Source organism: Qipengyuania zhejiangensis (assembly GCF_035607565.1).
In the GTDB taxonomy this organism is placed as follows: Bacteria; Pseudomonadota; Alphaproteobacteria; order Sphingomonadales; family Sphingomonadaceae; genus Qipengyuania; species Qipengyuania zhejiangensis.
Genome location: NZ_JAYKGO010000003.1, coordinates 1,355,264 through 1,412,934 on the forward strand (window position 1 = coordinate 1,355,264; position 57,671 = coordinate 1,412,934).

The 57,671-nt window shown below is 62.5% G+C and carries 43 protein-coding genes (2 of these 43 running past the window's edge); 28 read left to right on the plus strand and 15 right to left on the minus strand.

Annotated features, from left to right (window positions below; all coding sequences use genetic code 11):
• Both VR863_RS14400 and VR863_RS14405 read right to left on the minus strand, forming a co-directional pair.
• On the minus strand, nucleotides 1-166 hold the beginning of the coding sequence (locus VR863_RS14400; protein WP_434785011.1) for a serine hydrolase. Its footprint begins 848 nt before the window's first position; 166 of the gene's 1,014 nt are visible here — the first part of the coding sequence; the start codon lies at nucleotides 164-166; its stop codon lies off the left edge, out of view.
• A gap of 138 nt (nucleotides 167-304) precedes the next feature.
• The gene (locus VR863_RS14405; protein ID WP_324829159.1) at nucleotides 305-712 is read right to left on the minus strand and encodes a host attachment protein; all 408 of its coding nucleotides are present in this window, start codon (nucleotides 710-712) and stop codon (nucleotides 305-307) included.
• 105 nt (nucleotides 713-817) lie between these two features.
• On the opposite strand from VR863_RS14405, the gene VR863_RS14410 reads away from it, so the two are divergent.
• The 3 genes from VR863_RS14410 (at nucleotide 818) to VR863_RS14420 (ending at nucleotide 5,761) form a co-directional block, all read left to right on the plus strand.
• Entirely contained in the window at nucleotides 818-2,176 is a 1,359-nt protein-coding gene (locus VR863_RS14410; protein ID WP_324829160.1) for a phosphotransferase family protein, read from the plus strand.
• Nucleotides 2,176-3,462 carry an acyl-CoA dehydrogenase family protein gene (locus VR863_RS14415; protein WP_324829161.1) on the plus strand — a complete coding sequence of 429 codons (1,287 nt, stop codon included), beginning with the start codon at nucleotides 2,176-2,178 and terminating at the stop codon, nucleotides 3,460-3,462. Before VR863_RS14410 ends, VR863_RS14415 begins: the two co-directional genes overlap by 1 nt.
• A 112-nt stretch (nucleotides 3,463-3,574) precedes the next feature.
• Nucleotides 3,575-5,761 (plus strand): DUF305 domain-containing protein, encoded by a 2,187-nt coding sequence (locus VR863_RS14420; RefSeq protein WP_324829162.1) that lies wholly within the window; start codon nucleotides 3,575-3,577, stop codon nucleotides 5,759-5,761.
• Nucleotides 5,762-5,844: 83 nt separating this feature from the next.
• On the opposite strand, the gene groL is transcribed toward VR863_RS14420, so the two are convergent.
• From groL to VR863_RS14435, 3 genes are all read right to left on the minus strand, one after another.
• On the minus strand, nucleotides 5,845-7,494 hold the full coding sequence (gene groL, locus VR863_RS14425; protein ID WP_324829163.1) for a chaperonin GroEL: 1,650 nt from the start codon (nucleotides 7,492-7,494) through the stop codon (nucleotides 5,845-5,847).
• Nucleotides 7,495-7,550: 56 nt separating this feature from the next.
• Nucleotides 7,551-7,838 carry a co-chaperone GroES gene (locus VR863_RS14430; protein ID WP_324829164.1) on the minus strand — a complete coding sequence of 96 codons (288 nt, stop codon included), beginning with the start codon at nucleotides 7,836-7,838 and terminating at the stop codon, nucleotides 7,551-7,553.
• A gap of 150 nt (nucleotides 7,839-7,988) precedes the next feature.
• Nucleotides 7,989-9,404: an MATE family efflux transporter gene (locus VR863_RS14435; protein ID WP_324829165.1), complete on the minus strand. Its 1,416-nt coding sequence runs from the start codon at nucleotides 9,402-9,404 to the stop codon at nucleotides 7,989-7,991.
• 236 nt (nucleotides 9,405-9,640) lie between these two features.
• Here VR863_RS14435 and VR863_RS14440 point away from each other — a divergent pair, with 236 nt between their 5' ends.
• Together VR863_RS14440 and VR863_RS14445 are read left to right on the plus strand one after the other, a co-directional pair.
• Entirely contained in the window at nucleotides 9,641-10,336 is a 696-nt protein-coding gene (locus VR863_RS14440) for a helix-turn-helix domain-containing protein (RefSeq protein ID WP_324829166.1), read from the plus strand.
• 107 nt (nucleotides 10,337-10,443) lie between these two features.
• Nucleotides 10,444-11,091 (plus strand): M23 family metallopeptidase, encoded by a 648-nt coding sequence (locus tag VR863_RS14445; RefSeq protein ID WP_324829167.1) that lies wholly within the window; start codon nucleotides 10,444-10,446, stop codon nucleotides 11,089-11,091.
• 10 nt (nucleotides 11,092-11,101) lie between these two features.
• Here the strand turns inward: VR863_RS14445 and VR863_RS14450 are convergent, their stop codons facing one another.
• Both VR863_RS14450 and VR863_RS14455 read right to left on the minus strand, forming a co-directional pair.
• Nucleotides 11,102-11,731, minus strand: a complete 630-nt coding sequence (locus tag VR863_RS14450; RefSeq protein ID WP_324829168.1) for a hypothetical protein — start codon at nucleotides 11,729-11,731, stop codon at nucleotides 11,102-11,104.
• Nucleotides 11,732-11,813: 82 nt separating this feature from the next.
• On the minus strand, nucleotides 11,814-12,623 hold the full coding sequence (locus tag VR863_RS14455; RefSeq protein ID WP_324829169.1) for a DUF2569 family protein: 810 nt from the start codon (nucleotides 12,621-12,623) through the stop codon (nucleotides 11,814-11,816).
• A gap of 446 nt (nucleotides 12,624-13,069) precedes the next feature.
• Between VR863_RS14455 and VR863_RS14460 the strand changes: the two genes are divergently transcribed.
• The 19 genes from VR863_RS14460 (at nucleotide 13,070) to VR863_RS14550 (ending at nucleotide 40,891) form a co-directional block, all read left to right on the plus strand.
• Nucleotides 13,070-13,267: a Flp family type IVb pilin gene (locus VR863_RS14460; RefSeq protein ID WP_324829170.1), complete on the plus strand. Its 198-nt coding sequence runs from the start codon at nucleotides 13,070-13,072 to the stop codon at nucleotides 13,265-13,267.
• An 84-nt stretch (nucleotides 13,268-13,351) separates the two neighbouring features.
• The gene (cpaB, locus tag VR863_RS14465; RefSeq protein ID WP_324829171.1) at nucleotides 13,352-14,251 is read left to right on the plus strand and encodes a Flp pilus assembly protein CpaB; all 900 of its coding nucleotides are present in this window, start codon (nucleotides 13,352-13,354) and stop codon (nucleotides 14,249-14,251) included.
• Entirely contained in the window at nucleotides 14,238-15,653 is a 1,416-nt protein-coding gene (locus VR863_RS14470; RefSeq protein ID WP_324829172.1) for a type II and III secretion system protein family protein, read from the plus strand. The genes cpaB and VR863_RS14470 overlap by 14 nt, the downstream gene beginning before the upstream one ends.
• Nucleotides 15,643-15,927: a hypothetical protein gene (locus VR863_RS14475; protein ID WP_324829173.1), complete on the plus strand. Its 285-nt coding sequence runs from the start codon at nucleotides 15,643-15,645 to the stop codon at nucleotides 15,925-15,927. The genes VR863_RS14470 and VR863_RS14475 overlap by 11 nt, the downstream gene beginning before the upstream one ends.
• A 20-nt stretch (nucleotides 15,928-15,947) precedes the next feature.
• Entirely contained in the window at nucleotides 15,948-17,594 is a 1,647-nt protein-coding gene (locus VR863_RS14480) for a pilus assembly protein TadG-related protein (RefSeq protein WP_324829174.1), read from the plus strand.
• Complete coding sequence (locus tag VR863_RS14485; RefSeq protein ID WP_324829175.1) at nucleotides 17,591-18,088, plus strand: TadE/TadG family type IV pilus assembly protein; 498 nt, start codon at nucleotides 17,591-17,593, stop codon at nucleotides 18,086-18,088. Before VR863_RS14480 ends, VR863_RS14485 begins: the two co-directional genes overlap by 4 nt.
• 26 nt (nucleotides 18,089-18,114) lie before the next feature.
• Nucleotides 18,115-18,705, plus strand: a complete 591-nt coding sequence (locus VR863_RS14490) for a TadE family protein (RefSeq protein WP_324829176.1) — start codon at nucleotides 18,115-18,117, stop codon at nucleotides 18,703-18,705.
• 199 nt (nucleotides 18,706-18,904) lie between these two features.
• The gene (locus VR863_RS14495; protein ID WP_324829177.1) at nucleotides 18,905-20,053 is read left to right on the plus strand and encodes a CpaE/TadZ family protein; all 1,149 of its coding nucleotides are present in this window, start codon (nucleotides 18,905-18,907) and stop codon (nucleotides 20,051-20,053) included.
• The gene (locus VR863_RS14500) at nucleotides 20,050-21,426 is read left to right on the plus strand and encodes a TadA family conjugal transfer-associated ATPase (RefSeq protein ID WP_434785000.1); all 1,377 of its coding nucleotides are present in this window, start codon (nucleotides 20,050-20,052) and stop codon (nucleotides 21,424-21,426) included. The genes VR863_RS14495 and VR863_RS14500 overlap by 4 nt, the downstream gene beginning before the upstream one ends.
• Nucleotides 21,426-22,430 carry a type II secretion system F family protein gene (locus VR863_RS14505; protein WP_324829178.1) on the plus strand — a complete coding sequence of 335 codons (1,005 nt, stop codon included), beginning with the start codon at nucleotides 21,426-21,428 and terminating at the stop codon, nucleotides 22,428-22,430. Before VR863_RS14500 ends, VR863_RS14505 begins: the two co-directional genes overlap by 1 nt.
• A gap of 1 nt (nucleotide 22,431) precedes the next feature.
• Nucleotides 22,432-23,397 (plus strand): type II secretion system F family protein, encoded by a 966-nt coding sequence (locus tag VR863_RS14510; protein ID WP_324829179.1) that lies wholly within the window; start codon nucleotides 22,432-22,434, stop codon nucleotides 23,395-23,397.
• Between the two features lie 2 nt (nucleotides 23,398-23,399).
• Nucleotides 23,400-24,080 carry a hypothetical protein gene (locus VR863_RS14515; protein ID WP_324829180.1) on the plus strand — a complete coding sequence of 227 codons (681 nt, stop codon included), beginning with the start codon at nucleotides 23,400-23,402 and terminating at the stop codon, nucleotides 24,078-24,080.
• Nucleotides 24,065-24,535: an A24 family peptidase gene (locus VR863_RS14520; RefSeq protein ID WP_324829181.1), complete on the plus strand. Its 471-nt coding sequence runs from the start codon at nucleotides 24,065-24,067 to the stop codon at nucleotides 24,533-24,535. Before VR863_RS14515 ends, VR863_RS14520 begins: the two co-directional genes overlap by 16 nt.
• A 413-nt stretch (nucleotides 24,536-24,948) precedes the next feature.
• Nucleotides 24,949-34,287, plus strand: a complete 9,339-nt coding sequence (locus VR863_RS14525; RefSeq protein WP_324829182.1) for a T1SS-143 repeat domain-containing protein — start codon at nucleotides 24,949-24,951, stop codon at nucleotides 34,285-34,287.
• A 31-nt stretch (nucleotides 34,288-34,318) separates the two neighbouring features.
• A complete protein-coding gene (locus VR863_RS14530) occupies nucleotides 34,319-35,020 on the plus strand; it encodes an OmpA family protein (protein WP_324829183.1) in 702 nt (233 codons plus the stop codon).
• 17 nt (nucleotides 35,021-35,037) lie between these two features.
• Entirely contained in the window at nucleotides 35,038-36,441 is a 1,404-nt protein-coding gene (locus VR863_RS14535; RefSeq protein ID WP_324829184.1) for a TolC family protein, read from the plus strand.
• A gap of 15 nt (nucleotides 36,442-36,456) precedes the next feature.
• Nucleotides 36,457-38,601 (plus strand): type I secretion system permease/ATPase, encoded by a 2,145-nt coding sequence (locus tag VR863_RS14540; RefSeq protein WP_324829185.1) that lies wholly within the window; start codon nucleotides 36,457-36,459, stop codon nucleotides 38,599-38,601.
• Nucleotides 38,602-38,603: 2 nt separating this feature from the next.
• Nucleotides 38,604-39,626 (plus strand): cell wall hydrolase, encoded by a 1,023-nt coding sequence (locus VR863_RS14545; protein ID WP_324829186.1) that lies wholly within the window; start codon nucleotides 38,604-38,606, stop codon nucleotides 39,624-39,626.
• Complete coding sequence (locus VR863_RS14550; protein WP_324829187.1) at nucleotides 39,623-40,891, plus strand: HlyD family type I secretion periplasmic adaptor subunit; 1,269 nt, start codon at nucleotides 39,623-39,625, stop codon at nucleotides 40,889-40,891. The genes VR863_RS14545 and VR863_RS14550 overlap by 4 nt, the downstream gene beginning before the upstream one ends.
• 12 nt (nucleotides 40,892-40,903) lie before the next feature.
• Here VR863_RS14550 and VR863_RS14555 read toward each other — a convergent pair whose 3' ends face one another.
• From VR863_RS14555 to VR863_RS14585, 7 genes are all read right to left on the minus strand, one after another.
• Nucleotides 40,904-41,884 carry a transglutaminase-like cysteine peptidase gene (locus VR863_RS14555; protein WP_324829188.1) on the minus strand — a complete coding sequence of 327 codons (981 nt, stop codon included), beginning with the start codon at nucleotides 41,882-41,884 and terminating at the stop codon, nucleotides 40,904-40,906.
• Between the two features lie 146 nt (nucleotides 41,885-42,030).
• The gene (gene rplL, locus VR863_RS14560) at nucleotides 42,031-42,405 is read right to left on the minus strand and encodes a 50S ribosomal protein L7/L12 (protein WP_324829189.1); all 375 of its coding nucleotides are present in this window, start codon (nucleotides 42,403-42,405) and stop codon (nucleotides 42,031-42,033) included.
• An 87-nt stretch (nucleotides 42,406-42,492) separates the two neighbouring features.
• Nucleotides 42,493-43,008, minus strand: coding sequence for a 50S ribosomal protein L10 (gene rplJ, locus VR863_RS14565; protein ID WP_324829190.1), 516 nt, complete (start codon nucleotides 43,006-43,008; stop codon nucleotides 42,493-42,495).
• A gap of 397 nt (nucleotides 43,009-43,405) precedes the next feature.
• Entirely contained in the window at nucleotides 43,406-43,633 is a 228-nt protein-coding gene (locus tag VR863_RS14570; RefSeq protein WP_324829191.1) for a hypothetical protein, read from the minus strand.
• 93 nt (nucleotides 43,634-43,726) lie between these two features.
• Nucleotides 43,727-44,512, minus strand: a complete 786-nt coding sequence (locus VR863_RS14575) for a hypothetical protein (protein WP_324829192.1) — start codon at nucleotides 44,510-44,512, stop codon at nucleotides 43,727-43,729.
• A complete protein-coding gene (locus VR863_RS14580) occupies nucleotides 44,509-44,739 on the minus strand; it encodes a helix-turn-helix domain-containing protein (protein WP_324829193.1) in 231 nt (76 codons plus the stop codon). Before VR863_RS14580 ends, VR863_RS14575 begins: the two co-directional genes overlap by 4 nt.
• A complete protein-coding gene (locus tag VR863_RS14585; protein WP_324829194.1) occupies nucleotides 44,739-45,245 on the minus strand; it encodes a DUF2975 domain-containing protein in 507 nt (168 codons plus the stop codon). Before VR863_RS14585 ends, VR863_RS14580 begins: the two co-directional genes overlap by 1 nt.
• A 174-nt stretch (nucleotides 45,246-45,419) precedes the next feature.
• Between VR863_RS14585 and VR863_RS14590 the strand changes: the two genes are divergently transcribed.
• Nucleotides 45,420-46,106, plus strand: coding sequence for a DUF4956 domain-containing protein (locus tag VR863_RS14590; protein WP_324829294.1), 687 nt, complete (start codon nucleotides 45,420-45,422; stop codon nucleotides 46,104-46,106).
• Between the two features lie 18 nt (nucleotides 46,107-46,124).
• On the opposite strand, the gene VR863_RS14595 is transcribed toward VR863_RS14590, so the two are convergent.
• Nucleotides 46,125-47,162 (minus strand): hypothetical protein, encoded by a 1,038-nt coding sequence (locus VR863_RS14595; protein WP_324829195.1) that lies wholly within the window; start codon nucleotides 47,160-47,162, stop codon nucleotides 46,125-46,127.
• Nucleotides 47,163-47,518: 356 nt separating this feature from the next.
• Here VR863_RS14595 and rpoB point away from each other — a divergent pair, with 356 nt between their 5' ends.
• The 3 genes from rpoB to VR863_RS14610 form a co-directional block, all read left to right on the plus strand.
• The gene (gene rpoB, locus VR863_RS14600) at nucleotides 47,519-51,706 is read left to right on the plus strand and encodes a DNA-directed RNA polymerase subunit beta (RefSeq protein WP_324829196.1); all 4,188 of its coding nucleotides are present in this window, start codon (nucleotides 47,519-47,521) and stop codon (nucleotides 51,704-51,706) included.
• Between the two features lie 59 nt (nucleotides 51,707-51,765).
• Nucleotides 51,766-56,097, plus strand: coding sequence for a DNA-directed RNA polymerase subunit beta' (gene rpoC / locus VR863_RS14605; RefSeq protein ID WP_324829197.1), 4,332 nt, complete (start codon nucleotides 51,766-51,768; stop codon nucleotides 56,095-56,097).
• A gap of 160 nt (nucleotides 56,098-56,257) precedes the next feature.
• A protein-coding gene (locus VR863_RS14610) for a putative bifunctional diguanylate cyclase/phosphodiesterase (protein WP_324829198.1) crosses the window boundary here: on the plus strand, nucleotides 56,258-57,671 show its 5' portion. It continues 923 nt past the right edge of the window; the window shows 1,414 of its 2,337 coding nt (coding positions 1-1,414); it begins with the start codon at nucleotides 56,258-56,260; its stop codon lies off the right edge, out of view.

The following is a 57,671-nucleotide window of genomic DNA, read 5'->3' on the forward strand; positions in this document are numbered from 1 at the left end:
GCGCGGTATCGTAAACGGCGTCAAAACTTTTCGGACTTCGAACTTCGGTGCCCAGTGTGGAATCGAAGCTGGATTCAAATTCCTGCGCCCCGTCGTTCGCCCAAGCTGGTGTTGCCAGCGCCATCGCGCCCGCCGCCAGAACCGATCCGAGAAAACCTGTTCGCATCCAAACCATCTAACACCCCCATGGTTGCTGTTTGCTTAATCCACAGGGGAATCGCTGCACAAGCGGCCTAGCGACGAAAAGTGTCGCGGAAGCGACAGAGGCTTCCGCGACACGGTAATTTCCGCAATGCAGGCAGGCTCAGGCGTTCGAAATCGCCTGTTCGATACGATTGGTCGTTTCGCCCGTCATGGTCTTGTCGAGTTCGCCGACGATGCGTTTTTCCAGCTCGCCGTGATAATGGCGGCGCATTTCCCCGAGCGTCTTGGGATCGGCGATGATGAACACGTCGCTGATCTCGCCGGAGACCGCCCGTTCGTTGAGCCATCCTGCGGCGGCGGCGCCGTGCGCCAGTTCCGTGAGATCCGTGTTGCCGGTCTTCTGGCCGCCATCGTCCTGATGGCGAACGCCCGCGCTGAAATTGGTCGCAGAAAGGTCAGGCTTGTCCGCGTTGCCGAGGCGGGGTTCGAGCGGCTGGCCGGTGTTGCGCATAACCGTGAAATTCTGGCCATCGACGATTGCGACATGGGCGTTGTTGGGAAGTCTCATGGACTATCATCCTTGTTCAATTGGGGGTTCCTGCAATCAACGTGCGAGCGCCGCAATCGGTCCGGGGCTTGAGCAGCGCTGGTTTTATCGGCAAGCATGTGCCCCATGGGAGAGACACAAAGCGGTGCCGCGTTGCACAACGGACTGGAGCGGGCGCTGAAACGGGCAGGTTTGCCCGCACCGGTCGGCCTGACCAGACTCACGGGCGGGGCCACGATGGAAAGCTGGCGCTTCGGCTCCGGCGATGACGATTTTGTCCTCCGCCGCGCGCCGTCAGCGGCCATGATGGAAGGCCGCGCATTCGGACATGATGTCGAAGCGGCGGTCATTCGCGCTGTCCAGTCGCGCGGTGTGATCGCCCCGCAGATCGTGGTCGAACTGGCGCCGGAAGACGGGCTGGGCTCGGGTTTCGTGATGCGCGCCCTTCCGGGGACGCCGGACCCGCGCGCAATTCTGGCGGCGAATGAGGACGATGGCGAAGCGCGCGGCCTGTGCGCCGAAATCGTCGGAGAGCTGGCGCGGATCCACGACACGCCGGTCGACGCCCTGCCGGCATTGCCCCGCCTGGACCCCGCCGAAGGTGTTGCGGGCCTGCGCAGCCAGTTCGAAGAGGCGGGCGGCAACCGTCCGGTGATCGCGCTGGCGCTGCGCTGGCTGGACGACAATTTGCCGGCACCGATCGATCCGGTCCTCGTTCACGGCGACTACCGTCTCGGCAATTTGCTGATCCAGGGGCATTCGCTCACCGGCGTGCTCGACTGGGAATTGGCCCATCTGGGCGATTTCCACGAAGACCTCGCCTACGGGTGCATGACCGTCTGGCGGTTTTCCCGGCCAGACCGGCCAGCCTTCGGGCTGGGGTCGCTGGAAGACCTTGCGGGACAATACGCGGGTGCCGGAGGGCGCACCGTGGATCCGTCCCGGTTTCGCTGGTGGCTGGTCTATCGCACCTGCTGGTGGGCACTGGGGTGCTGGCGCATGGGGGCAACGTGGCGCGAAGGCGCGGACCGCACGCTGGAACGCGCGATCATTTCGCGGCGCACCAGCGAACAGGAACTGGACCTGCTGCTGCTGCTGGAAGAAGAAGCGCCCGCCGCAGAGCGCAGCCGAAAGCTGCCGCCATCCAGCGGAGGGCAGCCGGCCACCGGAGAGGCGACGGCAGGCGAACTCGCCATGGCGATTTCCGAATGGCTGGCCACGATCAAGGACCGGATGGAAGGGCACGACCGCTTCCAGCACGCGGTGGCCCGCAACGCGCTGAGCATTATCGCCCGCGATCACGCGGCGAAGGTCGATCCGGTAAACCACGAACTGGCAAGCGCCCTGCTCGACGGTACACGCACTCTTTCCGACCCGGGCCTGCTTGCCGAACTTCGGCGCACCGCCCTCGACAAGCTCGCAATCGACATGCCCAAATACCCAGCGCTCGGTCACGCCCGGCGCCAATGGACAGGAGAAGACTGATGGACTTCGCGATCCCGCAAGCGCTGGAAGATTATTACGCCGAACTCGAACGTTTCATCGAGCGGGAGATCGATCCGTTGGTGGCGGCTGACGACAACATCCGTTTCTTTGATCATCGCCGCGAGGACGCGCGCACCGACTGGGAGCGCGGCGGCCTGCCCAATGGCGAATGGGAAAAGCTGCTTGTCGAAGCCTCGCGCCGCGCCGACGAGGCCGGGCACTGGCGGTTCTCCGCGCCGAAGAAATACGGCGGCAAGGATGGCTCCAACCTGTGGATGGCCGTGATCCGCGACCGGTTCGCGCAAAAGGGCCTGGGACTGCACAACGATCTGCAGAACGAACACTCGATCGTCGGCAACTTCCCTTTCGTGGCGATGTTCGAAACCTTCGGTACGGACGCGCAGAAGGCCGAATTCATATCGGGCGGGTTTGCCCGTGAACGGCGGGTGGCGTTCGGACTGACCGAACCCGACCATGGATCGGACGCAACGTGGATGGAAACGCGCGCGGTGCGCGAAACGCGCGATGGCGTGGACGGCTGGCGCATCGACGGCGAGAAGATGTGGATCACCGGTATGCACCATGCCACCCATTGTGCGCTTTTTGCCCGGACCGACGGGGCCGATGGCGATGCGCGCGGGATCACCTGCCTGCTGGTGCCCAACCCCACGCCCGGCCTCAAGATCGAGGAATGGCTGTGGACCTTCAACATGCCCACCGACCATCCTCGCCTGTCGCTCAACAATGTCTGGGTGCCCGCCGATGCCATGCTCGGCCAGGAAGGGCGCGGCCTCGCGCTGGCGCAGAGCTTCGTTCACCAGAACCGTATCCGTCAGGCGGCTTCCAGCCTGGGTGCCGCGCAGTTCTGCATCGAGGAAAGCGTGCGTTACGCGCGGGAGCGCAAACCGTTTGGCGAAGAACTTGCGCGTAACCAGGCGATCCAGTTTCCGCTGGTCGAGCTGGCCACCCAGTGCGAAATGTTGCGTCTGCTGATCTACAAGACCGCGTGGGAAATGGACAACATGCCGCACGAGGAGATCGAGCGGACCATTTCCGACAAGGTGTCTATGTGCAACTACTGGGCCAACCGGCTGGTGTGCGAAGCGGCCGATCGGGCGATGCAGACGCACGGCGGTATCGGGTATTCGCGGCACAAGCCGTTCGAACATATCTATCGCCATCACCGCCGCTATCGGATCACCGAAGGGGCCGAGGAAATCCAGATGCGCAAGGTCGGCGCCTATCTGTTCGGCTACCTCGGTCCGCGCAGGGGAATGTACGACTGACGCGAATTCGCCGGTCTGCTGATGGGCGGATAAATGTCGTTCGCAGAACAGGCGCTTGACCGCGCGGGCAATCCGATTTCTGTGTCGGTATCCAACACTGGGGACTGATATCATGAACAATTCCGCCCGTGCGTTTGCCGCCGGACTGCTGCTTTCGTGTTCCACTGCCGCGCTGGCACGCGAAGCGCCCATCGTGCTTCCCGGCGCACCCGGCGAAGCGCCGCGCGTGATCGGTAGCGAAGAAGCGATCAAGCTTTCCAAGACCGCCTATTCCCCGGCGGACGTGTCGTTCATGCAGGGGATGATCGTGCACCACCAGCAGGCCGTGGACATGGCCGCGCTGGTCAGGGCGCGGACCAATAACGATGCGATCCTGAAGACCGCCGACCGGATCGAGGCGGGCCAGAAGGACGAAATGAAGTTCATGCGCGAATGGCTCGAAAGCCGGAACGAAGCCCTTGCGATGCAGGGCATGGGGCACGCGCATCACACGATGCAGGGAATGGCCACCCCCAGGCAGATGGCCGATCTGGCTGCCGCCAGCGGGACCGAGTTCGACCGGCTGTTCCTCCAGCTGATGGTCGCCCACCACCGCGGTGCGGTCACGATGGTCGACGATCTGCACGGCCAGTCCGGCAGCGCCTACGATCCTGTCATGTTCGAATTCACCAACGAGGTGGTGACCGACCAGAAATCGGAAATCGATCGGATGAATTCGGTTCTGGCCGGTCTTTCGAACGATCCGCGCGCCACGCTGGCAGCGGGTTTCCGCGATGCGGGCGAAGCGATTTCAAACCTGCGCCTCGTTACCGCCATGCCCAAGCCTGCCGGTTTCTTCGATCCTGCCAATCCGGCGCAGCTGCAGCCGGAAAAGCAAAAGGACGAATCGAGCAAGGACGCGTCGAAGATCCGCGGCGACAAGGACGAGGAATCCAAGCCGCAGTTCGGCGAGCGCGGTTCGTTGCTGGACTTCGCCAACACCGACATCGCGTTTTCGGGCGATATGATGGTTGCGGGCAATTACCACGGTTTCAACGCCTATCGCCTGGCCGAAGACGGTGTGCCGCAGCTGGTCAGCAGCGTCGTGTGCCCGGGCGGCCAGGGCGATGTTTCGATCGCAGGCGATATCCTCGTGATGAGCGTGCAGGACAGCCGGGCGCGCGTCGATTGCGGGCTGGGCGGCGTTTCCGACCGGGTCAGTCCCGAACGGTTCCGCGGCATCCGTATCTTCGATATTTCGGACATCACCCGGCCCCGCCAGATCGGTCAGGTCCAGACCTGTCGCGGAAGCCACACCCATTCCATCGTCAGTGCGGACGACACGCGGCTGATCGTTTACAACTCGGGCACCAGCTACGTGCGCGACGGTGACGAGCTGGAAGGCTGCTTCGATGTCGGGGGCGACAACACGGCGCTGTTCAGCATCGACGTGATCGAAATTCCGCTGGCGGATCCGGCCAAGGCACGGATCGTCGACCGGCCGCGCGTGTTTGCCAAGGATGGTGAGATCGCCGGCCTGTGGCGTGGCGGCGATCACGGCGACGGCACGCAGGACACAACGCGCACCGACATGTGCCACGACATCACCGTGTTCCCATCGAAGAAGCTGGCGGCCGGGGCGTGTTCGGGCAACGGCATCATTCTCGATATCTCGGACCCGATGAAGCCGACCCGTATCGATGACGTGACCGACAAGGGCTTTGCCTACTGGCACTCTGCCACGTTCAACAACGATGGTAGCAAGGTGCTGTTCACCGATGAATGGGGCGGCGGCGGAAGGCCGCGCTGCCAGGCGGGCGACCCCATGAACTGGGGCGCGGATGCGTTCTACGCGATCGTCGACGGCAAACTGGAATACCGCGGCATGTACAAGCTGCCGGTGCCGCAGGGCGACAAGGAAAATTGCGTCGCGCACAACGGTTCGATCATCCCGGTACCGGGGCGCGATATCTTCGTGCAGGCGTGGTATCAGGGCGGCATTTCGGTAATCGATTTTACCGATGCGACCAACCCGGTCGAAATCGCGTATTTCGACCGCGGCCCGATCGACAAGGACCAGCTGGTCACCGGCGGGTACTGGTCGGCCTACTGGTACAAGGGACGCATCTACGCGACCGAGATTACCCGCGGCCTCGACGTGTTCGCTCTGGAACCCAGCGAATACCTGACCGAGGAGGAAATCGCCGCGGCCCAGGCGGCCATATATCCGGGCGATGTCTTCAACCCGCAGACCCAGACCGAGGTGACCTGGCCTGCAGATCTGGTTGCCGCTGCCGAGGCGAGCCGCAAGGGCGGCTGACGCAAGGCGCGCTGCCCAAAAGGAAAGGCCCGGCGGATCGCTCCGCCGGGCCTTCTTTTTGGTCCGGTTGGACAGGGGGAGGCTTAGAAGCCCATTCCGCCCATTCCGCCCATTCCGCCCATGTCGGGCATACCGCCGCCAGCCGGCTTGTCGTCCGGCTTGTCGACGATGGCCGCTTCGGTCGTGATCAGCAGGCCAGCCACCGAAGCGGCATCCTGCAGCGCGGTGCGGACGACCTTGGTGGGATCGATCACGCCGGCGTTGACCAGGTTTTCATACGTGTCGGTTGCGGCGTTGAAGCCCAGCGTCACGTCGTTTGCGTCCATCAGCTTGCCCGCGACGACTGCGCCGTCGTGGCCTGCGTTGGAGGCAATCTGGCGAACCGGTGCCTGAAGAGCGCGACGGATGATGTCGACGCCGCGCGTCTGGTCATCGTTTGCGCCTTCGAGGCCTTCAAGAGCGCGCATAGCATACAGCAGTGCGGTACCACCGCCCGGGACGATGCCTTCTTCGACAGCGGCGCGAGTAGCGTGAAGCGCGTCATCGACGCGATCCTTGCGTTCCTTCACTTCGATTTCGGTGGCGCCGCCGACCTTGATAACGGCTACGCCGCCAGCAAGCTTGGCAAGACGTTCCTGCAGCTTTTCACGATCGTAATCGCTCGACGTGTTGTCGATCTGCGTACGGATTTCCGAAACACGGGCCTTGATGTCGTCTTCCGAACCGGCACCGTCGACGATGGTCGTGTTGTCCTTGTCGATGGTGACCTTCTTGGCTTCGCCAAGCATGCCGAGCGTGACGTTTTCCAGCTTGATGCCGAGGTCTTCGCTGATCATTTCACCCTTGGTGAGGATCGCGATGTCCTGGAGCATCGCCTTGCGACGATCGCCGAAGCCCGGTGCCTTGACCGCTGCAACCTTCAGACCGCCGCGCAGCTTGTTGACCACCAGGGTCGCCAGCGCTTCGCCTTCGATGTCTTCCGCGATGATCAGCAACGGACGGCCCGACTGGACAGCCGCTTCGAGAACGGGAAGCATCGCCTGCAGGTTCGACAGCTTCTTTTCGTGGATCAGGATGTACGGGTTTTCGAGTTCGACCGTCATCTTGTCCGGGTTGGTGATGAAGTAGGGGCTGAGGTAGCCGCGGTCGAACTGCATGCCTTCGACGGTCTCGAGCTCGAATTCGAGGCCCTTCGATTCGTCGACGGTGATCACGCCTTCCTTGCCGACCTTTTCCATGGCTTCGGCGATCTTTTCGCCGACTTCACGGTCGCCGTTGGCGGAAATGATGCCAACCTGAGCGATTTCGTTCGATCCGGACACGTCCTTCGAACGGCTCTTCAGGTCTTCAACGACCTTCGTGACGGCGATGTCGATGCCGCGCTTCAGGTCCATCGGGTTCATGCCCGCTGCAACCGACTTCATGCCTTCGGTCACGATGGCCTGGGCCAGCACGGTGGCGGTGGTCGTGCCGTCACCGGCAGTGTCGTTCGCCTTGGAGGCGACTTCCTTGATCATCTGCGCGCCCATGTTCTCGAACTTGTCCTTGAGTTCGATTTCCTTGGCGACGGTGACGCCGTCCTTGGTGATGCGGGGTGCGCCGAAGCTCTTGTCGATGACCACGTTGCGACCCTTGGGGCCGAGCGTGACCTTGACTGCGTTGGCGAGAATGTCGACGCCGCGCAGGATGCCTTCGCGCGCGTCGCGGCCGAACTTTACGTCCTTGGCTGCCATTGGTGTTTCTCCTGGATATCTGGGTTTGTTGAGGAAAGGTCAGAAGGATCCGGCAATCAGCCGATGATCCCCATGATGTCGCCTTCCTTCATGATCAGCAGGTCTTCGCCGTCGATCTTGACTTCGGTGCCGGACCACTTGCCGAACAGGACGCGGTCGCCTGCCTTTACGTCGAGCGGGGTGACCGTGCCGTCTTCAGCCTTGGAACCCGAACCGATGGCGACGATTTCGCCTTCGCTGGGCTTTTCCTGGGCGCTGTCGGGGATGATGATCCCGCCGGCAGTTTTCTGATCGGCTTCGATGCGACGGACCAGTACGCGGTCGTGCAGCGGACGAAATGCCATGATAATGACCTCTCTTTCAGAGTGTGAATGTGTCGATTGGCACTCCCGGTGTGAGAGTGCCAGTGCGGCGCATTTGGGTGCGCGGCGGGGTGGAGTCAACGGGGACGGGCGTAAAAAAATTCGCGCCGTTCTGGTCAGGCGGTTGCCGCTTCAGTCCGCGCGCGCCGGATCCGTGGTCAGCCCCAGTGCCTCGCGCCGCGCCCAACGCCACGTAAGCAGGACGGCGGAGAAGACAAGGCCGATGGCCAGGCCGATCCATACCCCGGTCCCTTCGTAGGGCGTGTAGAAACCCAGCCATATCGCGACGCCGTATCCCGGCACCCAATAGCTGAAGATCGCGATCACCATTGGGACACGGGTATCCTGAAGGCCGCGCAGGGCGCCCGCGGCCACCGCCTGCACACCGTCGAACAACTGGAACGCCGCCGCCACCACCATGTACTGCACTGCAAAGCCGACCAGCGCCGCGTTCTGCGGCGCGTCGGGGTCGAGGTATATCTGGAGCAACAATTCCGGGGCCAGGATCATGGCGGCGGCGGTAAGGCACATGAAGCCGCCGCCCATCGCGATGCCCACCCAACCGGCGCGGCCCATGGCGCCCCGGTTGCCCGCGCCGAAGTGATATCCGACCCGGATCGTGGCGGCTTGCCCCACGCCGAAGGGTATCTGGAAGGCGAGCGCGGCGACCTGCAGCGCCACCGTGTGCCCGGCCAGTTCCGACGCGCCGATACGTCCCATCAGCAGCGCCGCACCGCTGAACAGTCCCGCTTCGGCAAGAATGATGACCATGACTGGCGAACCGAGGCGCAGCAGCTCTTTCAGCCGTTCCCATTCGGGGCGCCACCAATTGCCGAAAATGCGGTAGCGGCGCAGCCTGCGATCGGTGCGTATCGCGACCAGATAGCTGGCAAAGATGAAAAGCGAGGTCAGAACGCTGGCCAGTGCCGATCCTTCCAGACCCATCGCCGGGGCGCCCAGATTGCCGAACACGAACGCATAATTGCCCAGCACGCTGGCGAACAGGGCAAGGCCCGTAATCGCCGTGGCAAATATCGGGCGGCCAAGCGCGCTGACGAAATTGCGCAGCACGTTGGCCGCGATCATCGGCACCATCGCCCACATGACGATACGCAGGAAAGCGCCCGCGCGGTCGGACAGAACGGCATCCTGGCCCGCGGCAAGCATGATTGCTTCCCCGAACCAGCAGATCACCATTCCCACGAGGCCCGCGGCCACCGCGAGCCACAAGCCCATGCGGACCGAGCGGCGCACTTCGCGAACCGCATGGCGACGGCGGCCCAGTTCTTCCGCGATCAGCGCCGCGACGATGCCCGTCAGGCCGGAAAACGCCCACATCAGCAGGCCGAACAGCGCGATCCCCAGCGCAGAGGCCGCCAGTTCGCGTTCACCCAGGCGCGCCACGAAGATCACGTCGACCGCGTGGACCAGCATCTGCAACAGATTGGCCAGCGCCAGCGGCCACGCGAGCTTGTAGGTCGCACGGATTTCGTCGCGCCAGCCGTCGCTGCCGATGGGCAGGGGCTTCAAGGCATGGTCGTGCGTCATGCAGCCGGCCCGATTATGCCAAGGTTGGCCGCAGACCAAGCTGTTGCCTTGCGTCTCCTGCGATTGGTCGCCGGGCGCGGCAAACCCGCAACACGCCGCAAGCCGGGTTGGTGGCGGTTCAGGCGTTTGATACCGCTGGCACCGAAAATTAACGCTGTCGTGCAAACGTGCGGGACAAGGAGCCGCCATGACCATCATGGCGCAAGGCGACAACCGCGCAGGAGGCGGACGAAAATATGCAGGGTCTGTTGGAAGACAAGGGCGAAGCGCCGCTTGGCCGCACCGAGGTGCGCCGCAAGCTGTTCCTTGCCGCCACGGCATCGCAAACCGATGCGACCTGCGCCGTCACCGTCCATAACATCTCCACCACGGGGCTTTTGTTGAGCACGGGCGAACGGCTCGATCTCGACGATTATCTGACCGTGGTCCTGCCGGACGTGGGCGAACGCGCGGCCCAGATCGTCTGGCGGGCCGATGGCCTTTACGGGTGCCGTTTCAAGCGGCCCCTGACCCGCTCGGAAGTGAGCGCCAGCCTCCTTCGTTCGCCAAGGCCGCCCGAGAGCGAGGAGGCCGAGGCTGCGGCACCTGAAACCTTTGGCCAGCGCCTGCGCCGCCTGCGGTCCGCATCACGGCATTCCATGGCCGAACTTGCCGCCAGGGTCGGGGTCAGCAAGCCGACCTTGTGGAAGTGGGAAACCGACAAGGTCCGCCCGCGCGAAGGGGCGTTGCGCGCGCTCGCCATGGAATTCGGGATGGAGGAGATGGAACTGCTCTATGGCAGGCGCCCCGACACCCTGCCCTTGCCGGTTCCGGCTGCCCCGGCAGAGGAGCAAGGCACACTTGCCGACCGCATTGCCAGAAGCCGGGAAAAGATCGCCGAACACGCAGGTGTGCCGGTGGATCGGGTCACCGTGGATATCGACTGGAACTAAGGGTTCCGGCTGTCTCGAAATGGGGCTGACGCGGTTGCGATTCGCGAAACCGTGGTTGCCGTGGTAATGCTGCCCCCGAGAATCGAGCCGCACCGAGGGAGGGGGCGATGCGTTACACGACATCTTGTTCACTCGCCGTTGCAGTCATTTACGGGCTGAGCGCCTCTGCCGCTGTGGCCGATGCCGATGGGGTTGATGCCCTTCCGGCCGCCACGGCCACCGCCACCGCCACTGCGGTCGCCAGCGAAGTCTTCACCGACGTTCCGATGGACGATTACGACCAGCCATCGGTCGTCTTCGGCCGCGCAGTCGATCTTGCCGGGGCCGATATCGAACCGGCCATGTCGGCACTTGGCGCCTACTCGGGCAGCCTGCCGAACGGGCGCCCGCTGGCCGGGGGCCGCCTCACCAGCGGGTTTGGGATGCGCTATCATCCCACGCTGGGCGGCACGCGTTTTCATTCGGGCATCGATCTTGCCGCGCCCACGGGCACACCCGTCATGGCGACATCCGCCGGGCGCATTGTCGGCGCAGGCTGGGGCGGGGGTTACGGAATACTGGTCACCGTTTCCCACGGCGGCGCGGTAGAATCGCGTTACGCGCACCTGTCGGCCGTTGCCGTCAGGCCGGGCGAAACCGTGCGGCAGGGCCAGATCATCGGGTATGTTGGGTCCACCGGCCGGTCCACCGGCCCGCACCTGCATTACGAAACGCGCGTGGGCGGCCGTCCGGCCGATCCGGGTTCGCGCTGGTAATCGCCGGCGATCAGCCGATCGTCATCACCACACTGTCGCTGTTGGGATCGTAACGCAGGTCGACGCCTGCGCTGCGCAGTTCGGAAAACGTCTGCAAGCCGTCCTTTCCGGCACCGGCCTTCAGCGTATCGTCCTGTCCCGCCCGCGCCAGCATCCTGCGCAGGTCCGCCGTGTCCACCAGAAGACGGGAACGCCCATCGACATGGATCGGCAGCGAACCGACCTCGCGGGTGCCGATGCGCACGGTCTTGCGAACCACGATTGCGTCCCCCCGCACCGCTTCGCCGGCGCTTCCCGGTGTGCCGATGTCGAAATTGACGGGAATGATCCCATCGGGCCCGATCACCCGTTCGCTGCGCGCAGCAGCCAACGCTTGCGTGCCGGATGCGTCAGCCGATCCGGGCACGTCCGTATCGGCATTGCCAGCCGCCAGTTCCTCGGCGGCGATCTGGATATCGGGCAGCGCAGCGGCCCCTGCATCCGTGGACGGCAGATCGATGCGCGTGAAATTGGGCAGCGGCACGCCCGAGATTTCCGGCCTGTGCCACGCGGCGTTATCGACCAGCACCGCCGCCACCGCAACGCACGCGGCAAATCCCGCAGCGGCAAGCGCCAACTGTCTGGACCCGCGAAACGCCATGGCTGAATGCCCCTTCTTCAAACCCCGAGAAACGCAGGAATATCACAAGAAATTGCGGTGGGCGAGGGGGACCGCGCCCGCCTCAGGTGGACACCCGGCTGCGGTAGGTGACGTTCACCCTTTCGGATACCAGCAGGTACGGCAACCAGATGAATACGCTCACCAGAACCTTGGTCACATTGCCTTGCAGCAGGGCGAGCATAGCCTGCGCCACGTCCGGCGGCAGGGCGGGCTGGGTATGCACCACGTGCGCGCTGGTCAGCTGGAGGCCGATATCCATCAGCCAGGTCAGGACCAGCATGCGCGGGAACATCGGCACCGCGCGCAGCGCCATGACGAAACACACGATGTACAGGAAATTCATCGCCATGTTCTCGAACGCCATGACCAGGAACAGCGTGCGTGCCCAATCGGGGGCCATCGCGCTCATCGCGGGCATGGCCAGCAGGAATTCCCCGCTGCGCAGCACCACGTTCAGCAGAAGGCCGACCAGCAGCGACGCCATGATGCCCGTGGGGCCGAACAAGGGGTGCCGGCGTGCGTCCGCGCGGTCCAGCGGGCGCCAGCGCCCCGCCAGCGCGATTCGGCGGCGGGGGGCCCACCTGTCTTCCCCCGCGGGGAACGCCCGTTCCGCCAGGCGCAGGGCCACCGTCGGCGCCAGCGCGATCAGCGTGTAGGGAAGAAACGCCGCGGCAAAATCCACGAAGGTGTAGATCGGCGATGGCGACCGCACGACCTTGAGCAGCGAAAAGCACAGCCAACCAGTGATCCACCACGGCAAGGCCCGGTCCAGAAACGGGCGCAGGCCGGCCACTACGCGCTTCGATCGTTCGTCGAAACGGTGCAAGTAACGGGCGATCATTTCGCCCAAACTGTGCCATCGCGGGATCATGTTATACGAAATGCAGCCTTTGGTTGCCGGTTTCAATGCCTGGCCGGTTTGCCGCGAATCAAACGTTAACGCCAAAAATCCGCAGGTTTCCGCCATAAACTTCTGCGAATCAGGATGAAATTGATATTTGTGGGTGTTGCCATCACGCCGCCAAATGGCCGCGTATTAACCAAATTCTTAAACAAAATTTCCCTCAACATATTGAAAAGCAACCTGAAAATTTAACCGTTACCGAAAAGTTGACTGATGTTGCACTTGGGGGGATTATTCAGGGGTTCTGTGAGGGAACAGGCGTTTCTGAACCGGCGCAATTGCCGGTTAAAAACATAAGCGGTCGCCGGTTCCAGAAATACCCGCACAGACGAGGGCAAGCCGGAAATAGAGGCCGGAGCTCTTCTGTTTAGAATTGGGGGGGCTCCTCCCGCTTGGACTTAGGGTAATTCATCATGACCAACTTCATCAAGAACTTCGCTGCTGACGAATCTGGCGCCTCGGCTGCCGAATATGCACTGATCCTCATCGTTGTCGGCATCGCCATCGTTGCCGGCTCGACCTTCCTCGCCACCTCGATCAGCGGTGCGATGAGCAAGACGGGTAACTGCATCACCAACGGCACGACCACTTCTTGCGCTGGCGCTGCCTAAGCAACTGAAGGGCCGGCTCCTGCATCGCAGGGGCCGGCCATCTTCGTTACGACAAGCAGTGTTCGATAACCGGGGGGGGTCCGCATGGAACGGCGCAATATCATAATCATCGGGGTGGCCGTAGTATTCGGCCTTTTGGCCGTTTACCTGGCCAACGCCTATTTCTCCGGGGTTGAGGCGCAACAGGAACGCGTTGCGGAAGAACAGCAGCTCGTGCGTGTGGCCGTTGCCACCCAGGACCTGGATTTCGGTTCCGCGCTGACTGCCGAAAACGTCCGCCTGGTCAACTGGCCCGCACAGTCGGTGCCGACAGGCGCGATTACCGACCTGTCCCGTTTCGCGGGTACCGATGTGGCCATCAGGCCGATCGCGCAGGGTGAACCCATCCTGCAATCACGAATTTCCACGCGCGCCGTGCTTTCGGAAAACATCCCCGAAGACATGCGCGCCGTCACCATCCCCGTAAACGAAGTTGCCGGCGTTGCCGGTTTCGTGACTCCCGGGGATGTCGTCGACGTTTTCATGACCCGCACCATTCCGGGCGGCGAAGATGAAAAGGTCACCGCCGTTATCCTCGAGAACGTGCAGGTCATCGCAATCGACCGGCGCGCATCGGAAAACAGCACCGAACCGCAGGAACTGAAGATGGCGACGTTGCTGGTTGACCAGTTCAACGCCCAGAAGCTTGCCCTGGCGACCGAAAGCGGCCGCCTGACGCTGGCGCTTCGCAATGTCGAAAACCAGACCACCGGCGCCACCCAGATGGTGACGACCCGTGATCTGCCGGGCGGCCGTCTGCGTTATGCATCGCGCAGCACCGCACCCAGCAGCGCCCCTGCACCGCGGACGCCCGCCTATCGCGCCGCGCCCAGCGCACCGGCCAGTGCCGCCGGTTCCACAGCGCCCAGCTATGGCGGTCCGACCATGCTAATTTATCGCGGCACCGACGGTGCCCGCCAGGAGGTGAACCGTGGCAGCAACTGATATGATCCGGCGCGCGGTTACCGCCGCCGCCCTGCCGCTGGCGCTGATGGCGGCCGCACCGGCCGCCGCGCAGTATACCGGCGGCAACATCCACGCCGGCACGCTGGAAATCCCGGTCAACAAGAGCCAGGTGGTGACGGCCGATCGCCCCATCGCCAAGGCGCTGGTCGGTAACGCCGAAATCGCCGATATCGTCGCGCTGACGGAAAATTCGCTCTACGTGCTGGGCAAGGGCATGGGCACCACCAGCCTGACCCTTTACGACACGCGCGGCCGCGTTCTTTCCGTGATGGACATTTCGGTTGGCCCCGACGCGGAAGCGTTTCGCGGCCAGGTCACGCGGCTGATCCCCGGCGGCCAGATCGACGCGCATATTTCGGGCGAATCGCTGGTCCTGACCGGCATCGCCACCGACGTCGGCATGGTCGACCGTGCCGTTCAGCTGGCGCGCACCTATGCCGGTGACAAGGTCGTCAACATGATCGCGCTCGGCAGCAGCCAGCAGGTCATGCTGGAAGTGAAATTTGCCGAAGTGAACCGTTCGGTCGGTGAAGACATCGGCGCCCGCGGCTTTGCCACCGATCGCGGCGGCGATTTCAACTCGGTCTTCGGGCCGGGTTCGCAGGTTGTGAACGGCGTGTTCAACGCCGCGTCCATCCAGAACAGCTTTGGTGCCATCGGCGCCGGTTTCAGCGCGCTGGGGATCGATTTCGATGTGTTCCTGAACGCGCTGGAAGAAAAAGGCTTCGCCAAGACGCTGGCCGAACCGACGCTGGTTGCCCTTTCGGGTGAAAAGGCATCGTTCCTTGCGGGCGGCGAATTCCCGATCCCCGTGGTCCAGTCCGGCAACGGCGGCGGCGGCGAGGGCGGCTTTTCGCAGGTTACGGTGGAATTCAAACCGTTCGGCGTCAGCCTCGGCTTCACGCCCACCGTGCTGGGTGACAACACGATCAACCTCATCGTCGAACCCGAAGTCAGCTCGATCGATCCGGCGGCTTCGATCCAGCTCAACGGTATCTCCATCCCGGGGCTGCAGACCCGCCGTGCATCCACGACGCTGGAACTGCGCGACGGCGAAAGCTTCGCCATCGCCGGGCTGCTGCAACAGGACTTCAAGACCACGGTCAACCAGGTCCCGCTGCTGGGCAATATTCCGATCCTCGGTGCCTTGTTCCGTTCGACCCAGTTCCAGAAGGGCGAAACCGAACTTCTCATCATCGTGACGCCGCGACTGGTGAAGCCGATCAAGCCTTCGCAGGTGCGCCTGCCGACCGACCGGGTCCGCGACCCGAATGCGGCGGCAACGATCCTGTCGGGCGAACCATACGATCCGGTACCGGCAAGCCAGCTTGCCGCACCGCAGGCGCCTGCCGCCGAACAGGGGGACGATTATGAATATTGATACGCTGCGCCGCTGCGCCTTGATCGCCGTGCTTCCGGCGCTGGCCGGGTGTGCCGACCAATCGATTTTCGAAGCCCCGGGCGATGCGTCCTTCGGGGAAGCGAACCGGCAGACCATGATGGCCCAGATCGTCAATCCCGAACCGGAATACGACACCGAAATGACCACCAGCGGCGAACACGCTGCCGACGCGGTCGAACGGTATCGTGACGGCACGGTGAAACAGCCGGCTTCGATCCGCACGACGGATGTTGGCTCTGGTGGACCGAACTAGGTTCGGAGAATGAGGATACGATGGCTTGGCTAGGGAAATTCTGGAGTAACGAGAGCGGCGCCAGTGCTGCGCTTTACGCCCTCGCGCTCCCGGCCCTGGTCGGAATGGTGGGAATCGGTTTCGATTATTCACGCATTGCCTCGATGGATTCCGAACTCCAGAACGCTGCCGATCAGGCCGCACTGGCCGGGGCGACCCAGCTGGACCAGACCGCCGGTTCCATAACGCGGGCCACCGCGGCGGCACGAAACGGTCTCGTCACGAACTCCACCTTGTTCGCCAACGATAGCCAGGGGCTGACCGTCACCATCCCGACGACCGGCGTCTTCTTCTACGAAAAGCTTGTCGATGCCGAAGCGGGCACCAACCCGATCGACACGGCGGCGGTTGGGGCGGACGCCAAGGCCAATTTCATCCGCGTCAAGGTCGACACGCGCACGGCCAACTTCGCGCTGACCCCGGTTGTCGGCGCGATCAAGGGCACCATCGATGCCGAAGCGGTTGCGGGTATCGGCTCGGCCCTGTGCCGTACGCCGCCGTTGATGATCTGCAATCCGTCGGAACCTTCGACCAACACCAACGCCAACCTGCCTTTCAACGCGGACAATTATGTCGGCATCGGCCTGTACCTCAAGGGCGGGGCCAACGGCGGCGGCGGCTCCTGGGCGCCGGGCAATTTCGGTTACCTCGACACGGTCCCGGGTTCGGGTGGTGGTACGCCCGATCTGCGCAAGGCGCTGGGTTGGGATATCCCGCCGGGCGAATGCGTGTCGAAAACGGCCAACGATTCGGTCGACACCGACACCGGTAACAAGACCGACATCGGGGATTCGATCAACACGCGTTTCGACATCTACAACGGCGACGTGTCATGCCCGACAGGCGGCAAATGCCCCGCATCGATCAACAGCACCAAGGACGTGGTGCACACCGATTTGTTCACGGGGACCAACGCCTGCAAGGACCATGGCAACGGCTGGCACGAGACATCGGGGACCCGGTATCTTCCCGGCAGCAACGCCGCCCTGACCCTTTCGCCTACCACGATCCCCACATCGATGGGCCACCCGCGCGACGTTTGCCACGCGACCGATCCCAACGCGTGCAGCGGGCCGCTGGGTGACGGGTTCTGGGACCGTGACGCTTATTTTGCATCGCATTACCGGCGCGCGGACGGAACGTACTGGGGTCCGACGGAATGGACCGATCTCAACCACACCAACCTCTCCAAGAGCGGCGGGACCGGTACGCGCTATCGCTTCCCGACGCGGTACCAGGTGTATCTCTGGGAAATTGCGAACCGGGGAAAACTGATCGACGGTGTGGTGGTGCTTGGCGGGCCGAACGCGAATTCGGCCTATGGCACGCCGCAGTGCAGCGCGAGCAAGGGCTTCGGTGCGGGCACCGAACCGTCCACCACCGTGGCTGACCGTCGCCGGCTTTCCGTCGCGGTGATCAATTGCAAGGCGCTCGACGTCAAAGGCAATTCGAAGGACGTGGCCGTGGTCGAGTTCATGGACGTGTTTCTCGTGCAGCCATCGCTCAATCGCGCTCGCACCAAGAAAGACGAAATCTACGCCGAGATCATCGGCAAGACGACGGCCGGTTCGGCCGGCGAAACCGCAGGGACGGTCATCCGCCGCGATGTTCCGTATCTGGTCAAGTGACCCGCCTGCGCGCCTTTTCCCGGTGCCAGTCCGGCGCTGCCGCTGCCGAACTTGCGTTGATGCTGCCCCTGCTGGTGGTGATGCTGTTCGGGGCGATTGAGGTCGCGTATTATTTCTACAGCCAGCACCAGGTGGTGAAGGGTGTCCGCGACGGCGCGCGCTATGCCAGCCGGCAAAGTTTCGAGTCGATCAATTGCACCTCGTCCTATGCCATGCCCACGGCGACCATGACCGCCATTCAGGAAGTGACCCGGACCGGCAGGCCTTCGGGCGGCACGGCCAGGGTGCCGGGATGGGTGAACGCAAACGTCGCGGTCGCCGTAAGCTGCCCGTCGACCGCGCTGACCACGGGTATCTACAAGAACGAACCCAATGCGCCGGTTGTCACGGTCACGGCCGATGTCGACTACCGGTCCCTGTTCGATGGGGTTGGCATCCTCACCGACGATTATGACCTGAACGCAACGCAGCAAGCAGCGGTGATGGGCATATGATCGGAACAGGAACCTGCAAACGCTTCATGGCGGACGAAAGCGGCGCGGCGGCGGAATTCGCCCTGATGCTGCCGATCATCATGCTTTTCCTGGTCGGCATCGTCGACGCGGGCCGGTTCGCCTACGAATTCAACCGCGGCGAAAAGGCGAGCCAGATCGGCGCGCGCGTGGCGGTGGTCACCTCGCCGCTGGTCAAGGAACTGGAAACCTACACCTTCGTCGGCAAAACGGTGGGCACGCAAACCGTGACCCAGGGCGACCGCATTCCGATAGGTGCGCTGGGTACGATCAAGTGCACCGCGACGGCTTGCACCTGCGAAACCACGCCATGCCTCGACGGAACGCTGACCATCAATACGGTCGCATTCGGTGTCCTGGCCGCCCGGGTGAAGCAGATCTGGCCTGCCGTGGCGGATGCCGACATTACGGTTGAATACACCGGCTCCGGCCTCGGTTACGCCGGCAATCCGTCCGGCATGGATGTCGCGCCGTTCGTTACGGTGCGTCTGGCGGGCAAGAAGTTCAAATCGATCCTGTTGTTCGGGAGCGAGGTGAATTTGCCCGACTTCGGTTACACTTTGACGATGGAAGACGGCGCGGGGGACAAGTTCAACTGATGTCCGTTCGCGAAATAATAATCATTTCTCTCGGAAATGCGGATCGACGCGATCGTAAAGAATCGCGCGGCTCGGGTATGTTCAATGTGTTCTTGGGAGGGGCAGCAACTCAATACGGTATTGAAGAAAGAATGGTCGGGTGAACGAAATGGGTCATGGCGAACATATTCTAAACCACACGAAAGGATCGGAATTGCAATTGTCCGCGCCCCTGACGGTTATCGCATCTGCGGCATACGTGGACGGGTTGCGCGATTCAGTCGGATCGAACTGGATTTCCGATGCGAACTTCATCGCCATCGAAGCCGGTGACCCCATTCCCGAGCACGAGGTGGCCCAGTCGGGCATCGTCCTGTTCGAAGTCGATCCCGCCGTTCCGTCGAGCATGGATCGCATCCGCAAGTTGCGTCAGATGCGCCCCGCCATGCCGCAGATCGTGGCCATGCGAAACGTCGATCTCAAACTGGTGCGGACCCTGGTTCGCGAAGGTGTGGCCGATGTCGTCGAACTGCCGTTTTCTCCCGAAGAAATCCTGCAGACGGTCGTCGCGGTCCTCGAAACCCACCGCGATGCCATCGGTAGTGAAGTGGCGCTGGCGCCGGTCATTGCCGTGACCCGGGCGCTGGGCGGTTCGGGTGCGACCACCATTGCCAGCCACCTTGCCGCCTCGCTTGCCCATGCCGAAAGCAAGCCGCGGGTCTGCGTCTTCGATCTCGACATCCAGTTTGGCCGCATGGCCGAAGTCCTGGGGCTCTCGCCCCGGCGGTCGCTGTCCGATCTTCTCGAAGCTGGCAAGCGCATTGACGGCGCCTTGCTCCAGACCGTGGCCGAACACCATTCCAGCGGCATCGCGCTGATCGCGGCCCCGCAGGAAATCATGCCCATCGAGGCGCTGAAGATCGACGACCTGCTGCGAGTCATTGAACTGGCCCGCGGCGAATTCGACTACGTCATACTCGATCTGCCCTCCAGCCTCACGAACTGGACGCTCAACATCCTGTCCAAGGCGGACAATGTGGTGATGGTGGTCGAGCAGAGCCTGGCCAGCCTGAAACAGGCGCGCCGGCGGCTCGATCTTTTCCGTACGCTTGGCCTCGATCACAGGTTGGTTTCGATCGTCGTCAACCGCACCGAAAAGAAGCTGTTCGGTTCGATCACGATGGGCGATGTCGAGGACGCGCTGGGCAGGCCCGTTTTGGCCGGCGTCGCGCTCGACCAGCAGACGCTTTCCGCGGCTCAGGACCAGGGCGTTCTTGCTGGCAGCGTGCGGCGCAAGAGCCCGTTCGTGGCGGATATGGAGAAGCTCTCTGAAAGAATTGCCATTCGGGTAGAGGAACATCGCTCATGAAGTGGCAATTTGGCGGGACCAAGGGCGAAAACCTCGAAGAACAGGAAGCGTTTGACCCGCAGCCTGTGACGACGTTCGAAGTGGACAAGGAGCTGGACAAGCTTCTCAACCTCAAGACCTCGATCCACCGCAAGCTGCTCGACCGGATCAATCTGGGAATGCTCGAACGCCTTTCGCGCGAGCAGATCCAGGACGAAATCGGCGACATCGTTCTTGGACTCCTCATGGAAGAGGATGCCGCGCTCAACGCAAATGAACGCAAGCGCCTCGTGGGCGAAGTGCTCGACGAATTGCTCGGCCTCGGCCCGCTCGAACCTCTCCTCGCCGATGAATCGATTACCGATATTCTGGTCAACGGGCACAAGGATGTGTTCGTCGAACGGTTCGGTATCCTGGAACGCGTGTCGACGCGTTTTCAGGATGAAAAGCACCTGCTGCGGATCATCCAGAAAATCGTCAGCGCCGTTGGACGCCGGGTGGACGAATCCTCCCCCTTCGTCGATGCGCGGCTTGCCGACGGTTCTCGTGTCAACGCGATCGTTGCGCCGCTCGCCATCGACGGTTCCCTGCTCTCCATCCGTAAATTCGCCAAGAAGCGGATCGGGATGGAAAAGCTTATCGAACTTGGCTCCATCCCGCAGGCCGTTGCCGATGTGCTGGCCGCTATCGTCAAGTCGCGCCGCAATGTCCTGATTTCCGGCGGTACCGGTTCCGGCAAGACCACTCTTTTGAACGCCCTGTCGTCCTATATCGACGGGCGCGAACGCATCGTGACGATCGAGGATTCGGCCGAACTGCAGCTTCAGCAGGAGCACGTGGCCCGTCTCGAAACCCGCCCGGCCAACATCGAAGGCCGCGGCGAGGTGACCCAGCGCGACCTGGTCAAGAACGCCCTGCGTATGCGCCCGGATCGTATCATTCTTGGCGAAGTCCGTTCTGGCGAGGCGTTCGACATGCTTCAGGCCATGAACACCGGCCACGATGGGTCGATGACCACGGTACACGCCAACACCGCGCGCGATTCCCTGTCTCGCGTCGAACAGATGATCGGCATGAGCGGGATCGAGATATCGCCCACATCGGCGCGGGCGCAGATTGCATCGGCAGTCAACGTAGTGATCCAGATCGGTCGTCAGGCCGATGGTCGCCGCCGCCTTCTCAGCCTGTCGGAACTGGTCGGGATGGAAGGGCAAACCATCACGATGCAGGAAATTTTCCGCTTCAAAATGGAAGGGCGCGGGGAAAACGGCGAAGTCCTGGGCCGGCATGAAGCTACGGGTATTCGCCCGAAGTTCCTCGAAAGCGCGGCCGAACACGGGATTGCGGTTCCCGCAGACCTGTTCCGGCCCAATCTCGATTTGGGGAAAGCGTAGTGTTCAGCGCCGACGTCGTCCGTTTTCTTGTCCTGCTGACCGTTTTCGCGTCGATCTTCCTGCTGTCGCAGGTTTTCCTGCGGGTCGGCCTTGCCGGACGCGCCCATGCCGGTGCGGTCAACAAGCGCCTCAAGCTGATCGCGACCGGGCACAAGCGCGAGGATATTCTGGGTGCTCTGCGCAAGCATGACCCGTTGAGCAATCCGGTGCGACTGGGCCTGTTCACGACCCAGTACAACAATTTTCGCCGCAACCTCATGATGGCGGCGATACCATTCGGCTTTGCCCAGATACTGCTCGGCATGGCGGCGCTTTTCGCGCTTGTCGTGCTGGTCGTCAGCGTGGTCGCGGTCAATTCGGGGTTCGCGCTGGGGTTCGGAATTATCCAGCTGATCCTTGCCATGGCCGCCGCAGTCGCGATCGGGCTGCCGGTGTTCGCCACGGGATACATGGCCCAGCGGCGCCGTAAAAAAATGCAGGAACAGTTTCCGGTCGCTCTGGACATCTTCGTGCGTGCCTTGCGGTCCGGTCACCCGGTGACCTCGGCGATCGAGCTTCTGACCGAAGAAATGGGCGATCCGATAGGGTCGGAGTTCGGCCTGATCGCGGATGAAATATCCTACGGTGCCGACCTTACCGAAGCGCTGGAAGACATGGGCGAACGCTGGGATCTCGAAGATCTGCGCATGTTTGCCGTATCGTTGTCGGTCCAGAACGAAACCGGCGGCAACTTGGCGGAAATCCTGGATTCCCTGTCCAAGGTGATCCGTGAACGCGCCAGCCTGTTTCTGAAGGTGCGCGCGCTCAGTTCCGAAGGCCGCATGACCGGCTGGCTTTTGACGGCGCTACCGGTGCTGACCTTCGTCATACTCTTCACGATGAACCCCCAATTCTATCTCGAAGTGGCGACCGACCCGATTTTCTACATCGGCTTCCCCCTGATGATCCTGTGGTTTTTCGCCGGCGTTTTCTGGATCAAGAAACTGGTCAATCTGAAGGTCTGACATGCTCAATTTCCTGATCGTCAATCCGATTGCCCGTTTGTCGCTTCTGGCGCTGATTTTTGCCGTGGTCATCATCCTCGTCGTCACTTTCGGACGCCTATCGTCGCGTCGGATCGAGACGCGCCAGAACATTCAGGAAATTGCCGGTGGCGGGGTGAAGCGGCGGGAATCGCTTCAGGACAAGCGCACCAATGCGTGGGCCGATTTGGCGGAACGCATCGAAAGGGCCGGATTGAGCCTGTCCGACACCAAGGGCGATGTGCTGCGCGACAGGCTGATGGCGGCAGGTTACACATCACCTTCGGCACCGAAGGTCTTTACCCTTTCGCGGTTCGTGCTCGTGATCGCGCTGCCGCTTCTCTACCTTGTCTTCCAGCGCATGACCGCAGCGGAACAGAGTTCGGGCGAACTATACGTTTACGGCTCGCTCCTGGCTCTTGCCGGTCTGTACCTGCCCAACCTCATTGTCAGCGCCAAGGCCGATCGCCGGCGCGAAGCCGTCACGAACGGCTTTCCCGACTGCCTCGATCTCATGCTCGTCTGTGTCGAAGCGGGCCTGGGGCTGGAAGCGGCCATGGACCGGGTGGGGCGCGAAATGGTGCATTCGCACCCGCTCATCGCCAACATGCTGCTCGAGGTTACGTTGCAGTTGCGGGCCGGTGCGCGCCGCGAAGATGCGCTGCGCCGCATGGGCGAACGAAGCGGTGTGACGGAGATCAAGAGCTTCGCCACACTGCTGATCCAGTCGGACAAGCTGGGCACCAGCGTGGCCGATACCTTGCGGGTCTATTCTGCCGAAATGCGCGAAAAGCGCCGGTTGCGTGCTGAAGAAAAAGCGCACCGTCTGCCGGTGATCATCTCGATCCCGCTGGTCGTCAACATGCTGCCGACAATGATCGGCGTGCTCATGATGCCCGGCATCGTCCGGATCGTTCGAGAACTCATTCCTGCCATGGGAGGTGGCTGATTATGTCCAAGCTCATCAAGATCGCAACCATCGGGGCCGCCGCGTTGCTGGTAGCCGGATGCCAATCCTCGCCGCTCGCCGGATGGACCTTTTCCAAGACCAAGGTCGCGCGTCAGGCGCCAGACAAGATCAAGGGCTCCGTCGAACTCGAGGAAGGGCGCATGCACCTTCGCAATGGCAACATTTCGCAGGCTGTTGCATCCTTCCAGCTGGCGCGGCTTGACCCCGACAGCGCAGCGGCTGCGAACAACGGCCTCGCCGTATCCTATGCCAAGATCGGCCGCTTCGATCTTGCGGATCGGTATTTCCGCGTCGCGGTATCGCTGGCTCCGGCGGAAACGAAATACGTAGCCAATCTTCTGCGTTTGCAAGGGCGGGCAAATTACGCACGACGCGGGCAGGCCGCGGCCGAGCTGGCGGCGCTGGAATCTGCGCGCGAGCAGGAGGCGCTGGCCGATGCACGCCGCAAGGAAGAGCAGGTCCATCGCCTGTCGCATGGCGAATTCCGTATTCAGACAGCAGCACCCGAAGGGGCGCCCACGATGAAGGTGGAATACCGCCAGGCCGCAACCAAGGTTGAAGAGCCTGAGGCAAAGGAAGCCGCGCCTGAAATCGCGATGGTCGATGCGAAGGCCTCGCCCAAGCAGTTCGAACTTATTTTCGCATCATGGGCGAACAAGTAGCGCTGTGGATCGCAGGCGGCCTGGCGATTGCCGGCGCCGTCTGGGATATCCGATACCGCCGATTGCCGAACTGGCTTGCGCTTGCCCTGGGAGTGGCAGCGATTGTCGCCACCTTCCTGGCTGGCGGCTGGGCCTTGCTTGGCTCCGCAGCTATCCACGCTGTGATCGTGCTGGTCGTGGGGATGGCGCTGTTCGCGTTGAAAGCGATCGGCGCGGGCGATGCGAAGTTTTATTCCGCCGCCGCATTTGCCGTTCCCCTGGACCGTGCATTGCCCATGCTGGGCTGGGTAAGCGTGAGCGCACTGGTGATCGTTATCGCGATGACCATCTGGTATCGTGGGCTCAAGGTCATCGAAGGGGGCAAGCGCAAGAGCTGGACCCTTCCTTACGGGGTTCCGATCGGCATCGGTTTCATCGCGGTCATCCAGGACAGGCTTCTGGGCTCGATCATGTGATCACGGGCCGAGTCAGAAAACGATTCGGAACAAAGGGTTAACGTTTGCAGCGCGCGATCGGGCGCCTGTGCCAGAATGGCGCAGTTCAGTCCCGGCACATTGCCCCCTCCAAATCACTGAATCAATGCGCGAATTCAGCTTTTGATAGCAGTTTTGCCGGTTGCCCGCGTGGTTGCCGCAAATGGTTAATTTCATTGCAATAAAGTCCATTCACTGGTCTTATCAAGCCAACGATTCGTCTCGGCTGTGACTCGTTCTGTCGATGCGAACAATAAACATAGGGCCGCGAAGCAGGTGGATTGGGCAATCAAGCCCGGCCGGGTTTCGTGTTGAAATCCTGACCCTCCTTACCTCGCTTCGCGACTGGCTCCGGCGCCGCCGGCTCCTGCCTGTGATTAGTGAGGAATGTTGGAATGATGGATTTCACGGGCCGTGAGCCGACCGATGCGGGTTCCGAAACTTTCGAAGACGGATCCACTGTCAATCTCCAGAGCCAACCTGCGGGAAATCCTCAACCGGCTGGGGCGGGCGCTCGGGTTCTGAACCCCGGACCCGACAATGTCGTCGTCCTGCCTTCCGAAGCCGCGCTTGAAGGCATCGCCGTCGATGGCCGCGATATCCTGGTCACGCTGGAAGACGGTTCGGTCATCCGCATTCCCGATGGCGCTATCCTCGTCCCGCAGTTCGTGGTCGACGGAGTTACCATTCCGCCGCAGAACATCGCCGCGCTGCTGATCGGCAACGAACCGCAGCCCGCTGCGGGTTCGCCGCAGAGCTCGGGCGGTAATTTCGCTGGCGATGTCGGCGACATCCAGGCCGCCTACGCATTGGGCGATTTGCTCCCCTACACCGAACTCGCCTTCCCCGAGTACAAGGAAGAAGAGATCATTCCGAACCTGGCCAACAGGCCGCCGGAAATCATCGTCATCACCCCCGACAATCCTGCCGGTGCGATTGCCGCTATCGGCCGGGTTGACGAGGAAGGCCTTCCGGCGCGCACGGTGGATGGTGTGGACGAAACGGCGGGTACCGCCCCCGATACGGATGCGGAAATCACCAGCGGCACCATCGTGTTCAGCGCCATCGACGGCGTCTCCGCGGTGCTGATCAACGGTGTCGAAGTGTCCGAAGTGGGGCAGGAATTCGTATCGCCATTTGGCACGCTGAGGATCACCAGCATCGACCTGGCGGGCGGCGAAATCGGGTTCATCTACACGCTGGCCGACAACCTTGTCGGCGAGACCGTGGACGGCTTCTTCACGATGACGGTGGTCGATACCGATGGCGACCGGGCATCGGCGACACTTCAGATCGAAGTCATCGACGATCAGCCGATTGCGCGCGATGATTCCGGTGCACAGGAAACCGAAGATGCGCCGGTAACCGTCAACGTCTTCGGCAACGATGTCGAGGGTGCTGACGGCGTGGCGATTTCGACCATCGAACTTGTCGATGGCACGTTGAGCGGAACCGGCACGCTGACCAATAATGGCGACGGCACCTTCACCTATGTTCCCGGCCCCGGCGAAGAGGGCGAGGTAACCTTCGATTACACGATCACCGACAACGACGGCAGCGATGCGCGGGCCACCGTAACCATCACCCTTCTGCCCGATTCCGTCCCACTTGGCGGCACTGCCGTCGCCAGCGTCGATGACGACGGGCTTGTCGGTGGCAACCCGAGTTCGACCGCGGGCGATCTCGATGCCAACACCGGAGACGATGCGAGCGACACCAGCGAAGCCACGTTCACCGGCACGCTGACCTTCGATCCGGGCAGCGATGCACCCGCGTCGATCGGGTTCGATCCGACGCTCGACGGCGCGACCGCGACCGTGGGTACCGAAACTGTCACTTTCTCGCTCAGCGGCTCCATACTGACCGCCACGGGTCCGCGCGGCGTGTTGTTCACGGTCGAGCTGCTTGATGCGGAAACCGGCGACTATCAGGTTACCCTGGTGGACAATGTGCTCCACGCAGGTGGTCCGAACGACGAAGGCACGGACGCATTCGTCTCGATCGATTTCATCGTCACCGACACCGATGGCGATTCAGCCGTCAGCAGTCTCGGCATCACGTTCGATGACGATGCGCCGAGCGCGTTCGACAATTCGGCCAGCGTCACCGAAGGCCTGACCGTCGAAGGCAATGTCCTGACCGACGCGGCTGACGATATCGGCGGCGCCGATGGCCTTGCCGGGCTGGTCGCGCTGACCAGCACCAATATGGACACATCCACGGTTGCGATCGTGGATGGCAATCTGGTCATTACGGGCCAGTACGGCACGCTCACCGTCGATGCGGCAACCGGTGCCTACACCTATGTGTCGAACGCCAATTCGACCAACGCCGATGCGGCCGACGTCTTCACCTACACCATCGTCGACGGCGACGGTGACACCGCGACCGCCACGCTGACGATCGACGTGGAAAACGTTGCGGGCACGGTTTCGGATAACGATGCGACGGTCAACGAAGCGGGCCTTCCCGCCGGTAGCGACGCGGGTTCCGACAGCGAAACGGCAGGTGGCCAGATCACGGTAACCGGCGTAACCGGTCCGTTGGTCTATGTCCTGACCAGCCCCACCGACGGCGATTTCGGTACCCTTGTGCTGGACCCGGACACTGGCAGCTACACCTACACGCTCGACACGCCGTTCACCGATGGCAACACGGCGGAGAACACGACCAACACCGTCAACGGAGCCGAAAGCTTCGATTACGAAGTGTACGACACCGCCGGCAACCTGATCGGCAGCGGAAGCGTCGTCGTCAGCATTATCGATGACGTTCCCGACGCGGTTAGCGAAACTGCACTTTCGATCGCCGAGGATGCCAGCGCCCCTGCGGCCTTGTCCGGCAATGTGATGGATAACGATGTCGAAGGCGCGGACGGCGCTACGGTGACCTCGGTCACCATCGGCGGCACGGACTATGCCGTTGCGGCAACCGGCACCACGTCGGTCGGCACCGCCAACGGTGCCTACACCTTCGATGCGGCGGGCAACTGGACCTTCGATCCGGCGACCGGACTGGACCAGACCAATGGCCCGATCGACGCGTCCTTCACCTACACGCTTACCGATGGCGACGACGATTTCGACATCGCCACGCAGCCGATCACCATCACCGACGGCGCCGATCCCCTTGCGGGGCCGCCGGTGTCGCTTTCGGTTGACGATGAAAACCTGGCCAACGGGTCCGATCCTTCCACGCCGGTGACCGACAGCGCCAACATCGTCTTCACCCCCGGATCCGACGCCATCGCCTCGATCGTGTTCGATGACAGCGCGACCGCACTCGATGCGCTTGGCGGCGGACTGACGTGGGAACGCGTTTCCGACACACAGATCGTGGGCCGCGACGGCGCCGACACGATTGTCGTGCTCGACCTTTCCGTAACCGGCACCACCGCCACGGTTACGCTGACACTTACGGACAATTACGCGCTTCATCCTGACCTTGGCGATGACCTTGCCCAGCTCGGCTCGGTGCTGGTCGTTGCGACAGATATCGATGGCGACGCCGTTTCCGCCGCTGTCTCACTCAACGTGTCGGACGATCTTCCCACGCTTGATGCGGTTGCAGCCGGCGCGGGCACGCTGGAAGTCGATGAAACCGATCTCGGCACCGATGCCAGCGCGGACTTCTCGGCCCTGTTCACGCCCGATTACAACGCGGACGGACCCGGCAGCGTTTCGCATTACGTCCTGGGTATCGCGGCCGGTTCGACTGGCCTTGTCGATACACTTTCGAATGAAGCCGTGGTGCTGACGCTCGAAGCTGGCGCCGTGGTTGGCCGTACGGCAACCGGCGGCGACATCGTCTTCGTTGTGACCGTCGATGCCAGCGGCACGGTAACGCTCGACCAGCAACGTGCAGTCGTTCATGCGGATAGCACGGACCACGACGATGCGACCACGCTGCTGACGGGCGACATCATCACGCTGAGCGCAACCGTAACCGACGCTGATGGCGATACCGCCACGGCAACTGCGGCAATCGGCGGCGCCCTGTCTTTCCGTGACGATGGTCCGTCGATCGATGCGGCCGTTATCGACGGTGACCAGATCGTTCTCATCACGCAGGATGTCGACACGATCGGCGCGGCGTCGGATACCGATGTGACGGCGATCAACTTCGGCAACGCGTTTTCGGTGGCATCGTCGTCCTATGGATCGGACGGTGCAGGCAGCATCGACTGGGATTTTGCCTTCGTGATCGATAACCCCAATTCGGGTCTGTTCAGCGACGGCGTGCCGGTTACGCTGGCGTTCGACGGTGCGGATATCGTCGGTTCGGCTGGCGGCACGGACGTGTTCCGCCTTTCGGTCGATGCCGACACGGGCGTTGTCGCGCTGACGCAATACGAAGAGATCGACCACGCGCTTCCGGGTGACACGTCGGCTCCTTACGACCTCCAGCTCGCAATTCTGGGTGACGGTATCCTGTCGCTGCAGGGAACGGCTTCGATCGTCGATGGCGACGGGGACGAAGCGAGCGAAACGGTTACCCTCGATCTCGGCGGAAACATCCGTTTTGCCGATGATGGGCCAAGCGTCACCGTTACCGGACTGGCGCCCGGCCTGCTGGTCGACGAAACCACGTTCGGCACCGATGATTCCGCGGATTATTCCGACGTGTTCACGTTCGACTTCGGCGCCGACGGCGCTGCGGCGGGTGGCGGTCAGGGCTATGCTCTTGGTATCGGGGCTGGCTCGACCGGCCTCGTGGACACTCTTTCGAACGAGGCTGTCGTCCTGACGCTCGAAGGCGGGCAGGTCGTCGGGCGTACGCAGACCGGCGGAGACATCGTCTTCATCGTGTCGGTCGCCGCTGACGGCACCGTAACGCTCGACCAGCAGCGCGCAGTTGTGCACGCCGACCCCACGCTCGATAACGAACCCACCGGCCTTGCCAGCGACGATCTGATCACGCTCACGGCAACGGCCACCGATGGCGATGGCGACACGTCGAGTGCAACGATCTCCATCGGCAGCGATCTGACCTTCCTCGACGACGCGCCGAGCACTTCGGGCAACCTCGAAGTCCAGCTCGACGATGACACGCAGGCCGGCGGCATCCCCGATGGCACGGGCGACGTCGATCCCGATACGGCAAACACCGCGGGCACGTTGGGTCATGATTTCGGCAATGACGGTGGCACGATCGCCTTCCTCACCTCTGGCGCGCCGTCTTCGGATTTCCGTTATGTGCAGAATGGCGCCGGTGTGCTGGTCCAGCAGTTCCAGGATGGCGCATGGGTAACTGTCGTCACGGTCACTCTGGATGCTGCGACGGGCGCTTACGCGGTCACGCAGAATGCAAATGTCCTCCACGCGCCGGGCGGCGACGAGAACGATCTCAGCTTCACCCTGACCTATCGTGTGACCGATGGCGATAACGATACGGCCGACGGCATGCTGGTGGTCAATGTCAACGATGATACGCCGATTGCAGTTGCCGGCACGTCGGCCGACAGCGTCGATGAAGATGCGCTGGTTCCCGGCGGCATCGAAGGCGGGCTTGGCGATATCGATGGTGGTGCGGGAACGGTCGATGCGACCGCATCGGGCAGCGTCACCGCGCTGTTCAGCAGCGGCGCCGATGCCCCGCTGACCTACGGTTTCGACACCGTTGCAGCGCAGGCTTACCTCACCGGCCTCGGCCTTGAATCGGGCGGCGTTGCCCTGACCTATGTGGTCACCGGCACGACTATCGAAGCGAGTGCGGGTGCCACGCCCGTGTTCACGATGAGCCTGACGACTGCCGGTGCATGGACGTTCGTACTGACCGGTCCGCTCGATCACCCCATCAACAGCACCGAAGACGACATTCTGGTGGACTTCGGCCCGCTGGTTCAGGCGACCGATGCTGATGGCGACACGGTGACTGCAACCGGTTCGGTCGTGGTCACGGTTGACGACGATACGCCGCTGGCGGTCGATGATACCAACAGCATGAGCGAAAACGCGGCATCAGTCGGCGGAAACATCCTGACCGACGGCGTGGATGACGGATTTGGTGCCGATGGCCCGGGCGATCCGGCCATCAACGCGATTGCCGGGTTCGGCGGCGCAGGCACGGTTGGCGGAACCACCGATGGTGAATTCGGCGTCCTGACGCTGAACGACGACGGTACATACACCTATGCGCTGACCCCCGGTATCCTCCAGGACCTTGCCGAGGGCGAAAGCGAAACCGATACGTTCACCTACACCATCATTGACGCCGACGGCGACGAGGACACCGCCACGCTGGTGATTACCATTACCGGTGCGAACGACGCACCCGTGGTAACCGGAAGCGTTGCAGTGGTATCGGAAGAAGGCCTTGCGATCGGCAATCCCGACGCGGACGGCGATCCGACCGACACGACCAACGATTTTGAAGATAGCGGTCAGATCACGATCGTGGATCCCGACGATGACACCTTCACCGTTACGCTTGGCTTGCCGACTACGCCGGGCCTCACGTCGGGCGGTCTGCCGATCAGCTGGGAACTCAGCCCCGATGGTCATGTCCTGACCGGAAGCACGACGGCCGGATCGGTCATCGTCGTGACGATCGACGACACGGGCGCCTGGACCATCGACCTGGTGGGTGCGATCGACCATCCCGATGGCACGGTCGAAGACATCTTCACCTTCGCCATCCCGGTCAATGTGAGCGACGGCACCACGACGACCACGGTTGCCAACGGCATCACCGTAACCGTCGAAGACGACAGCCCGGTTGCGGCGCCTGGCAACTCCAGCGGCAGCGTCGATGAAGACGCGCTGGTGCCCGACGGCATCGAAGGCGGACCCGGCGATATCGATGGCGGCGCAGGCACGGTCGGAACGATTGCGACCGGCAGTGTGACCGCCCTGTTCAGCGGCGGCGCCGACACGGCGATCACCTTCGGTTTCGACACAACCGGCGCGCAAGCCTATCTCGCCGGACTCAGTCTTGAATCGGGCGGTGTGCCGCTCAGCTATGTCGTCAATGGCAATTCCGTCAGCGCGACTGCAAACGGCGCACCTGTCTTCACCATGACGCTTGCGAGCAACGGTGCCTGGCAGTTCCAGCTGTTCGCGCCGCTGGATCATTCGGGTGTCGATACCGAAGACGAAATCACGATCGATTTCGGGCTTCTGGTGCAGGCAATCGACGCCGATGGCGATACTGTCACGGCAACTGGATCGGTCCTGATCACGGTCGATGACGACACGCCGCTGGCCGATCCTGACACCAACACGATCGATGAAGATGCCGTTTCGGTTGGCGGCAATGTCGTTGCCGACGATGCTTTCGGTGCGGATGGCGCGGGCGATCCGGCCGTAACCGCCGTTTCTGGGTTCGGCGGGGCCGGCACGGTTGACGGGACCACGGATGGTGAATTCGGGGTTCTCACCCTCAACGGTGACGGAACCTACACCTACGCGCTCACCAACAGCGCCGTGCAGTCGCTCGGCGACGGGGAAAGCGAAACCGATACCTTCACCTACACGATCGTCGATGCCGACGGAGACCATTCGACAACGACGCTGGTGATCACGATCACCGGCTCAAACGATGCGCCAATCGTCACCGGAAGCGTCGCGGCAGTGTCCGAAGAAGGCCTCCCGGGCGGAAATCCCGATACCGACGGCGTCCCCACGGACACCACCAATTCGTTCGAGGACAGCGGTCAGATCACCATCGTCGATGTGGACGACAGCAGCTTCACCGTGACGCTCGGACTGCCCAGCACACCGGGTCTGACTTCGGGCGGTTTGCCGATCACCTGGCAGCTTAGCCCCGATGGCCAGGTTCTCACCGGCGCCACGACGGCCGGATCGGTCATCTTCGTGGGCATCGATGACACCGGCGCCTGGACCGTCGACCTGGTCGGCCAGATCGACCATCCGGACGCCACGGTCGAAGATATCTTCACCTTTGACATTCCGGTAAGCGTCAACGACGGCACGGCCACGACCACGATCACGGACGGCATCACCGTTACGGTGGAAGATGACAGCCCGATCCTTGGCGATTTCTCGCCGGCTACCACGAGCGTTCCCAATTTCGATGGCGAAACCGCGAGCGGAACTTTCGATTATTCGGCTGGCGGCGACGGGCATGGGGATTTCACCATCACCTACACCGGCACACCGCTCGCCGGGGTGACCTACACCACGGTCCAGATCGACAGCGACAACGACGGGATCAACGATGGCGCGATACTGACGGCTTCGGCTGGCAGCACCACGCTTTACACCCTCGAAGTCGATACCGCCGGAAACTACACCTATACGCTGGTGACAGCCGATGCGGCGGTCGAAGTGGACCTGTCGTTCAGCAACCTGACGGCAGGTGGTCCGGGCTTCCGCGAACTGGAAGACGATCCCGACACTGCGGTGAACGAACTGGGCCGGGTGGAATTCTCTACCGACAGCATCACCGACCCGCAGGTTAACGCCAACAACAACAACTTCGGCGTGGGGGATACGCACCTCGACATCGGCGAACACTTCATCATGGAGTTCCACAACCCGGGCGCCCTCGGAAACGATCCGGCCCTGACGGACCCCCAGTTCCTGAGCGCGCTCAGCATCAATGTGAACACGCTGAAGAACTCGCCCGGAAACATCGGACCGAATGTCACGCTGCAGTGGACCGCTTACAATACCGAAACCGGGCAAACCGAAAGTGGCACCGTGCTGGTTACCGCTACGGGCGACGTGCTGATCGATCCGACGATCACCTTCAACCAGATGCGTATCGAGAACGTGAACACCAGTTCTCCGACAGATGGTGGCCGTATCCAGATTGGCGGTATCACCGTCTTCGAAACCGTCCTGCCGCAGGACCAGGCGCTCGATTTCGAAATCAGCGCCACCGATTCCGATGGCGATCCGTCGAGTGTTTCGAGCCTGTCGGTGCTGGTCGATACGACCCTGCCGCAAAGCATGGAGATGCTGGACCTTTCCAAGCACGTCATGGCTTCGGCGGAGGAAACGATGCTGGCCGCCAACGACATGCTGGCGAACGACAACGACGCGCGGTTCGCATCCTTCGGGCTGCGCACGGACGCCCGAAGCCTTGAAATGGCGACGCTCACGGCAGCGGTGTCGGGGCTGGCGATGCATCAGGGCCTCGATTTCGGGTCGGATAGCTTCGGCATCGACACGGGCAGCAACGGACTGGCGATGGTCGGTCTCGACGTGGGCACGCCCATGGCGATGGTCTCGGCAACGGGCCTGGATGCCGGTTTCGATCTCGGCGCGATGCTGGGCAGTGCCGGGTTCGATCAGGGGATCGACGCCGTGCGCGATTTCGGCGCCTTCGACCTCGACGGAACGAACCCGGTGTTTGCCCAGGGCTTCGACCAGCCGATGGCGGTGTCCGCACCGCTGGCGGATATTGGCGAACCTTCGATGGCGGACCAGTATGCATCCGCAATGCCGATGTCGGACCCGATGTCCGCAATGGATGCGCTGCTCGTCATGGCCGCACAGGGCCAGAGTGTGGCCCCGCAAATGGCCGGCATCGACGGTGCCGATGCGCTTGCAGGGATAGCGGCCCAGGAAGCGCTCGATCAGACGATCGATTACTTCGCGGCCGCTGTGAATGCCGATGGTGCTGTTCCGCAGCTCGCTCAGACTGGCGGCGATGGCATCATCACCAACCTTCTGAACGCAGATGTCGGAGGGGCTCACATGATGTCTGTCGGCCTGAATATGAATGCGGACATGGAGCAGATTGCAGACGCGATAACGCACGCCTGATCGTCCCGACAAGAAAACATGGGGGAACACGATGACGAAGATAAAAACACACCTATCGCTCGCTGTTGCGATATCCGGCCTGGCCGCCACACCGGCCATGGCGCAGGATACGTGGGAGGGAATGGACACAAACTCCGTTCGCGGGGAAGTCCAGCAACGTTATGACGCCGCCCTGGCGGCAACGCAGGACCCGGCGTACATAAGCGCCAACGATCCGCGCTATATCTGGGCCTCGGAAGCCAAGGCGCAGTGCGGGATCGCGCTGGGTTACCTCAAGTCGCGCACCCGCGACGAGGTTTCCCTGTCCAAATGCCGGATGGCCTACGACCGGATGATGGACGTGCCGCGCCCGCGCCCGGTGATCGCCGCAACTCCGCCACCCGCACCTGTTTGCAATCGCGAATTGCCGGGGCTGATCTTCTTCGAATTCGATTCGGCAACGCCCGGTCCGGACGCAGCGGAAATCGTTTCCTACGTCACGGAAAACGCAGGGCCGTGCAATTGGTCCTCTTTCCAAGTGGTCGGGCATACCGACCGTTCGGGTTCGAACGCCTATAATCTGGAACTTTCGCAGCGCCGGGCCGATGCGGTGGCCAATCTGATGACGTCGCGCGGTATTCCGCAATCGGCGCTCGACACGACGGCAAGCGGCGAAGAAAGCCCGCGCGTGCCGACAGCCGACGGTGTGCGCGAGCTTCAGAATCGCCGCGTCGAAATCCTGGTCAACAATTGAGAGAGGGGGGGAAGATAATGCGTAAGCACACCCTAGCCGCGCTTGCGGCAGTAATGTTGGCCGGAGCATCGCCCGCGGCCATGGCCCAAAGTGCCGAAACCGATGCCGTATCGATGCAGGAAGCGATCGCGGTCGCCATGCAGTCGAACCCTGCGATCATCCAGGCACAGTTCAACAAGGAAGCCATCGAATTCGAACGCAAGCAGGCGCAGGGCCTGTACCTGCCGCGGGTCGATATCGAAGCGTCTGCGGGTGTCCGCAGGCTGGAAAACAACACGCGCCGAACCCTGGGGATTGCGGACGAGGAACTCTATCCCCTCGAAGCCGGGATTACCGGCGAGTGGACCGTCGTCGATTTCGGACGTCGAAGGGGCGAACTGCTCCGGCAGGCGGCACGCGTTGACGGTGCATCGTTGCGCGTCGTCGAACGGTCCGAATTCATCGCGCTCCAGGTGGCCCGCCAGTATCTCGACGTGCTGCTGCAGCAACGCGTTTCGGCGGCCGCACAGGACAACGCCAGCTTCCACCAGTCTCTGGTGGCCGATCTTGGCAAGGGCGTCGAACAGGGATCGATCAGCATTGCCGATCGCCAACAGGCCGAAGAACGGCTCGAAGCCGCGCGTGTGCAGCAGGAAGAGGCGACGCTCGGTTTGCAGAACGCCTACATCAGCCTGCGCAGGCTGACCGGCCTCGATATTTCGGGTGCGGTCGTCCCGCCGAATCTCGCTTCGGCCATGCAGCCGGATCTGGAAACCGCAGTCGGCATGGCGCGCACGCGCAATCCGCTGGTGCGTGAAGCCCAGGCCGATGTCGATGCAGCCAATGCGCTGGTCAAATCGGCAGAAGGCGATCTGTATCCTACCATTGGGGTCGAAGTGCGCGGCCGGGTCGGCGAGGATATCGACGGCTTCCGCGGTGAAACCAACGATGTGCAGGCCCGCGCCGTTCTACGCTGGAATATCTTCGATGGCGGGATCAAGCAGGCCCGTATCCAGGAAACCATCCGTCAGGCCAGCCTGGCGCGCTATGCCCTGCACGAACGCCAGCGTGCCGCCGAAGAAGACATCCGTCTTGCCTGGCAGGCGCTGGAAACGCAGGGCCGCGTGGTTCAGGCGCTGGATCGCCAAAGCCAGGTGAGCGACGATCTGCTGCTGTCCTATCGCAGCCAGTTCAACGTTGGCCGCCGTTCGCTGCTGGACGTGCTCGACGCGCAGAACACGCGCTTCAACACGCAGGTGCGTCTCGAAACGGCACGCTTCTCTCAACTGTTCGCGCAATACCAATCGCTTGCTGCTACCAACACTTTCCTGGACGCGTTGCAAATCGCGCCGGGAGCAGGTGCTGGATCGGCTGAGCGTGAGCGTTTCAACTATGGTCCGCCAACACCGGCCGAGTTGCAGCGCCGCGTTTATCCCCAGTAGGGAGATTGGAAGCCAATGGTGTCGCCTGTCGATGAGGTCCTGGAGGGCGTGGAAATCGACACGCTGACCGAATGCGTGGCGGAAGTCGCGCGTCGGTATGGGCCGGCATTCGACACCACCTTGCTGGGGCAGGTGCCGCGCGACGAGCGCGGCTTCCTGCCTTGGCATCAGGCCGGGGCCGCGCTGGAACTGGCCCGGCTCAACTATGACCCGGCCGACCCGCGCAAATTGCCGGGCACGGCGCGGGGCTATCCCGCGCTTGTCCAGCAGAAGAACGGCGAGACTGTCCTCGTTCTCGACGCACGCGCCGGCGACCTGCTGGTCTGGCGCCCGGCAAGCGGTGTCGAGCAATGGGAAGCGCACAGCGATCTTGCGGCGGCCTATGACGGATCGCTGATCAGCGTTTTTGGCGACCCTGATGAATTGCGCGAAAGCGAAGCTCCGTGGCATGCCAAGGCGCGCGATCACTGGTTCTGGAGCGAGCTGAGGAAAGAACGCCGTTCGTTCAATCCCGTGTTCCTGGCGTCTTTGCTGATCAATCTGCTGGCCATCGCGCTGCCGATCTTCACCATGAACGTTTATGATCGGGTGATCCCGAACAAGGCAGCCGAAACGCTGTGGGTTCTGGGCATCGGCGTGGTGCTGGCCTTCGCGCTGGAATACGCCCTGCGCCGGGCAAGGACCTCGGTCGTGGACCAGATTACCCGGCGCCTCGATCTCAAGCTGTCTCAGAAGATCTTCGGCCGTCTGCTCGCGTCTCCGCTGGATGAACGCAAAGGGCATACCGGTTCGATGGCGGCGCGCGTCTCGGAATATACCATCGTGCGCGATTTCTTCGCCTCCACCAGCCTGGTGATGGTGATCGACGTGCTGTTCCTGTTCATTTTCGTGGCCGTGATCGCGGTCATCGGGGGATGGCTGGCGCTGGTGCCGCTGACGATCATTATGATGATGTTCGCCGCCGGCTACATCCTTCAGCGCAAGGTCGTGGATGCCGCCCGCGATGCGCAGGCCGATTACGGATTGCAGCAGACCATGCTGGTCGAATCGCTGACCGGGATGGAAACGCTCAAGAGCCTGTCGGGCGAAGGCACCATGATGTCGCGCTGGCACCGGCTTGCCGACATCGGTACCCATTCGCAGCAACGCCTGCGCGATGTGAATTCCTATGCCGTCGGACTGGCGCAGACGTTCCAGCAGATCTCGACCGTCTCTCTCATCATCGGCGGGTATTACCTTTTCGCCGCGGGCGAAATTTCGATGGGTGCGATCATCGCGATTGTCATGCTGTCGTCGCGCTCGCTGGCACCGGCGGGGCAGATCGCTTTCCTGCTCACGCGGGGCCGCCAGGCGCAGGAAACGCTCGAAAGCATCGAACGCCTATTCGAAGGCGGCGACGAACGGCGCCAGGGCAGCTCGATCACCCAATCCGCGCTCGCCAATCCGACGATCCGGATGGAGAAACTCTCGTTCGCCTATGCGGATACGTCGCAGGCGGCGCTTCACGAAATCGACCTGGCAATCGCGCCGGGCGAAAAGGTCGCCATTGTCGGGCGCGTTGCGTCGGGCAAATCCACGCTCGGGCGGGTTCTGTGCGGCCTTTACGCTCCGACCGAAGGTGCGATGCTGATCAATGGGATCGACAGCCGCCAGTTCCGGCCACAGCATTTGCGACGCGCCTTGCGCTTCGTGGGCCAGGATGCGGCGCTGTTTACCGGCACGATCAAGGACAATCTGGCGTTGTCGGCGGAAGGTGTCGACGACGCGCAGCTGATCGCGGCGATGAAGATGACCGGTGCTGACGAATTCCTCTCGCGCGATTCGGGTGGCTTCGACCGTCCGGTGGGTGAAGACGGGCGGCGCCTGTCGGGCGGCCAGCGATCCTTCCTGGCTCTGACGCGTGCGTTGGTGGAGCCGTGCGAACTGCTGTTTCTGGATGAACCGACCGGTGCGATGGACAGCCAGAGCGAGAAGATGTTCGTCGATCGCCTCGGCGCGGCGATGAAGGCGGACCAGACGCTCGTCATTGCGACGCATCGTCCCGCGCTGTTCGCGATCTGCGACCGGCTTATTGTCCTCGATCGCGGCCGCGTTGTGGCCGACGGTCCGGTCAAACAGGTTCTGGCGCAGGCCGGTTCGGCGCTGGCGCAAGGACAATGACCATGCCTGTCCGCCGCTCTCCTGCAAAACGTCTTGCAGCCTTTGCGCTGGTGTTCGGCGCTGCGATGATGGCCGGCGCGTCATCGTTGCTTACCGCCCCGCGTCCTGCGCAGGCCATGTCGATGCTCGATCAGGACATGGCGGCACAGATTGCCGGAATGTCGACCGGTGAAGAACAGGCGCTGGTGGTCTCGGGGACGAGCGCGGAGGAACGCAATTCGCTTATCCCGCTGTCCAAGGTGCGGTTGGAAACGCCAGGCCTTTCGGGCCGTGTCGCCATGTCTGCGACCGCCCGCGCCACGGCCCAGAAATGCCTTGCTCAGGCGATCTATTACGAAGCCGCGCTGGAGCCGGAGCGCGGCCAGCGTGCCGTTGCGCAAGTCGTGCTCAATCGGGTTCGCCACCCTGCCTATCCCAATTCGGTGTGCGGCGTAGTATACGAAGGCGTCCACCGTCCGGTGTGCCAGTTCAGCTTTACGTGCGACGGATCGCTGCTGCGCGGTCCGTCACGCGGCTACTGGCAACAGGCAAACCGCATTGCCGACGAAATGCTGGATGGCAGCACCGCTTCCGAAGTGGGGACGGCAACGCATTATCACGCCGATTATGTCGTTCCACGCTGGGCCTACACCCTGGGCAAGATCACCCAGATCGGACGCCACATCTTTTACCGTTTCCCGGGCCGCGGCGGTTCGGGCGCAAGCTTCAGCCAGCGATGGTCGGGCAGCGAATTCATTCCTGCGATCGATGTCGCGCGGCTTCAGGCGCGCTTGGCCGCGCATGACCTCGACGAAATCGCCGCTCCGGTCCTGGCGTATGTTCCGGGGACGACAGTGGTGGCAGACGTGAAGGATCGTCATGCTTCCAGCGACGTCGGCGGCAGGCTCGACACGACCACGCAGTGGCGGCTCGAGATACCCGATCCGGTTCAACTGAGCGCGTCTTACAAGTCCACGCTTGCCGGGCAGGGCGAAGCGATCGGGCAGGCACCTGCCCCTGGCGAGGAGGCCGCAAAGTCCCAATGAGTTCGTTTCGTCAAAGGGTCGCCGCGCTTGACGCGTCGCAGCGCCTGATCGCGATTTCCGCGATCGGACTGGCCGTGTTGTTCATCTGGTCGGCCTTTGCTCAAGTCGAACAGATTGCGCGCGGCACCGGCAAGGTGATCCCTTCCAGCAAGGCCCAGCTTGTCCAACCTTCCGAACCGTCGGTGATCGCGGAAATTCTCGTCAGAGGTGGTCAGACGGTCAAGAAGGGCGATTTGCTCGTGCGGCTCGACGATACGCAGTCGGCTTCCGCGCTCGGCGAACTGGAAGAAGAAAACCGCCGCCTGGGGATGCGTGCGCAGCGCCTTGAAAACGAAGCGTCCGGCGGGCAGCTCGGCTGTGCTGAAAGCGGGCTTTGTGCGGACGAACAGCGTTTGCAGCAGGTTCGTACCGCCACCGCCCGCGCCCGCGAGAGCGCGTTGGCATCGGCCATCGAACAGCGCCGCCGCGATCTGCAGGAAGCCCAGGCGACGGTCGCATCGCTGGAAAACAGCGTGCGCCTGTCGCGCCAGCAGGTCGATATGCTGGAACCGCTCGCGCGGCAGAATATCGTGCCGCAGACCGAATTGCTTCAGGCGCAACGCGACCTGGTCGATACGCAGGGGCGGCTGGCCGCTGCACGGCAGGCGGTGGGCCGGTCATCGGCATCGATCCGCGAGGCCCAGGCCGATCTCAGCCAGGCGCGTCTCGATTTTCGTCAGCAGGCCCTGGCCGAACGCAGCGAAGTGACCACCAAGCTTGCCGTGAACGAGGAAACGATCCGCGGTGCTGCTGCCCGGCAGCAGCGCAACGCCTTGCTCGCTCCGGCGGATGGCGTGGTCAACGATGTCCAGATCACCACCGTCGGCGGCTTCGTTAACGCGGGCGAGAAGATCATGCAGATCGTGCCGGTAGGCGACAAACTGCTGGTCGAAGCGCGCATCGCGCCGAGCGACCGTGCGTTCATCAAGGTGGGCGATCCGGCCAACGTCAAGGTGACCGCGTATGATTTCTCGATCTACGGGGGGCTTCGCGGGCGCGTCCAGCAAGTGTCGGCAGACAGTATTTACGACGAGGCGGAGCGGCAGGCTTATTACACGGTCGTCGTTGAAACCGACCGGTCCTATATCGTGAAGAATGGAAACCGCCTGCCGATCGTGCCAGGCATGATCTGCGATGTGGAGATCATCACGGGACGCCACAGCATCCTGAGCTATCTCTTCAAGCCGGTGAACAAGGCCCTCGATCGCGCTATGACCGAGCGTTGATCGCGTCCGCGATCAGTATCCGTGCAGGAAGCTTCGGCGGCCGCTGAAGCTGAGGACGGGCTGGTAATCGTTGGCGGCTCCGGCATCGAGCACCGTGTCGGTCGCGTTGTCTAGCATCCTGTAGCCATCCGGCGTCCGCACCACGAGCACGGCATGGTCCGCACGGCGCACCAGATCGCGCGCAATCGTCAGATACATGTCCTCGCGCGGGATACCCGCGGCTGCCAGCAGGTGCATCTTGAGCAGCGCGTAGTCTTCGCAATCGCCCTTGCCCAATTGCATTGTGCGGCGCGGTCCGGCCCAATGGTCCGCCTTGCCGAACAGGTCCCGGTCTTCGGCATAGGCGATCTTGTGATTGACCCAGCGATTGACCTGTTCGAGCCGCGTTTCGATGCCCGCATTCCCGATGGTCAGCCCCTTCGCGCTGCCGCCAAAGCGGGGCTTCTCGCGGCTGACGCGATTCCATGATGCATCGAAATTCGTCGCGCCGATCGGAATTTTGCGGCTGGCCAGAAAATCGTCCGCCGACAGGCCGGGCCGGACAGGCGGTTTGGCCAGGGCGGCCAACCGCGACGGCGCGGTACCGAACAACGTTCCGCAATCGACAGGCAGGGCGAAAGCCGCCGTGGCCGGGCGCAGCTGATCGATGGCAATTGGCGAGGGTGCAGGAGGTCCCGACTGCGGGATAAGCGGGCCGAAATTACCGAGCGACGACTGAGCTGCGCGCATCGCTTCGAGCGCGCTTCCCGTTCCGCCCAGGATTGCGGCGGATTTGGACAGGCCGCCCATATCGGAAGGCGCCCCCGTGACCGGACCCAGCGCTGCGGCGTTGCCGATCGGGCAGGTCGTGTCGGCGATGGTTGCGGTGATGGCTGGCATGACCAGCGGTACCACGGCCTGCGCCTGCGCCGGCAACGCCGTTCCGGCAAAGGCCAACGTCATCGCGACACAAAGTCCGCGCACCGCGCCGGGAAGGATTTCGGACCGTTCCATGGGACTGCAAATACGCAGCCATCCTCAAGGCTCGGTTTTCGGAAGTGGTTAACGGGGCGTTTGCACCCGCGTGGATGGCGGGCGCAAAAAAGGGGCGGCGCCTTTCGGCACCGCCCCCTTCGTGATCAGCAAAAGCTGTTCGAAGCTTACTTGAGCTCGACGGTACCGCCGGCTGCTTCGATCTTCGCCTTGACTTCTTCGGCTTCAGCCTTGTTGACGCCTTCCTTGACGGCCTTGGGCGCGCCTTCGACAAGTGCCTTGGCTTCGGTCAGGCCCAGGCCGGTGATGGCGCGGACTTCCTTGATGACCTGGATCTTCTTGCCACCGTCGCCGGTGAGAATGACGTCGAATTCGTCCTTCTCTTCAGCGGCCGGGACATCGCCACCGCCGGCGGGGCCAGCAACAGCAACAGCAGCAGCGGCGCTTACGCCCCACTCTTCTTCAAGCGCCTTGGCAAGCTCAGCGGCTTCCATGACGGTCAGCTTCGACAGTTCTTCAACAAGCTTGGCGATATCAGCCATGATGTTTCACTCCAAAAAATTAGGCTGGGGTGCCCGACGGGCCTTGCCCCAATGAATAAATCGCGTGTGTACGATAAACCGTTAGGCTTACGCCGCGTCCTTGGCGCCATAGGCACCGAATACGCGGGCGAGCTTGCTCGCGGGGGCGTTGACGAGCTGTGCAACCTTGGTTGCAGGCGCGTTGACGAGGCCCACGATCTTGCCACGAAGTTCGTCGAGGCTCGGCATCGAGGCGAGTGCCCGGACCCCAGCTTCATCGAGCTTCTGCGCGCCCATCGAACCACCGACGATTTCAATCTTGTCGGTCGTCTTGGCGAAATCCACCACGGCCTTGGCCGCAGCAACCGGATCTTCGGAATATCCGAGAGCGGTCGGACCGTTGAGGTACTCGTCGAGTCCCTCGTAGTCGGTGTCCTTCAGGGCGAGCTTGGCGAGACGGTTCTTCGCAACCTTGTAGGACGCACCGGCTTCGCGCATCTTCGAACGCAACTCGGTCGACTGTGCGACCGTGAGGCCCAGATTGCGGGTGACAACCACCACGCCGGACTGGGAGAAGACTTCGCTGAGCTGGGCGACCGCATCGGCTTTCTGCGAACGATCCATGCCATACTCCTTCACTATGACCGCCCGGGATGGCTCCCGGATGGCCGGCTACGTTTGTCCATGCCGAAGAAACGACACGGGCGAGTCCGCTGATGGGGAAGGAGATGCGCCTGGTGGCGCGAAACCACGGATATCCGCCGGGGCGGGACCGTGTGAAAACTCTGTTCCCCGTCTAGGCTGGAAATTAAGAGGGCCAGATTGCCCCCACCAACTGTCTCGGACGGATGACCGGCACAAGAAATGCCTGACCGGTCGGTTCGCGCCTCTAGAGATATTGCTGCGCGAGTCAAGCAGAAGGGGATCGGATCGCGCCCCCAAAAGAAAAGAGGCCCGCCCCATGGGGCGAGCCTCTCGTCATATCGTTCCGTCCCGCGCGCAAGGCGCGGGCTGCGGGCGATTATTCAGCAGCCGGAGCTTCTTCTTCGGCGGTCACTTCTGCAGTGGCGTCGACAGCAGCAGCTTCGTCGACAACAACGTCAGCAGCAACGTCAGCAGCCGGGGTTTCTTCAACCATGGGCTCGACAACTGCGGTTTCTTCAGCCGGAGCTTCTTCGGTCGCGGTTTCGCCACAAGCGGCGAGGGTCAGCGCGAAGGGAAGGGCGGCAACGAGAGCGATCTTCTTCATGATTCGGTATTCCTGTACGCCGTGATTGGCGTGGCCTTAAAATAGCCATATTTTCGCCAGCGAAAAGACACATTCTGCATCGGCGCGATTTTTTTACTCCGCAGCACGGAAAGAGGAAGCCGGGATGGGCGGCACGAGATCCACCCCGCGCCGGTCCGCAGCGTGCTTCGCCGCGTAGATGCCGCCGCCTGTCATGGTCAGCGCGAGGAACCCGACGACGAGCGAATCCAGAACCATTGCCGCCCAGTCGAGCGCCGGGGGCAGCCACAGGATGGGTGCTATCCCGAGCCCGTAATGCACCGCCATGAGCGGCAGGATCCCCGCAACAGACAGCGCGACTGCGTACCAGAAGGACCCGTGCATGATGCCGGCCGATTGCAGCGGTCCGATCCGGCTGTTGCCGAGCGGCCAGGCCACCAGCCACGCGGTAAGGTAGATCGCGGCGACCTGCACCGCCATGGCCACCGCGATCGACGCTTGCTGCGCCGTATCGCCGGCCAACCCGGCCAGTTCGACAAGCGGAGTACCGAACAGCGACCAGGCCATGAACGCAGCGTTCACGGCGAAAAGGATCAGCCAGAGCGGGAAGGCAGGCCATTCGACCCGTACGGCCCGGCGCGCGTCGTGCCCGAACAGGACATACCGTGTGAACCAGTACCCCGGCAGCAGCAGCGCGAGCGTTTTGGCGTAGCCGAACTGCATGCGGAGCGGGTCGCTTTCAGCCGCCAGCGCGCCGGCTTTCCCATTGTACATTCCGCCGTTCATTTCGACGATGTGCTGGGCAAATTCGACCGCGGCTGGGATGGCAAACAACCACGGGCAGGCTTTGGCGAACGACCACGAGGAGCGGTAGATCGCGCCGATATCGCGGAAGATCATTCTTCGTTCCCTTCATAGCTCAGCAGATCTCCGGGCTGGCAGGCCAGTTCGCGGCAGATCGCCTCGAGAGTGGAGAAGCGGATGGCGCGGGCCTTGCCGGTCTTGAGGATCGACAGGTTGGCAAGGGTCAGGCCGATGCGTTCCGACAGTTCGGTCAGCGTCATGCCGCGGGCCTGCAGCAGTTCGTCGAGGCGAACCACGATGGATGTGGTGTCATCTGCGGGCATCAGACCGTACCGGCCAGATCGTCGCGCATGGCCGCGCCTTCCCGGAAAAGGCGCGCGAGGACCAGCAGCAGCGGCACGGCGAGCCAACCTGTGAGGGATGGCGACCATCCGAAATACTCACCGCTTTCGGCGCTGGCCCAGGTGGAAAGTTGGCCATAGGCCAGATCGATCAGATTGATGGCGAGCAGAGCCCAGGCGATCAGGGTAAGGCGTGCAGCGTTGGCTTTGCTGAACGCTTCGCCCTTCTGCGTGTCGCGGATCATGGCGGTCAGGCGGGTCAGGATCAGATGCGCCGCGACCGCGACGGGGGGGACGGTTGCGCACACCGCGACAAGCCACGTCATCACCACATGCTGAATCCGCGGATCGCCGAACCGGCCGAGGACGTCGGCGCGAAATTCACCCGGATTGACGATCAGAAGAACCAGAAGGGCTGTAAACGCGGCGGTGACGATCCAGTTCAGCCAGTTCGTAACGCGCAGGATCCAGATCAATGTGAGCAACATCTTCGCCTCCCGAAACTTATCGAAAACGATATATCCTTGATGATTTTTATCGTCAATCGATAATATCGAAAAACGATATGTCGGGCATTCAGGCTTCCTGTTTGGCCAATTGCGGCATTTGGGCCTATGCAGGAAGCGGCTCGGTGGAATGGCCACGTGCCTCGGGGGGTGACGATGATTGTTGGGCGGCTCTTTGTGCGGCTGACGCTGTTCTACGCGTTGGTCACGGGTCTCGTCGCCGGGGCGGCGGCGCTGTATCCGGAGTTGGCCGATTATCTTCCGATCGGCGGGGCGCAAACGTTGCTGAGCGCGCCATCCGACGATCCGCTGCAGGCGGTGCAGATCGGCGCGACAAGCGTTTCCAACCTCGGTGGATCGATCGTGTGGCTGGTGATCGCCGTCGGTGGTGCGCTGCTCAGCACGCTTCCGGTGACCTGGGTCTACATGGCCAGCCGCAGCCGCGCCGAATACGACCAGGCGCTTGTTGAAACGATGATCGTTCTACCCATCGCGGTCACTTCCATCGTGGTGATGGTACACAATTCTCTGGCGCTGGCTTTCTCGCTGGCCGGGATCGTGGGCGGGGTGCGGTTTCGCAACACGCTCAAGAGTTCGGGCGATGCGATTTACATTCTGCTCGCCATCGGGATCGGCCTGGGCGCCGGCATCGGCGCGCTCGAGATCGCGCTCGTTATGACGGTGATCTTCAACTACACGTTCACGCTTCTCTGGGTGGCCGATTACGGCGCGCTCAAGGGCACGCATCGTTACCTTCGTCCCAATCACGTCGAAGAGGCGGGACCGGCACCGGACCTTGGCGATGCAAAGGAACAGTCGGGCGAAGGCGCCGAGCCAAAGTAACCGCGCCCGCGCCCGGCGTTAGCGGCATTTGCGGAGCAGGTTCTTCCTTACATCGTCGTCCGTGGCGATCCGTTCGAAGAACCCGTCGAGATACTTGCGCATGGCTTCGCGGGATCGGGGTTCCAGCCCCGGCACGCTGTCCAGCTGCGCGTGGATCGTTCCGCGCGCGCGCCGAAATTCACCTGCCTGCACGAGGACATCGTCGTTGAGCGCGCAATACCCGCGATAGAGCCGCACCTTTACCGACACGATCGGCAGCGCCGCATTGGGGGCCGCGTAGCTTGCGTCGACCAGTCCCGCGTTGTCGAAATCGTAGGGGACCGGCGTCAGGTCGCTGGTGGCGTCCTTTGATGCACCGAACACTTTTGAATTGTGGCAGCAATCCTGTGCATCGGGCCCCTGGGTCATATCCCAGTCGGTGTTCCCGACCATATACTGAAACAGCGCATAGCGCGCCGCATCCTGCCGGTTCAGCGCCCCGAATTCGAATGTGCCGATGTCGACTTCCTTGCGCGCAATCCGGCGCGCGGCATCGTCGGCGTCTTCGATCAGGAAGCCCCACCGTGTGTCCAGCGCGGTTCCCCCATCGACATAGGTGACGCGGACCAGGCGGGCTTTGAGGCTTTCCGGCGTGATCGCGTTGTAAAGCCGGTAGGTGGCGTATTCGCGCAGCAGCGTCTGATCCGAACTGGCGCGCTGGTTGCAATGGGTGACCAGCTTCAGGCTGCCCTGCCGATGAAGTATCGAAGTTTCCGCGGCCTTCTGCGACACCGCGATCCGCATTGGCGGGAAGCTGCAGTTCTCGCGTTTTCGGCGCGAAACGCCGCGCGCGGCAAGTTCGATTCCATGCGTTTCTCCGGCCAGTGCGAGGGTTGCCGGGTGAGGGTCGGTTGATCGGTCCGCCGACCTGGCGATGGTTTGGATCGGACCCGCCAGCGTGATTTCCAGCGGTTGTTCCGATACGAACAGCGCGGTCGTGCGGTCGCCTGTGTCGTCGGCCAGCGCGGCGGTCGCAACGAGCCATGCAGCCGTGGCACCCGCAATCATGTATCTCATGGCTCGCGCCTCCCCTTGCGGCATACCTAACACGAATAAGGGTTCGGGGGGATTATACTGCAGGATGAGGCGAAGCGATGTTTGACAGTCGGCTGGCCAATCCCTAAATGCCCGGCAACCGCCCGCTTCGAGCAGGCCGATTCATGCGCGGGAATCGGCACAGGATGGAAGCGGCGTTTCCATAATCGCGACGCTTGAGAAGCTGCAGCAAGCCACCGGATCGGTGTGCCCACGCTGTGGCCTTTTCGCGTCCCGGACATGGTTCTCACGTGCATGAGATCAGAGATTCCGGCCACGTCTCGCGCCAATCATGCGGGAAATGCGCCGGTGAACCCGAGAAGAGGCATACACACCTTATGGCTACCAAGGCGAAGGCTCCGAAGAAGAACCGGGGCGCGAAGGCTTCCGGCACCGCGAAGCGCCGTATCCGCAAGATCTTTGGCGACATCCACGAAGTCGTCGAGATGCCGAACCTGATCGAGGTTCAGCGCGAGAGCTACGAACAGTTCCTGCGTTCGGACAAGGAAACGGGTTACGTTTCCGGCCTCGAGAAGACCCTGCGCTCGGTGTTCCCGATCCGCGACTTCGCCGGCACCGCCGAACTCGACTTCGTCCATTACGAACTCGAACAGCCGAAATACGACATCGTCGAATGCCGTCAGCGTGGGATCACCTACGCGGCGCCGATGAAGGTCACGCTGCGCCTCATCGTGTTCGAAGTGGACCAGGAAACCGAAACCCGCTCCGTGCTCGATATCAAGGAGCAGGACGTGTACATGGGCGACATGCCGCTCATGACCGGCAACGGCACCTTCGTCGTCAACGGCACCGAACGCGTTATCGTTTCGCAGATGCACCGGTCGCCGGGTGTCCTGTTCGACCATGACCGCGGCAAGACCCACTCCTCGGGCAAGCTGCTGTTCGCTGCGCGCATCATTCCTTACCGCGGCAGCTGGCTCGACTTCGAATTCGACGCCAAGGACATCGTCAACGTGCGTATCGACCGCAAGCGCAAGCTTCCGGTCACCGCGCTGCTGTTCGCGCTGGGCCTCAATAGCGAAGACATTCTCGACCACTTCTACGACATCGTTTCGTGGAAGCGCGCCAAGGACGGCTGGGAAATTCCCTACCAGGCCGACCAGTGGCGCGGCCAGAAGCCCGCGTTCCCGCTCATCGACGCCAAGACCGGCGAAGAAGTGTTCCCCGCCGGCCAGAAGATCAGCCCGCGTGCTGCCAACAAGGCCGCCAAGGATGGCCTGGAAACGCTGCTGCTCCCGACCGAGGAAATCTTCGGCCGTTACGCGTCGCGCGACATGATCGACGAGAAGACCGGGCGCATCTACATCGAGGCCGGCGACGAAGTCTCGGGTGAAAACCTCGAAGTGCTCGACGCTGCGGGTATCGACGTGCTCGACCTGCTCGATGTCGATCACATCAACACCGGCCCCTGGATCCGCAACACATTGCAGGTCGACAAGGCCGAAAACCGCGACGAAGGCCTGGAAGCGATCTACAAGGTCATGCGTCCGGGTGAACCGCCGACCAAGGAAACCGCCGAAGCCCTGTTCGAAGGCCTGTTCTTCGATGGCGAACGCTATGACCTTTCGGCTGTCGGCCGCGTCAAGCTCAACATGCGCCTCGAACTCGATGCGGAAGACACCGTCACCACGCTGCGCAAGGAAGACATCCTTGCCGTGGTCAAGGAACTGGTCGACCTGAAGGACGGCAAGGGCGACGTCGACGACATCGACAACCTCGGCAACCGCCGTGTCCGTTCGGTCGGCGAACTCCTCGAAAACCAGTACCGCGTCGGCCTGCTCCGCATGGAACGCGCGGTGAAGGAGCGCATGAGCTCGGTCGACGTGTCGACCGTGATGCCGAACGACCTGATCAACGCCAAGCCCGCCGTGGCTGCCGTTCGCGAATTCTTCGGTTCCAGCCAGCTTTCGCAGTTCATGGACCAGACCAACCCGCTTTCGGAAGTCACCCACAAGCGCCGTGTTTCGGCGCTCGGGCCGGGCGGTCTTACCCGCGAGCGCGCAGGCTTCGAAGTCCGTGACGTTCACCCGACCCACTATGGCCGTATCTGCCCGATTGAAACGCCGGAAGGCCCGAACATCGGTCTGATCAACTCGCTGTCGACCTTCGCGCGCGTCAACAAGTACGGCTTCATCGAAACGCCGTACCGCAAGGTGATCGACGGCAAGGTGACGGACGAAGTCATCTATCTTTCGGCCATGGAAGAACAGAAGCACACCGTCGCTCAGGCTTCGGCCGATCTCACCGACGATGGCAGCTTCGTCGAGGAACTGGTTTCGGCCCGTCACGACGGCGACAACCTGATGGCTCCGCGCGAGCACATCACCTTGATGGACGTTTCGCCCAAGCAGCTGGTTTCGGTGGCCGCATCGCTCATTCCTTTCCTGGAAAACGATGACGCCAACCGCGCGCTGATGGGCTCGAACATGCAGCGCCAGGCCGTGCCGCTTGTGAAGGCGGAAGCGCCTTTCGTCGGCACCGGCATGGAAGAAACCGTGGCGCGCGATTCGGGCGCTGCCATCGCGGCAACCCGTGGCGGCATCGTCGACCAGGTCGACGCGACGCGTATCGTGATCCGTGCCATCGGCGATGTCGAACCCGGCCAGTCGGGCGTCGACATCTACACGCTGCAGAAGTTCCAGCGTTCCAACCAGAACACCTGCATCAACCAGCGTCCGCTGGTGAAGGTGGGCGAACCGATCGAAGCCGGCGACATCATTGCCGACGGCCCTTCGACCGATCTGGGCGAACTGGCCCTTGGCCGGAACAGCCTCGTCGCCTTCATGCCCTGGAACGGCTACAACTACGAAGACAGTATCCTGATCTCCGAACGTATCGTGAAGGACGACGTCTTCACCTCGATCCACATCGAGGAATTCGAAGTCATGGCGCGCGACACCAAGCTCGGGCCTGAAGACATCACCCGCGACATTCCCAACGTCGGCGAGGAAGCGCTCCGCAACCTCGACGAAGCGGGCATCGTCTACATTGGTGCCGAAGTGCACCCGGGCGATATCCTGGCCGGCAAGATCACCCCGAAGGGCGAAAGCCCGATGACGCCGGAAGAAAAGCTTCTGCGCGCCATCTTCGGTGAAAAGGCCAGCGACGTGCGCGACACCTCGCTTCGCCTGCCTCCCGGCGTTGCCGGTACGGTTGTCGAAGTGCGTGTGTTCAACCGTCACGGTATCGAGATCGACGATCGTACGCGTGCCATCCAGAACGAGGAAATCGAACGCCTCCGCAAGGACGCCAACGACGAACGCGCCATCCTCAACCGCGCCACCTACAACCGTCTGCGCGACATGCTCATCGGCCAGACCGCTTCGGCCGCGCCGAAGGGCGTCAAGAAGGGCACCGAAGTCACCGAGGAACTGCTCGAGGACATCGAACGCCACGAATGGTTCAAGTTCGCGGTTGCCGACGATGGCCGCCAGGCACAGATCGAAGCGGTGAAGTCGCAGTATGACGACGCCGTGAAGATCATCGAAGACAAGTTCGAAGATCGCCGCGAGAAGCTGGAGCGCGGTGACGAACTCGCCCCTGGCGTGCTCAAGATGGTCAAGGTGTTCGTTGCCGTGAAGCGCAAGCTTCAGCCGGGCGACAAGATGGCCGGCCGTCACGGTAACAAGGGTGTCATCAGCCGCATCCTGCCGGCCGAGGACATGCCGTTCCTGGAGGACGGAACCCCGGTCGACATCGTGCTCAACCCGCTCGGCGTGCCGTCGCGCATGAACGTCGGTCAGATCTTCGAAACGCACCTTGGCATGGCGGCCCGCAACCTGGGCCACCAGATCGCCGATGCGCTGGAAGACTGGAAGCTCGCCAACCCGAACGCCATCGAGGATTATTCCAAGGCCAAGCCGCCTGCGGCCGTCGTGGATCGCCTCAAGGATGTTTACGGCGAGCAGTATCACGCCGAAATCGAAGCCCGCACGACCGAAGAAGTGGTCGAGTTGGCGATGAACCTGCGTACCGGCGTCCCGATGGGTACCCCCGTGTTCGACGGCGCGCGTGAAGGCGACGTGACAATCCAGCTGGAAAAGGCCGGGCTCAACAGCTCGGGCCAGTCGGTTCTTTACGATGGCCGCACCGGCGAAGCGTTCGACCGCAAGGTTACCGTGGGCATCATCTACATGCTCAAGCTGCATCACCTTGTCGACGACAAGATCCACGCCCGTTCGATCGGCCCCTACAGCCTCGTCACCCAGCAGCCGCTGGGCGGTAAGGCGCAGTTCGGCGGCCAGCGCTTCGGGGAAATGGAAGTCTGGGCGCTCCAGGCTTACGGCGCCGCCTACACGTTGCAGGAAATCCTGACCGTGAAGTCGGATGACGTGATCGGTCGTACCAAGGTCTACGAAGCGATCGTCAAGGGTGACGATACCTTCGAGGCAGGCATTCCGGAGAGCTTCAACGTGCTCGTGAAGGAAATGCGCAGCCTGGGCCTCAACGTCGAACTCAAGTCGCATGGCGAAGAGGACGACGGCCTGCAGATCGCGGCGGAATAGGGGGCCTCGCGCCCCCTCGCCAACCGCCCACCGGAATTCACCCGTTAAGGGAATAAGTCATGAACGAACTGACCAAATTCACCAACCAGCTGGCCAAGCCGGAAACCTTCGACGAGATCCAGATCGGTATCGCGTCGCCCGAGCGTATCCGCTCGTGGTCCTTCGGCGAAATCAAGAAGCCGGAAACCATCAACTACCGTACGTTCAAGCCCGAACGTGACGGCCTGTTCTGCGCGCGCATCTTCGGTCCGGTGAAGGATTACGAATGCCTTTGCGGCAAGTACAAGCGCATGAAGTACAAGGGCGTCGTCTGCGAAAAGTGCGGCGTCGAAGTGACCGTGACCAAGGTCCGCCGCGAGCGCATGGGCCACATCGAGCTGGCCGCGCCGGTCGCGCACATCTGGTTCCTGAAGTCGCTGCCGAGCCGCATCGGCCTGTTGCTCGACATGCAGCTCAAGCAGCTCGAGCGCGTGCTGTATTTCGAAAGCTACATCGTCACCGAGCCCGGCCTGACGCCGCTCGAGAAGTTCCAGCTCCTCACTGAAGACGAACTGCTCGAAGCGCAGGACGAGTATGGCGAAGACGCGTTCTCGGCATCCATCGGTGCCGAAGCGGTCAAGATCATGCTGATGGACCTCGACCTCGAACAGGAAAAAACCGACCTGCTCGAAGAGCTGGCGACCACCAAGTCGAAGCTGAAGCCGGCCAAGATCATCAAGCGCCTCAAGGTCGTCGAAAGCTTCATCGAAAGCGGCAACCGCCCCGAGTGGATGATCCTGGAAGTCATTCCGGTGATCCCGCCAGAACTGCGTCCGCTGGTTCCGCTGGATGGTGGCCGTTTCGCGACGTCCGATCTCAACGATCTGTATCGCCGCGTCATCAACCGTAACAACCGCCTCAAGCGCCTCATGGAACTGCGCGCGCCGGACATCATCGTCCGCAACGAAAAGCGCATGCTGCAGGAAGCCGTTGACGCGCTGTTCGACAACGGCCGCCGTGGCCGCGTGATCACGGGCGCCAACAAGCGTCCTCTGAAGTCGTTGTCCGACATGCTCAAGGGCAAGCAGGGCCGCTTCCGTCAGAACCTGCTCGGCAAGCGCGTCGACTATTCGGGCCGTTCGGTCATCGTGACCGGCCCCGAACTCAAGCTGCACCAGTGCGGCCTGCCCAAGAAGATGGCGCTCGAGCTGTTCAAGCCGTTCATCTACGCCCGCCTCGATGCCAAGGGCCTGAGCATGACGCTCAAGCAGGCGAAGAAGTGGGTCGAGAAGGAACGCAAGGAAGTCTGGGACATCCTGGATGAAGTCATCCGCGAACACCCTGTCCTCCTGAACCGCGCCCCGACGCTTCACCGTCTTGGCATCCAGGCGTTCGAGCCGGTTCTGATCGAAGGCAAGGCAATCCAGCTTCACCCGCTGGTCTGCGCCGCGTTCAACGCCGACTTCGACGGTGACCAGATGGCCGTTCACGTGCCCCTGAGCCTCGAGGCGCAGCTGGAAGCACGCGTCCTGATGATGTCCACCAACAACATCCTGTCGCCCGCCAACGGCAAGCCGATCATCGTTCCTTCGCAGGACATGGTGCTGGGCCTCTATTACCTGTCGATGGAACGCCAGGAAAAGAAGCCGGAATACGTCGACGGCGACAAGAAGGGCGAAAAGCACGAAAAGCTGCAGATGTTCTCGGACATGGCAGAAGTGCACCAGGCCCTCGAAACCAAGACGGTTTCGCTTCACACCAAGATCATCGCCCGCGTTCCGCAGGCTGATGAAGCCGGCAAGATCAGCATGCAGCGGTTCGAAACGACCGCTGGCCGCATGCTGATCGGTGAATGTCTGCCGAAGAACTTCAAGGTTCCCTTCGACATCGTGAACCGCCTGCTGACGAAGAAGGACATCGCCGACGTTATCGACGAGGTCTATCGCCACACCGGCCAGAAGGACACCGTGCTGTTCGCCGACGCGATCATGTCGCTCGGCTTCCGTCACGCGTTCAAGGCCGGGATCTCGTTCGGCAAGGACGACATGATCATCCCGGAAGAGAAGATCGAGCTGGTCGAAAACACCAAGTCGCTCGTCGCGGATTACGAACAGCAGTACCAGGACGGCCTGATCACCCAGCAGGAAAAGTACAACAAGGTCATCGATGCCTGGAGCCAGTGCGGCGACAAGGTGGCCGATGCCATGATGGACAAGATCAAGTCGCGCCCGATCGACAAGGACGGGCTCGAAGCCGAGATCAACTCGATCTACATGATGAGCCACTCCGGTGCGCGTGGTTCGCCCGCGCAGATGAAGCAGCTCGCCGGTATGCGCGGCCTGATGGCCAAGCCGTCGGGTGAAATCATCGAAAACCCGATCATCTCGAACTTCAAGGAAGGCCTGAACGTCCTTGAATACTTCAACTCCACCCACGGTGCCCGTAAGGGTCTTGCCGATACGGCGTTGAAGACGGCCAACTCGGGTTACCTGACCCGCCGCCTCGTCGACGTGTCGCAGGATTGCGTCATCGTGGAAGAGGACTGCAAGACTGAGAACGCGCTGGAAATGCGCGCCATCGTGCAGGGCGGTTCAGTCATCGCGTCGATCGGCGAACGTATCCTGGGCCGCACCACGGCCGAAGATATCGTCAACGCCGCCACGGGCGAAGTCATCGTCAAGGCAGGCACCCTGCTCGACGAACCGATGGTCAAGATGATCGAGGACGCCGAAACGCAGGTCGCCAAGATCCGCTCGCCGCTGGTCTGCGAAGCCCAGCAGGGCGTTTGCGCCACCTGCTACGGCCGTGACCTTGCTCGCGGTACGCCGGTGAACATCGGTGAAGCCGTGGGCGTCATCGCCGCACAGTCGATCGGTGAACCGGGTACGCAGCTGACCATGCGTACCTTCCACATCGGGGGTGCCGCACAGCTCAACGAAACGAGCCACCTTGAATCGATCTCGGACGGTAAGGTCGTGTATCGCGACATGCCGACCATCGTCGACAAGAAGGGCCGGATCCTGTCGCTCGCCCGTAATGGCGAACTGGCCGTGATCGATGCCGAAGGGCGCGAGCGTGAAATCCACAAGGTGCCTTACGGTACCGTGCTGATGCACAAGGATGGCGCGAAGGTGAAGGAAGGCGATCGCCTGGCAGAATGGGATCCGTTCTCGCTGCCGATCATCACCGAACAGTCGGGTGTCGTGCGTTACCAGGACCTGGTTGACGGCACGACCATGGAAGAACGCGTCGACGATGCCACCGGTATCGCCCAGCGCGTTGTCACCGAACTGCGCGGAAGTGGCCGTGCGAAGAAGGAAGATCTGCGTCCGCGGCTCACCCTCTTCAACGACGCCGCTGCCGAAACCGAAGCGGCGCGTTACATGCTGGCGCCGGGCACGACCCTGTCGGTCGAAGACGGTCAGCAGGTCGATGCGGGCGACATTCTTGCTCGTGCTTCGCGTGAAGCGGCCAAGACGCGCGACATCACCGGTGGTCTTCCGCGGGTTGCCGAACTGTTCGAAGCCCGTCTGCCGAAGGACAATGCGATCATTGCCAAGATTTCGGGCAAGATTGAATTCGTCCGCGAATACAAGGCCAAGCGCAAGATCGCGATTGTCCCGGAAGAAGGTGATGCAGTCGAGTACCTGATCCCCAAGACCAAGGTGATCGACGTACAGGAAGGCGACTTCGTGAAGAAGGGCGATACGCTCATCTCGGGATCGCCGAACCCGCACGACATCCTCGAAGTTCTCGGGGTCGAGGCGTTGGCCGAGTATCTCGTGAACGAGATTCAGGAAGTCTATCGACTGCAGGGCGTGAAGATCAACGACAAGCACATCGAGGTGATCGTTCGCCAGATGCTGCAGAAGGTCGAGATCACCGATGGCGGCGACACCACGCTGCTGGCGGGCGAACAGGTCGATGTTGAGGAACTCAACGAAACCAACGCGCGCCTTGGCCGTAACAAGCAGCCTGCAGTGGGCACGCCGATCCTCCTGGGGATCACCAAGGCATCGCTGCAGACACGGTCCTTCATCTCGGCGGCTTCCTTCCAGGAAACCACGCGCGTCCTCACGCAGGCCGCCGTCGAAGGGAAGAAGGATTCGCTCATCGGTCTGAAGGAAAACGTGATCGTGGGTCGTCTCATCCCTGCCGGTACCGGCGCGGGCATGAACCGCATGCGGATCACCGCCAACAGCCGCGACGCTGCGCTTCGTGCCCAGTGGAAGAAGGCGCAGGATGCGATCATCGCCGCCACCAGCGCGGAAGAAGAGCGCAAGGCGGAACTCGCACAGGGTCCCGAAGCCGCGATCGGCGACGATCCTCTCGCGGTGATGGAAGGGGAAACCCACGGCACCGATGCGGATGCCGGCGATTACCTGAACGAAGAGGCCAAGGACGGCGAGTAAGACCGCCCCTCAAGCCAACCAGACAAGGCCCCGCGGAGCGATCCGCGGGGCCTTTTTGTTTGGGTAACCTCCCAAGCTGATGAGAAAAATTCTTCGGGGTTTTGTTTTTCGTGATAAATTCGGTGTAGAGGTAAGCGATTGCACTTGCTGACCGGGGGCCATGACCGAAACCAGTTCGCATAGCGACGACGTGCGTCTGCAGATTCTTTCACGCCGCCTGACGGTGGCGTTGGCGGGGGCCCCTTTGGCTGTCCTGTCGAGCTTCGCATCGGCCGCGATCCTGGCCGTTCTGTTCTGGCAATCGTCGGCACAGGTGCCGGCGCTGGTGTGGGCGGCCAGCGCGGCTGCCTTGCTCGGGGCGCGGCTCGTCCTGGCGGCGCGAGCCGACAGGGGATCGACCGACGAACGATACCTGCGTTCGCGTCTCCGCATGACGACCGTGGTGATCGTCGGCATGAGTGTGGTCTGGGGCGCAGGCATACCCATTTTCGCCAGTGTGGCCTCTCAGGCGAACCTGCCGGTGATCGCCGCCATCGGTAGCGCCATGTTGGTTGGCGTCCTCCTGATGCACAGGGCCATCCCGATTGCCGGATACGCGCACGTAGGCCTTGTCGGGGCAGGATTGGCCGCCGGCGCCCTTGTTTCCGTGGGGCCGTCCTCGTGGCCGCTGCTGGTGCTGCTGGCGATCTACATGGTCACGTTGTGGTTGGCGATCGGCAGAATGGAACGCCAGTTCGTCAGCGCCGTCGTGAACGAGGTTGCCAGCCGCGAGGCGGCCGAAACCGTGTCGCTGTTGCTGTTCGATTTCGAAGAGCAGTCTTCGGATTGGCTCTGGATGGTCGGCCCGCGCGGCAATTTGCGCGATGTCAGTGCGCGCTTCGCCGCAGCCGTCGGGAGCGATATCGACCGGCTGGAGGGAACACCGCTCATTTCCCTGCTCCAGCCGGGAGAGGCCAGCGAAACGCTGGCACGCCATCTGGTGGATCGCAGCCCCTTTCGCGATCTGCTGATCAAGCTGAAGGTCGAGGGCGAGACGCGGTATTGGCGGATGTCCGCCAGACCGCGGCAAGACGGGCTGATGGGCGGTATCGCGCGCGATGTGACGCACAACCGGATGATCGAGGAACGCGTCGCTTTCATGGCGCATTACGATAATCTGACCGGACTGGCGAACCGGTACCTGTTCAACGAACGGCTGCGAAAACTGCTTGGCGCGAACGACGAGCGCGGCCGGAATGTCGCGCTGTTCTATCTCGACCTCGACGATTTCAAATCCATCAACGACACCCGCGGCCATCTGGTGGGCGACCGGCTGCTGCGCGAAGTGGGAAGCCGGCTCGAACAGGAAGTCCGCTCGCAGGATCTCGTCGCCCGGCTGGGCGGCGATGAATTCGCCATTCTCATCGAAACCCGCGCAGGCGTGGGCATGCTTATCGAACGCGCCCACAAGTTCCTGTCGGTCGTGCGCGAAGCCTATGAAATCGAAGGCCAGCTTTACCGGATATCGACGAGCATCGGCGTGGCGCGCTGCACCGATGGCGATTGCGATGCGGAGGAACTGCTGCGCCGTGCCG

Excerpts from the sequence above, each read along its gene's own strand:
- VR863_RS14405 (WP_324829159.1), bottom strand. The coding sequence starts at position 712 with ATGAGACTTCCCAACAACGCCCATGTCGCAATCGTCGATGGCCAGAAT.
- VR863_RS14410 (WP_324829160.1), top strand. The coding sequence starts at position 818 with ATGGGAGAGACACAAAGCGGTGCCGCGTTGCACAACGGACTGGAGCGG.
- VR863_RS14415 (WP_324829161.1), top strand. The coding sequence starts at position 2,176 with ATGGACTTCGCGATCCCGCAAGCGCTGGAAGATTATTACGCCGAACTC.
- VR863_RS14420 (WP_324829162.1), top strand. The coding sequence starts at position 3,575 with ATGAACAATTCCGCCCGTGCGTTTGCCGCCGGACTGCTGCTTTCGTGT.
- groL (WP_324829163.1), bottom strand. The coding sequence starts at position 7,494 with ATGGCAGCCAAGGACGTAAAGTTCGGCCGCGACGCGCGCGAAGGCATC.
- VR863_RS14430 (WP_324829164.1), bottom strand. The coding sequence starts at position 7,838 with ATGGCATTTCGTCCGCTGCACGACCGCGTACTGGTCCGTCGCATCGAA.
- VR863_RS14435 (WP_324829165.1), bottom strand. The coding sequence starts at position 9,404 with ATGACGCACGACCATGCCTTGAAGCCCCTGCCCATCGGCAGCGACGGC.
- VR863_RS14440 (WP_324829166.1), top strand. The coding sequence starts at position 9,641 with ATGCAGGGTCTGTTGGAAGACAAGGGCGAAGCGCCGCTTGGCCGCACC.
- VR863_RS14445 (WP_324829167.1), top strand. The coding sequence starts at position 10,444 with ATGCGTTACACGACATCTTGTTCACTCGCCGTTGCAGTCATTTACGGG.
- VR863_RS14450 (WP_324829168.1), bottom strand. The coding sequence starts at position 11,731 with ATGGCGTTTCGCGGGTCCAGACAGTTGGCGCTTGCCGCTGCGGGATTT.
- VR863_RS14455 (WP_324829169.1), bottom strand. The coding sequence starts at position 12,623 with ATGATCCCGCGATGGCACAGTTTGGGCGAAATGATCGCCCGTTACTTG.
- VR863_RS14460 (WP_324829170.1), top strand. The coding sequence starts at position 13,070 with ATGACCAACTTCATCAAGAACTTCGCTGCTGACGAATCTGGCGCCTCG.
- cpaB (WP_324829171.1), top strand. The coding sequence starts at position 13,352 with ATGGAACGGCGCAATATCATAATCATCGGGGTGGCCGTAGTATTCGGC.
- VR863_RS14475 (WP_324829173.1), top strand. The coding sequence starts at position 15,643 with ATGAATATTGATACGCTGCGCCGCTGCGCCTTGATCGCCGTGCTTCCG.
- VR863_RS14480 (WP_324829174.1), top strand. The coding sequence starts at position 15,948 with ATGGCTTGGCTAGGGAAATTCTGGAGTAACGAGAGCGGCGCCAGTGCT.
- VR863_RS14490 (WP_324829176.1), top strand. The coding sequence starts at position 18,115 with ATGGCGGACGAAAGCGGCGCGGCGGCGGAATTCGCCCTGATGCTGCCG.
- VR863_RS14500 (WP_434785000.1), top strand. The coding sequence starts at position 20,050 with ATGAAGTGGCAATTTGGCGGGACCAAGGGCGAAAACCTCGAAGAACAG.
- VR863_RS14510 (WP_324829179.1), top strand. The coding sequence starts at position 22,432 with ATGCTCAATTTCCTGATCGTCAATCCGATTGCCCGTTTGTCGCTTCTG.
- VR863_RS14515 (WP_324829180.1), top strand. The coding sequence starts at position 23,400 with ATGTCCAAGCTCATCAAGATCGCAACCATCGGGGCCGCCGCGTTGCTG.
- VR863_RS14520 (WP_324829181.1), top strand. The coding sequence starts at position 24,065 with ATGGGCGAACAAGTAGCGCTGTGGATCGCAGGCGGCCTGGCGATTGCC.
- VR863_RS14525 (WP_324829182.1), top strand. The coding sequence starts at position 24,949 with ATGATGGATTTCACGGGCCGTGAGCCGACCGATGCGGGTTCCGAAACT.
- VR863_RS14530 (WP_324829183.1), top strand. The coding sequence starts at position 34,319 with ATGACGAAGATAAAAACACACCTATCGCTCGCTGTTGCGATATCCGGC.
- VR863_RS14535 (WP_324829184.1), top strand. The coding sequence starts at position 35,038 with ATGCGTAAGCACACCCTAGCCGCGCTTGCGGCAGTAATGTTGGCCGGA.
- VR863_RS14540 (WP_324829185.1), top strand. The coding sequence starts at position 36,457 with ATGGTGTCGCCTGTCGATGAGGTCCTGGAGGGCGTGGAAATCGACACG.
- VR863_RS14545 (WP_324829186.1), top strand. The coding sequence starts at position 38,604 with ATGCCTGTCCGCCGCTCTCCTGCAAAACGTCTTGCAGCCTTTGCGCTG.
- VR863_RS14550 (WP_324829187.1), top strand. The coding sequence starts at position 39,623 with ATGAGTTCGTTTCGTCAAAGGGTCGCCGCGCTTGACGCGTCGCAGCGC.
- VR863_RS14555 (WP_324829188.1), bottom strand. The coding sequence starts at position 41,884 with ATGGAACGGTCCGAAATCCTTCCCGGCGCGGTGCGCGGACTTTGTGTC.
- rplL (WP_324829189.1), bottom strand. The coding sequence starts at position 42,405 with ATGGCTGATATCGCCAAGCTTGTTGAAGAACTGTCGAAGCTGACCGTC.
- rplJ (WP_324829190.1), bottom strand. The coding sequence starts at position 43,008 with ATGGATCGTTCGCAGAAAGCCGATGCGGTCGCCCAGCTCAGCGAAGTC.
- VR863_RS14570 (WP_324829191.1), bottom strand. The coding sequence starts at position 43,633 with ATGAAGAAGATCGCTCTCGTTGCCGCCCTTCCCTTCGCGCTGACCCTC.
- VR863_RS14575 (WP_324829192.1), bottom strand. The coding sequence starts at position 44,512 with ATGATCTTCCGCGATATCGGCGCGATCTACCGCTCCTCGTGGTCGTTC.
- VR863_RS14580 (WP_324829193.1), bottom strand. The coding sequence starts at position 44,739 with ATGCCCGCAGATGACACCACATCCATCGTGGTTCGCCTCGACGAACTG.
- VR863_RS14585 (WP_324829194.1), bottom strand. The coding sequence starts at position 45,245 with ATGTTGCTCACATTGATCTGGATCCTGCGCGTTACGAACTGGCTGAAC.
- VR863_RS14590 (WP_324829294.1), top strand. The coding sequence starts at position 45,420 with ATGATTGTTGGGCGGCTCTTTGTGCGGCTGACGCTGTTCTACGCGTTG.
- VR863_RS14595 (WP_324829195.1), bottom strand. The coding sequence starts at position 47,162 with ATGAGATACATGATTGCGGGTGCCACGGCTGCATGGCTCGTTGCGACC.
- rpoB (WP_324829196.1), top strand. The coding sequence starts at position 47,519 with ATGGCTACCAAGGCGAAGGCTCCGAAGAAGAACCGGGGCGCGAAGGCT.
- rpoC (WP_324829197.1), top strand. The coding sequence starts at position 51,766 with ATGAACGAACTGACCAAATTCACCAACCAGCTGGCCAAGCCGGAAACC.